Annotated in this window: 43 protein-coding genes (1 of these 43 only partly in view); 16 read left to right on the top strand and 27 right to left on the bottom strand. The window is 47.0% G+C overall.

Annotated features, from left to right (window positions below; translation table 11 throughout):
* The 5 genes from KUA49_RS16520 to KUA49_RS16500 all read right to left on the bottom strand — a co-directional run.
* Positions 1-885, bottom strand: partial view of a RagB/SusD family nutrient uptake outer membrane protein gene (locus tag KUA49_RS16520; RefSeq protein ID WP_218411790.1) — the start only. It extends 918 nt beyond the left edge of the window; 885 of the gene's 1,803 nt are visible here — the first part of the coding sequence; it begins with the start codon at positions 883-885; its stop codon lies beyond the left edge, outside the window.
* 22 nt (positions 886-907) lie between these two features.
* Positions 908-3,742 (bottom strand): SusC/RagA family TonB-linked outer membrane protein, encoded by a 2,835-nt coding sequence (locus KUA49_RS16515; protein ID WP_218411789.1) that lies wholly within the window; start codon positions 3,740-3,742, stop codon positions 908-910.
* Positions 3,743-3,796: 54 nt separating this feature from the next.
* Entirely contained in the window at positions 3,797-5,758 is a 1,962-nt protein-coding gene (locus KUA49_RS16510) for a RagB/SusD family nutrient uptake outer membrane protein (protein ID WP_218411788.1), read from the bottom strand.
* Positions 5,759-5,773: 15 nt separating this feature from the next.
* Positions 5,774-8,929 (bottom strand): SusC/RagA family TonB-linked outer membrane protein, encoded by a 3,156-nt coding sequence (locus KUA49_RS16505; protein WP_218411787.1) that lies wholly within the window; start codon positions 8,927-8,929, stop codon positions 5,774-5,776.
* A 123-nt stretch (positions 8,930-9,052) separates the two neighbouring features.
* On the bottom strand, positions 9,053-10,474 hold the full coding sequence (locus KUA49_RS16500) for a cellulase family glycosylhydrolase (RefSeq protein WP_218411786.1): 1,422 nt from the start codon (positions 10,472-10,474) through the stop codon (positions 9,053-9,055).
* 533 nt (positions 10,475-11,007) lie between these two features.
* Here KUA49_RS16500 and KUA49_RS16495 point away from each other — a divergent pair.
* Positions 11,008-15,096, top strand: a complete 4,089-nt coding sequence (locus KUA49_RS16495) for a two-component regulator propeller domain-containing protein (RefSeq protein WP_218411785.1) — start codon at positions 11,008-11,010, stop codon at positions 15,094-15,096.
* A 250-nt stretch (positions 15,097-15,346) separates the two neighbouring features.
* Complete coding sequence (locus KUA49_RS16490) at positions 15,347-17,017, top strand: glycoside hydrolase family 43 protein (RefSeq protein ID WP_218411784.1); 1,671 nt, start codon at positions 15,347-15,349, stop codon at positions 17,015-17,017.
* 85 nt (positions 17,018-17,102) lie between these two features.
* Here the strand turns inward: KUA49_RS16490 and KUA49_RS16485 are convergent, their stop codons facing one another.
* Both KUA49_RS16485 and KUA49_RS16480 read right to left on the bottom strand, forming a co-directional pair.
* Positions 17,103-17,933: a bifunctional metallophosphatase/5'-nucleotidase gene (locus KUA49_RS16485; RefSeq protein WP_256624757.1), complete on the bottom strand. Its 831-nt coding sequence runs from the start codon at positions 17,931-17,933 to the stop codon at positions 17,103-17,105.
* Between the two features lie 74 nt (positions 17,934-18,007).
* Positions 18,008-18,745, bottom strand: a complete 738-nt coding sequence (locus tag KUA49_RS16480) for a 5'-nucleotidase C-terminal domain-containing protein (protein ID WP_218411798.1) — start codon at positions 18,743-18,745, stop codon at positions 18,008-18,010.
* A gap of 311 nt (positions 18,746-19,056) precedes the next feature.
* Here KUA49_RS16480 and rplS point away from each other — a divergent pair, with 311 nt between their 5' ends.
* A complete protein-coding gene (gene rplS / locus KUA49_RS16475; RefSeq protein WP_203040777.1) occupies positions 19,057-19,422 on the top strand; it encodes a 50S ribosomal protein L19 in 366 nt (121 codons plus the stop codon).
* Positions 19,423-19,552: 130 nt separating this feature from the next.
* On the opposite strand, the gene KUA49_RS16470 is transcribed toward rplS, so the two are convergent.
* Positions 19,553-19,813 (bottom strand): hypothetical protein, encoded by a 261-nt coding sequence (locus KUA49_RS16470; RefSeq protein WP_218411782.1) that lies wholly within the window; start codon positions 19,811-19,813, stop codon positions 19,553-19,555.
* 197 nt (positions 19,814-20,010) lie between these two features.
* On the opposite strand from KUA49_RS16470, the gene KUA49_RS16465 reads away from it, so the two are divergent.
* Together KUA49_RS16465 and KUA49_RS16460 are read left to right on the top strand one after the other, a co-directional pair.
* Positions 20,011-21,195 carry a phosphoribosylaminoimidazolecarboxamide formyltransferase gene (locus KUA49_RS16465; protein WP_203040775.1) on the top strand — a complete coding sequence of 395 codons (1,185 nt, stop codon included), beginning with the start codon at positions 20,011-20,013 and terminating at the stop codon, positions 21,193-21,195.
* A gap of 21 nt (positions 21,196-21,216) precedes the next feature.
* The gene (locus tag KUA49_RS16460) at positions 21,217-21,417 is read left to right on the top strand and encodes a hypothetical protein (protein WP_006848784.1); all 201 of its coding nucleotides are present in this window, start codon (positions 21,217-21,219) and stop codon (positions 21,415-21,417) included.
* 172 nt (positions 21,418-21,589) lie between these two features.
* Here KUA49_RS16460 and KUA49_RS16455 read toward each other — a convergent pair whose 3' ends face one another.
* The 6 genes from KUA49_RS16455 to hpt all read right to left on the bottom strand — a co-directional run bounded on the left by KUA49_RS16455 (position 21,590) and on the right by hpt (position 26,933).
* A complete protein-coding gene (locus KUA49_RS16455; protein WP_218411781.1) occupies positions 21,590-22,804 on the bottom strand; it encodes a M23 family metallopeptidase in 1,215 nt (404 codons plus the stop codon).
* Positions 22,805-23,251: 447 nt separating this feature from the next.
* Complete coding sequence (gene pgeF / locus KUA49_RS16450) at positions 23,252-24,094, bottom strand: peptidoglycan editing factor PgeF (protein WP_218411780.1); 843 nt, start codon at positions 24,092-24,094, stop codon at positions 23,252-23,254.
* Between the two features lie 95 nt (positions 24,095-24,189).
* On the bottom strand, positions 24,190-25,350 hold the full coding sequence (gene obgE / locus KUA49_RS16445; protein ID WP_203040772.1) for a GTPase ObgE: 1,161 nt from the start codon (positions 25,348-25,350) through the stop codon (positions 24,190-24,192).
* Between the two features lie 70 nt (positions 25,351-25,420).
* Positions 25,421-25,993, bottom strand: coding sequence for an adenylate kinase (locus tag KUA49_RS16440; RefSeq protein ID WP_089543891.1), 573 nt, complete (start codon positions 25,991-25,993; stop codon positions 25,421-25,423).
* Positions 25,994-26,140: 147 nt separating this feature from the next.
* Entirely contained in the window at positions 26,141-26,383 is a 243-nt protein-coding gene (locus KUA49_RS16435; RefSeq protein WP_218411779.1) for a DUF6722 family protein, read from the bottom strand.
* A 10-nt stretch (positions 26,384-26,393) separates the two neighbouring features.
* Complete coding sequence (gene hpt, locus KUA49_RS16430; protein WP_203048921.1) at positions 26,394-26,933, bottom strand: hypoxanthine phosphoribosyltransferase; 540 nt, start codon at positions 26,931-26,933, stop codon at positions 26,394-26,396.
* Positions 26,934-27,047: 114 nt separating this feature from the next.
* On the opposite strand from hpt, the gene KUA49_RS16425 reads away from it, so the two are divergent.
* Entirely contained in the window at positions 27,048-28,565 is a 1,518-nt protein-coding gene (locus KUA49_RS16425) for an NAD(P)H-hydrate dehydratase (protein WP_218411778.1), read from the top strand.
* Between the two features lie 92 nt (positions 28,566-28,657).
* Here KUA49_RS16425 and KUA49_RS16420 read toward each other — a convergent pair whose 3' ends face one another.
* A complete protein-coding gene (locus KUA49_RS16420) occupies positions 28,658-29,635 on the bottom strand; it encodes a helix-turn-helix transcriptional regulator (protein WP_218411777.1) in 978 nt (325 codons plus the stop codon).
* 492 nt (positions 29,636-30,127) lie between these two features.
* On the opposite strand from KUA49_RS16420, the gene KUA49_RS16415 reads away from it, so the two are divergent.
* From KUA49_RS16415 to KUA49_RS16380, 8 genes are all read left to right on the top strand, one after another.
* On the top strand, positions 30,128-30,715 hold the full coding sequence (locus KUA49_RS16415) for a DUF3575 domain-containing protein (RefSeq protein ID WP_218411776.1): 588 nt from the start codon (positions 30,128-30,130) through the stop codon (positions 30,713-30,715).
* Between the two features lie 85 nt (positions 30,716-30,800).
* Positions 30,801-32,291 carry a DUF3868 domain-containing protein gene (locus KUA49_RS16410; RefSeq protein ID WP_218411775.1) on the top strand — a complete coding sequence of 497 codons (1,491 nt, stop codon included), beginning with the start codon at positions 30,801-30,803 and terminating at the stop codon, positions 32,289-32,291.
* An 80-nt stretch (positions 32,292-32,371) separates the two neighbouring features.
* Positions 32,372-33,877 (top strand): Mfa1 family fimbria major subunit, encoded by a 1,506-nt coding sequence (locus tag KUA49_RS16405; protein WP_218411774.1) that lies wholly within the window; start codon positions 32,372-32,374, stop codon positions 33,875-33,877.
* Positions 33,878-34,206: 329 nt separating this feature from the next.
* Positions 34,207-35,325, top strand: coding sequence for a FimB/Mfa2 family fimbrial subunit (locus KUA49_RS16400; protein WP_218411773.1), 1,119 nt, complete (start codon positions 34,207-34,209; stop codon positions 35,323-35,325).
* A gap of 63 nt (positions 35,326-35,388) precedes the next feature.
* Positions 35,389-37,116, top strand: a complete 1,728-nt coding sequence (locus KUA49_RS16395) for a hypothetical protein (RefSeq protein WP_218411772.1) — start codon at positions 35,389-35,391, stop codon at positions 37,114-37,116.
* A gap of 24 nt (positions 37,117-37,140) precedes the next feature.
* Positions 37,141-39,045, top strand: a complete 1,905-nt coding sequence (locus tag KUA49_RS16390) for a fimbrial protein (protein ID WP_218411771.1) — start codon at positions 37,141-37,143, stop codon at positions 39,043-39,045.
* 15 nt (positions 39,046-39,060) lie between these two features.
* Positions 39,061-40,881, top strand: a complete 1,821-nt coding sequence (locus KUA49_RS16385) for a hypothetical protein (protein ID WP_218411770.1) — start codon at positions 39,061-39,063, stop codon at positions 40,879-40,881.
* A gap of 290 nt (positions 40,882-41,171) precedes the next feature.
* Entirely contained in the window at positions 41,172-41,999 is an 828-nt protein-coding gene (locus KUA49_RS16380) for a DUF5106 domain-containing protein (protein WP_218411769.1), read from the top strand.
* Positions 42,000-42,143: 144 nt separating this feature from the next.
* On the opposite strand, the gene KUA49_RS16375 is transcribed toward KUA49_RS16380, so the two are convergent.
* The 10 genes from KUA49_RS16375 to KUA49_RS16330 form a co-directional block, all read right to left on the bottom strand.
* Complete coding sequence (locus KUA49_RS16375; protein ID WP_218411768.1) at positions 42,144-42,626, bottom strand: hypothetical protein; 483 nt, start codon at positions 42,624-42,626, stop codon at positions 42,144-42,146.
* A gap of 428 nt (positions 42,627-43,054) precedes the next feature.
* Positions 43,055-44,068: a class II fructose-bisphosphate aldolase gene (locus KUA49_RS16370; RefSeq protein ID WP_022122161.1), complete on the bottom strand. Its 1,014-nt coding sequence runs from the start codon at positions 44,066-44,068 to the stop codon at positions 43,055-43,057.
* Positions 44,069-44,274: 206 nt separating this feature from the next.
* Positions 44,275-45,504 carry a sugar MFS transporter gene (locus KUA49_RS16365; RefSeq protein ID WP_218411797.1) on the bottom strand — a complete coding sequence of 410 codons (1,230 nt, stop codon included), beginning with the start codon at positions 45,502-45,504 and terminating at the stop codon, positions 44,275-44,277.
* Positions 45,505-45,521: 17 nt separating this feature from the next.
* Positions 45,522-46,199, bottom strand: a complete 678-nt coding sequence (locus KUA49_RS16360) for a hypothetical protein (protein WP_218411767.1) — start codon at positions 46,197-46,199, stop codon at positions 45,522-45,524.
* Between the two features lie 132 nt (positions 46,200-46,331).
* Complete coding sequence (locus tag KUA49_RS16355) at positions 46,332-47,642, bottom strand: DUF58 domain-containing protein (protein WP_218411796.1); 1,311 nt, start codon at positions 47,640-47,642, stop codon at positions 46,332-46,334.
* Between the two features lie 17 nt (positions 47,643-47,659).
* Entirely contained in the window at positions 47,660-48,631 is a 972-nt protein-coding gene (locus tag KUA49_RS16350; protein ID WP_218411766.1) for an AAA family ATPase, read from the bottom strand.
* Positions 48,632-48,715: 84 nt separating this feature from the next.
* Positions 48,716-49,957, bottom strand: coding sequence for a DUF4350 domain-containing protein (locus tag KUA49_RS16345; RefSeq protein ID WP_218411765.1), 1,242 nt, complete (start codon positions 49,955-49,957; stop codon positions 48,716-48,718).
* Positions 49,944-50,594: a DUF4129 domain-containing protein gene (locus tag KUA49_RS16340; protein ID WP_218411764.1), complete on the bottom strand. Its 651-nt coding sequence runs from the start codon at positions 50,592-50,594 to the stop codon at positions 49,944-49,946. Before KUA49_RS16340 ends, KUA49_RS16345 begins: the two co-directional genes overlap by 14 nt.
* A gap of 46 nt (positions 50,595-50,640) precedes the next feature.
* Positions 50,641-51,579 (bottom strand): hypothetical protein, encoded by a 939-nt coding sequence (locus KUA49_RS16335; protein ID WP_218411763.1) that lies wholly within the window; start codon positions 51,577-51,579, stop codon positions 50,641-50,643.
* A gap of 18 nt (positions 51,580-51,597) precedes the next feature.
* On the bottom strand, positions 51,598-52,569 hold the full coding sequence (locus KUA49_RS16330; protein ID WP_218411762.1) for a stage II sporulation protein M: 972 nt from the start codon (positions 52,567-52,569) through the stop codon (positions 51,598-51,600).
* Between the two features lie 139 nt (positions 52,570-52,708).
* Here KUA49_RS16330 and KUA49_RS16325 point away from each other — a divergent pair, with 139 nt between their 5' ends.
* Positions 52,709-53,455, top strand: coding sequence for an RDD family protein (locus KUA49_RS16325; RefSeq protein ID WP_218411761.1), 747 nt, complete (start codon positions 52,709-52,711; stop codon positions 53,453-53,455).
* Positions 53,456-53,538: 83 nt separating this feature from the next.
* On the opposite strand, the gene KUA49_RS16320 is transcribed toward KUA49_RS16325, so the two are convergent.
* Positions 53,539-56,580: a PEP/pyruvate-binding domain-containing protein gene (locus KUA49_RS16320; RefSeq protein WP_218411760.1), complete on the bottom strand. Its 3,042-nt coding sequence runs from the start codon at positions 56,578-56,580 to the stop codon at positions 53,539-53,541.
* A gap of 144 nt (positions 56,581-56,724) precedes the next feature.
* Here KUA49_RS16320 and KUA49_RS16315 point away from each other — a divergent pair, with 144 nt between their 5' ends.
* Positions 56,725-57,138 (top strand): septal ring lytic transglycosylase RlpA family protein, encoded by a 414-nt coding sequence (locus KUA49_RS16315; protein ID WP_318331637.1) that lies wholly within the window; start codon positions 56,725-56,727, stop codon positions 57,136-57,138.
* A gap of 39 nt (positions 57,139-57,177) precedes the next feature.
* Here the strand turns inward: KUA49_RS16315 and KUA49_RS16310 are convergent, their stop codons facing one another.
* Entirely contained in the window at positions 57,178-57,633 is a 456-nt protein-coding gene (locus KUA49_RS16310) for a hypothetical protein (protein ID WP_218411758.1), read from the bottom strand.
* Between the last annotated feature and the right edge of the window lie 38 nt (positions 57,634-57,671).

Below are 57,671 nucleotides of genomic sequence, written 5' to 3'. Positions count from 1 at the left end.
TCCATCAGGGTCACAAGCTGTCAAGCCACCAAACTTATTCAAACAGTCAGCAGCAAGCTTGGCTGCATCCTCGTATGTGAAAGTCCCAGCAGAAGCGTAGGCTGGAGAAGCAGCCATGATGGCAACCTGAGCCTTGAAGGCAGAGATGATTCTGCCATCAATCTTACCACGATGGATAGAACCAAAGGCACGGTTATACTCTGCATTAGAAGCACCTTCCTGTGCATACTTGGCAGGAACCTTGTCCTCATCCACATCACCATACTGCTCTGGGAGATACTTCAAAGCCTCGTCAAAGTCGGAAATAATCTGGTCGATGCACTCCTTGAAGGTATTACGAGGCAGATTGAAATCAGATGAAGAAGTCTCTGATGCGAGATGGAGAGGCACACCCATCAACTGTCCATCTACCATTCCGGCATGTGCACGGAGCAGGTAGAAGAGGTGCAAGCCACGCAGTGCATAGGCATTGCCCTTATAGTTGTCGGCATACATCTTATTGAGCACCTTACTAGAGTAAGACCACTCCACCTTATCACAGTTCTCCAACATCAAGTTACAGTACTGGATGGCGTGATAACGACCATCCCACTGTGATACAGGGTTCATATTTGCAGCCCAAGAACCTGTAGCCATCTTTCTGTAATTGAAGAGGTCGCCAGAGTTGTCGTTGGTGACAGCATCATCGGTAGCCACATCGGTAGATGGAGTAGTGCTATATGGCAAAGCCAAGTAAGCATTGTCAAGAATGCCACGAGCAAACTGTGGATCCTTGTACATCTGGCTGATATCTTGGTTATTTTCCAAGGCAGGTTCAAACAAGTCATCACAAGATGTGAGTGAGATTGCGACTGCACTTATCAATAATAATCTTGATAATTTCATAATTTTATTCTTTTTATAAATCTTAGAATGATACCTTAGCACCGATGCTATAGAAGCGATTCAAAGGTGCTGCACCTGAATTGTTAACATTCATCTCCAGTATCTTGCGCTCCTTGGCGATGGTCAGCAAGCTGTTACCATTTACAAAGAGTTGGAGACCACGAACGAAGCTCTTCATGAACATTGACTTAGGGAAGTCGTATGTAAGCTGTACCTTCTGCAGGTCGAAGCGGTCTGTAGAGTACATCCAGAAGTCTGATGTCTGGTAGTTGTTTGTACCAGCCTCTGTTGTCAGACGTGGATAGGTAGCAGTAGCTGCTGTCTCTGGAGTCCATCTGCCACGCATTTCTGCTGTGTACTTAGCGTCACCGCCCACCCAGTAGTAGGTAGAGTTCTTCACTGCCTTGGCACCGAAGTTGCCTGTACCGAGCAAGAAGAGCGTGAAGTTCTTGTACTTCAATGTTACGTTGATACCGAGTGTGGTAGGAGTACCATACCAGCCTCCCTTGCCCAAGTAAACTTGGTCCTTGCTATCGATAACGTTATCACCATTCTGGTCCTTGTACTTCAAGTCACCAGGACGGATGGTACCACCGATAATCTGCTTAGGAGAATTTGCGATATCGTCATCATCCTTGAAGAAGCCTTCGCACTCATAACCCCAGATGGCATCCAGAGGTTGTCCCTGACGATACTGATAAGCATCAGCATACTGTGAGTCATCACGCTTGGTTGCCTTGGTGGTGTAGTAAGTCAAGTTAGCACCGACACCAACACCAAACTCGCCAATCTGCTTCTTGTAGTTCACACCCAAGTCAAAACCTGTACGCTTATCCTCATTGTAGTTCATATATGGTACGAATGAAGACTCTGGATAATAGCTAAACAAATAGCTTGGCATCTGATTGCGAGCCTGGATGATACCATTGGTCAGTTTAGAGAGGAAGTAAGATGCATCAAAACTCAAAGACTTATCGAGCACCTCTGCATGCAGATTGACCGAGAATTCCTTGCGATGCAAGTAGTTGAAGTCATCATTTCCACCTCGCTTAGCCTGAACTGCTGGATGGCCAGAACCACCATTCCAGTCCCACCAGCCACCATTCTGATAGGTGCCCAAGTACATGTAGTAATTATCAATACCCAGGTCGGTCTTCATATCGGTGTAGCTTGCGCTGAGTGTCAAGTCATCGAAGAAAGAATTCTCCATGAACTTCTCCTTAGACAAGCGCCAACCCAATGTAGCGGATGGAGACAAGCCCAAACGCTTGGCAGAAGGCAACTTGGCTGACCATGGTGTAGCCAACGCAAAGTCGGCATAGTACTTATGGTCGTAGTTGTAAGAGAGCTGCAAGCCCATGTTGGCATTGCTGGTCTTATGATACTCACCCGACTTAGTCTGCTGATAACCATTAGCCACCAACATAGCACTTACATTGTGCACATCATTGAAGGTGCGGTCGTAATCGAAGTGAGCATTGAAAGCGATAGTCTGATTATCGGCAGAGCCAGAGATGTTCTGCACACCCGACTTTTTATCCACTGTACCATTGTTGTTAAGACCTACGATAACATCCTTGCCATTATAGTTAGCCCATGTTGGCTGGAATGTAGCGTAAGTATTATTAAATGATGTGGTGTAGAGCGTAGCATAGTCGATAGCCACCATGGTGTGGAAGCTCAAGCCCTTGAGTACAGAAGAAAGGTCGAAATTAAGACCTACATCAAACTGGAACTGACGGCTATGATATACATTGGTACCAGAAGCATAGATATCACCAAAGACATTGCTCTGGTCCAAGTTGGTTCCACCCAAGAAATACTTGCCATCAATGAGGTTGCTTGTAGCACCGATCATGGTCAAGGCAGACTTGGCATTCGGATCTATCATATCGACAGGAATCAGCGGAGCCACACGGTTAGGACGGAAGGTACGAGCCAACTCCCAATACTTATAACTATTGTTGGCAGACTTAGAGCTATAATAGGTAGCATTGGCATTGACGTATGCACTGATGGTTTTGCTCAACTCGATGTCCACGTTACCTCTCACGTTAAAGCGATCGGTATAGTCATTCTTAGCCTCACCAAAGTTCAAGTTGTCGCCTGCACGGTTATAACTGATATTGGCATAGAAGCGCGCACGCTGGTTACCACCTTCTATCTCTGCAGACACCTCAGAGCGATTGAAAGCCTTCTTGATATAATCAGAAGAATAGAAATCTACGCTAGGGTAGCGATAAGGGTTCTGACCAGAAGCATAATTATAGATGCTCTCTGGGCTGTATGGCAAGTTGTTTGGATTACCTCCATCGTTGAGGAAAGCCTCGTTGTAAAGGCTCATGTACTCGGCAGAACCGAGATACTCAGGATAAGCCTTAGCCACATTCCAACCCGTATTGGCATTCACCTTTACCTTCAAGCCATCGCTTACTCGACCACGCTTGGTGGTAATCATGATTACACCATTGGCAGCACGGCTGCCATAAAGCACAGAAGCCTGTGCACCCTTGAGGAAAGAGATGCTCTCTATCTCGGCAGGGGTTACGTTGCTTGCCTCACGTGGCACACCATCAATGAGGACAAGTGCGTTAGAATATCCCCACATGCCGTTGCCATTGTAACCTGACACATAGCCTTGCATATTGTCAAGGCTATAGGTATTATAGTTTTTCTCTGTCAATTCTCTGACATCGACGGTGCTGACACCACCAAGCACGTCACTCTTCTGAGCCTTCTTAAAGGCTACGTTGACCATTGCGCTGTCAGCAGTCTCCTGTGCAGTTGCTGGCAACTGGGCAAGTAGAGCCGTCACTACTGTCAAGGCAGAGTATATTGTTTTCTTATTACTTTTCATATATGATATGATTATTTCGAAGTTTATGTTTTAGAAAAACACTAAGCTGACGAATTACCATCCTGGATTCTGTCCGAACTCTGGATACAAGTAGACATCGTCTTCCTTGAGTGGCAAGAGATAATGCTTCTCTGTGAAATCACGAGTTACGATGGTCTTCTCACTCCATCCTGTTACCTCAGCGTCACGTGGGTCGTTCTTGGTGAAGTCATAATCGCCTACACGCTTAAACTCCTGTGAAGTCTTGATGTTGTAAGGATATTCGGTAAGGAGCAACCAACGCTGCAAGTCGTTCCAACGGAAGCCCTCGAAAGCCAGCTCAACGGCACGCTCACGACGAACCTCGTCCATAAACTTATGCTGATCAGCAGCAAATTTAGCAGCCACATGACCTGCCTCTACACGATCACGAAGTACATTGATGGCATCTTCTGCTGTCAGATTACATTTGCTGCTCTTATAGGTTGCACCCTGAGCGGCTGCACCAGCCTCAGCATACATCAAGTAGATGTCGGCAAGACGCATATAAGGCAAATCGCACTGCAAAGCACCACCCCAGTTGTACATACCATCATATTTGTTAGCCTGATGAGGAACCAACTTCTGGCAGTAATAACCAGTACGGCAACCATTAGCAGAAGAACTGCGCAAATTACTGCCAGAATACATCTGAACATACTTGAACTGATAATCAGGATCCTCCTTGGCAATCGTTGTATTGATGTATTGGAATCCATCAAACACGATGTCGTGATAGAAACGTGGATCACGATTCTTGAACGGATGCTTTGGATCGAAACCAGACTCTGGGTCATCCAATGGAAGACCATTTGCCATACCATAATAATTAACATAGTTGGCGGTAGGCTGATGAATCAAAGCATCATGCTCCACAATACCATTCATCTTGATACCCCAAAGCTTGGTAAAGTTCCAGTTAGAACCATTCGCACCAATATAAGGAGCACGCAGGATGGCCTCGGTAGAACCAGGCTGTTTCCAACCCTGTCCTGTTGTACGGAAGATGTCAGAGAAGTTGGAAGAAGAACCATCGGCAGCCTCATGATCATAAATATTAGAATATTTATACTCAGCCAAAGCATAAGGAGTCTTTCCTGAGTTTACCTCAGAAAGAGCCTCACCCAAAGCATCGGCAGCCTGAGCAGCCAACTCTACATTATACTTATAGGTATCGCCATTCTTAGAAGCACCTAACTCTGCACCAAGGTTATTCAATGGAGAAGCAGCCCAAAGAAGCACCTTGCCCATATAGCCTAAGGCACAAACCTTGGTGATGCGAAGGTCGTTTTTGCCTAATGTTTTCTTACCAGTTGTGGTCTTATCCCAATCGTTTGGCAGAAGATCGGCTGCAGCTCTAAAGTCTTCAGCACATCTCTTAGCACACTCTTGGAAAGAGAGACGAGGCAATGTCAATGTCTGGCTACCATCCAATACGGTATCTACGTATGGCATACCACCAAAGAATTCCATCATCTCCTCATGCCACCAAGCACGGAAGAAGAGCAATTGACCCTTGATGATGTTCTTCTCTTCCTGAGTACAGTCTGTCATCTTGTCCAGATTCGCAAGACCTAGATTACACTTACGAATGCAATACCATGCATGCTCCAAAGAATGTGCAAACTTGTTGGTAGAAGTTGGGTCTAGAAAGGTACCTGGATCACCACTCTTTGGTCGGAACAAGAAACTCTGGTTATTGGTGTACCAGTTACGATAGTCTCCCAAATCAAAATGGGCTGTTACATGGCTATCACCCAAACCTGTATTCATAATTTCATCTTCACCCCAGTTAAAAGTAGTACACCATCCGTTTGACTCCTTGTTAGGGATACAGTTGTACATTTCCTCTACATAACCCTGGAAATTGGTGAAGTTCTTGAACGCCTGGTCAGCACTCACGGTAGAATCAGGACTCTTGTCCAGATAATCTGTACAAGAAGCGAATCCACCCATGAGACTCAGCGCACAAAAAAGTTTTACTATATTTTGTTTCATTTTATTTATGCTTGTTTAAATATTAAACTTGACACCGAAGTTCACACGCTTCATGGTAGGATAAGCACCATAGGCACCACCATTACTTGAGAAGTTTGACTCACGGTCGTCTGGCAGTCTGGTCCAAAGCCAGAGGTTGTTACCACTTACATAGACCTTGAGATTGTTCAGACCCAGTTTTTTGATCCATCCACCATTCCATGTATAAGCAATCTCCACGTTCTTCAGACGAATATATGAACCATCACAGAGATACTGTGTGCCATAGTAAGCCGAATTGCTCATTGGCTTGGAATTATAGCGAGGTGTTAACACATCTGCATTAATGTGATCATCGCTCCACCATGTACCTTGGTTGTAAACGTTAGCCAACATAGGATCAACAAGGCTGATCATCGTTACATCACGAGTTACATTGGTTACACCATAGAACTGTGCGAAACAACTGAAGCCCTTATACTCGAAACCGATAGTGGCATTGTATGTATTCTGTGGACTGCTTGTATAGCCGTAAGGCACAATATCGTTCACATTATCTACCTTACCATCTCCATTGAAGTCTACGATATAGTAGTCACCTGGAAGGCGATTGCCATCATTTGAATCCATCTTTGGTGAGCCATAGAGTTCATCATAGTTCTGGATGAAACCCTTGTCCAGATAAGTATAGGTCTGACCGATAGAGTGACCTGCCTGCTTGCGATAAGAAGGAAGCAATGCTGCATCATCCTTAATCTTGATCTCATTGGTAGCATGGGTCATGTTGAAGTTAGCCCAAAGACGCATCTGGTTGGCAAATACCTTATTGAACTTCACTTCTAACTCATAACCACTGGTAGTCACCTTACCCAAGTTGGCAGCTGGAGCTGTCTGACCAAAATAAGATGGCATAGAGCGAGAATTGCCTAAAACCAAAATGTCGGTACGAGTATCATGGAAGAAATCCACGGCACCAGTAATCAAGCCGCCCAAGAAGCCATAGTCAAGACCGAAGTTTACCTTCTTCACTTTCTCCCAGTGTACATTAGGATTACCTACGGATGACTCACGGTACCAAGTATAGATAGACTCCTTGTCACTATCTGTGTTACCCATAAAGGTCTTGCCACCGTATGCCCACTGGCTCATATAGAGGAAGCGGTCGCCTACGTTGTCATCACCTATCTCACCGTATGAAGCACGAAGCTTCATCATATCCACAATCTTATGCTCACGAAGATACTTCATGAATGGTTCCTCTGAGATCATCCATCCCAGCGCACCAGAACTGAAGAATGCGAATCGGTTGTCGGAAGAGAACTTCTCAGAACCATTGTAAGCACCATTGTACTCGAAGAAGTAACGAGAGTTCCAATCGTATGTGGTACGGAACACCCAGTCCTCACGATAAGAAGGAATCATAGGTCCCGTAGCATACTCCTGACGTCCGAAAAGACCCATGGCAGAAATACTGTGTTTGCCAAATGTGCGAGCCCAGTTGAGCTGAGCCTGATAGTTGAGGTTGCGCTGAGTAGCCCAGTTGTTAACCTCACCACCTTTGGTGGTCCACTTGTTACCTACCGTATAATCGAACTTATCATAATCCTCGTATGCTTTCTTATAAGATACAGCACCGGTCTCTGGATCAATCCATTTGAGCTGTGGATCATGGTTCATATCATCGATACCACGATTCTTCTCAACAAAGGTATTGTCCCAAGAAATCATACCACGAGCAGAAAGTCCCTTGGTAATGAAGTCAAGTTTCTGCTCCAACACGAAGTCGGTAGTGATACGAGTGGTCGTAGAATTCATCGTACCGCCAAGAGCCACCTGCTGAGCAGAGTTAGTTACATTAGTAGAACCTGGCAAATATCCCCAAGATCCATCGCTGTATCTTGGCAAGAAAGCATCTGGAGAGATATTATAGGCTCCAGACCACTGCTGGCTGACTTGCCAATCGCTATAGCCGTCGCTACTATTTACCCAAGGAGCCTTGCGCACACCATTGGAACCAGCGAGGTTAACCTTGAACACCGTAGACTTGGTGATGCTAAAGTCGAGGTTAGAACGAACGTTCACACGATTGTAGCTATAACCTGTGTTATAATTACGTCCATTACCGAAATCCCTGTAAAGGTCACCCTCTGACACAAAGTCAACACCAGCGAAATACTTCACAAACTTGGTACCACCTGCTACATTGACATTGGCATTGTAAGACATTGTATAGTCCTTGAACAAATACTTCTGCCAATCCACATTAGGATAACGCTCCTGCTGCTCCAAGGTAGCCTGGTTGCGATAGTTCTCGATGAAGCTCATTGGTTTCATCTTGTCAAAACTACCAGGAGAGATGTTCAACTCATGCTCGATGGCTGTATTTCTAGCTCTCAGCGCATCGTATGAATCATATTTATCAGGGAGCTTAGAAGGAATCTTCATCACGGCATTGGCAGTAACACTAATCTGCGCCTTACCTTCGGAACCACGTTTGGTAGTAATCAAGATAACACCATTGGCACCCTTCACACCATAAACGGCAGTGGCAGATGCATCCTTCAATACAGAGATAGTGGCAACAGACTGCATATCCACGCTCGACATAGGACGCTCGATACCATCCACGAGGACGAGAGGAGAAGAGTTGTTCCAAGAAGAAGTACCACGAATCACAATCTGTGGTTCCTCCTCACCCGGCATACCGCTAGATGCAGTAGTAACAACACCCGGAAGGTTACCTGTCAGGGCTGCACCGATGTCGCTGATACCGGCGGCACGCTCCAACACCTTACCTGTAGTCTGGGTAATGGCACCCACCACAGAAGCTTTCTTCTGCTGACCATAACCAACGACTACCACTTCGCCGATGGCGTTGTCATCTTCGAGGGTAAGTTTGAACTCTCTCTTCTTACCAATCTTTACTTCCTTGGTCTTCATACCTACGTATGTAAATACGAGGGTAGAATTCTCTGAAGGAACACTGATGCTGAAATTACCATCTAAGTCGGTGACAGCACCGACACCGGCATTTCCCTTTACCTTTACAGTGGCACCTATCAGAGGCTCACCTGTACCGTCAACAAGATTACCCTTGACCTGGATCTTCTGCGCCTGAGCATTCAGGCTACAGAAAGCTCCCACCAAGCATAAGGCTGCTGTCCGTTTCATTGTTAAGACTTGTTCAATCATGTTCTATTCATTTTTGATTTATGCTTAATATTTTATGTTCACGTTATTTTTTCAGTTTCACGGGTGCAAAGATACTTATTTCAGTTCAGATGCACTTTGTCTCTTGTAACAGATACTTTGCCGTTAATAACATACTTTGTAAGAACGGGCTTTTCCGTCCTTTAACAATTGTTTTACTACATAAATACCTTTTTCAGGTTTATTCACTTTTACACCAGCTATATTATAATAATAGGTGGCGACAACCTCAGCATCGTTCACTTTCTGCTCAATTCCCGTATCCGTCTGTTTCATGTACCATTCCTTGTACCAGTTCATGCAGGCATAGCCGCAGCACTCTTCAAAGAGATTGTGCTTCTTGGCATTCTGGAAGCCCGGAATCACCTTGCCCGTCTTCAGATACTCGTCTATGTCGTAATACTCCTGCGGATGGGTGATGGTCATACCGATGTTGCCGAAATGGTCGTGAACTGCCTTCCATGCCATTCCCCATTTCGAGGTGGATGCCGTTGCCCAGCTGCCCAGGTTAGGCTGAGTCCACTGGCCCCATTCGTTGTAGTGGCCTTCGTTCGCCTTGTCAGGGTCTTCCGGACTCCAGTCTATCTCCGTTACCATGATAGGCTTTGTCTCTACCATCGGCACCTGACTCTTGAAGTTGCGGATAAAGGTATCGTGATTGCAATTCTTGTCGGTCATGTTGCCATACCAGCCGGAATATACATGTACGGCATACGAGAAATTATCCTCGCTGTCGGTGATAGGATGCTTGGCGTAATTCTGATACTGGCTCTGATAGCCCGCACCCGGCACCCAGATGATTCCCTTGAAGCCCTGCGCGCGAATCTCGTCAACCACCGGCTGGAAGTAATCATGCAGTGCTTTATCCGAATTAGAGCCATCACTCAGATGAACCCTCACCGGCTCGTTGGCAAGTTCGATAGAGATAATACCCGAATTCTGCCGGATATACTCATCGGCAGCAAAGGCCTTCCACACTGCCTTCAGGTAGCGGTTGTACTTATCGCCTACACTAATGTCCTGAGGACAGACTCCCGGTGGACGAACGATGACATAAAGCCCATGAGCAATGGCATCCTTGATCAATGGGATATAAAGTTTCTGGAGATAGAGGCGATAGCGCGCCATTTTGAATGCCGAGATATCAGCCTCGTTCTCTGCCTTCTTCGTAGGATCGTTGGTCCAGCAAGGATCCATGTGCAGACGGAACACAGTGCAGTAAGCGCCCTGCTCCTTGTCGGTGATGGCAGCAAACTGCTTGGAGAAATATTCCAGGCAAGGCTTGATGTCGGCTTCCGAATAGTCAGCCTTCCACTGTTGCCATCGCCAGCCGTTGAAGTAGCGGTTGGGGGTATCCATCACACCATGCAGCACCACGGTCTTGCCGTTGGCATCAACCAGATTCTTGCCTTCTACACGCAGAGCCGGCAAATTTCCGTCAGTCGTCTGGGCTGGATTGGCAGCCGCATTCCCCACCATTGCAAACATCGCAAGAGCCAGGGACATGAAAAATTTCGTTCTGTTCATGTTATCTTATTTTTAGATTTTATCACTTTTCCAAATTGTCAATTAATTGTTAAGCCCGAAAAACAATCTTAGTTACCTTTAAAGAGAATGGCGCGTATCCCTACGCACCATTCCTAGAAAACCAATTAATCATGATCTTTTCAATCATAATATGTTCATTTAAAATTGAACTCAAATGCTATAAACCTATATTAAACTAACTAAAACCATTCTAACTAAAATCATTCAAAAAACTGCTGTTTCGCATATTTCACAATAAACCTAACCTAATGCCAATGCAAAATTGGCTCTGTTTGACGGGGCAAAGGTATGAAAAAATCGGGAAACAGGCTTTATCCTGCGTAACCGATAGTTTATGAGGAGTTTAGTCGTGTAACATATACTTTCCGTCATGTAACATCAACCGATAATGAACGCCAAAAGGCATATTATTTGTTTCCTGTAATCAAAAAAAGAAAGAATTATTGGGATATTCCAACTAAAAATCGTACTTTTGCAACCAAAAAATAACACTCTAAATATAAACAAGAAACATGAAAACTATAAACCAATTAATCATCACGATGATGATTTGCCTCTTCTCCATCCAGGCATGGGCACAGAGCGGCAAACTCTTTAACACAGACAATCAGCTCTCGAGTAACTTCGCCACGCAGGTGTTCCAGGACAAGAGCGGATTCATCTGGATAGCCACCCGCAACGGTTTGAACACCTACGATGGTTACCACATCACCGTAATAAAGAAGGATATGTCAAATTTTTTAGGTCTCAACAGCAACTACATCAATAGCATTGCTCAAGACGAGAAGGAACATATCCTGCTAGGTACCAACAACTCTCTATTGGAATTTACGGGAAGCGAATTCCTAAAAATCCCTATGCTCGATTCCAAAGGCGGAGAACTCGCCACCTACGTAAAGCAGGTATATCCCCTGAAGAATAAAGACGTAGCCGTGGCTACATCCGGTTATGGCATCATGCTCAAAAAGCAGGATGAACAAAAATGCCATGCCATGAAGGGAGAGGTGGAAAAACTGAAATATATCCTCAAACTCCTGGAAGACAAACGGGGCAGACTCTGGATCATCACCGAAGACGGAAAACTCTACCGCAAGGAAACTAACGGCAGAGTCACCTCCCACTTTTCCGGTACCGAAGGCGTGGGCGCACAGGATATCCTGCAGGATGCCCTGGGCAACATCTATCTCGCCAGCAAGAACCAGGGCGTATATCTGCTCAGGGCAGGAAGCAACGCCTTTACCCGAATCAGCAACATCGGAAACCTGCCCATCGAGAACATCTATATCAGCCGCAACAACAAACTCTATATCGGCTGCGACGGACTGGGCATCTATGTATATGACCCTCAGACCGGATTCCTGCAGGATAACCCGCTCTTCAGCCGACTGGTGAACCTGGCAAAAAGCAAGATAACCAGCATCATAGAAGACAACCAGGGCAACATCTGGGTGAGCATGCTGCAGAAAGGCGTGTTCATGCAGCGCAACATACAGAACGACTTCAACTATATGGGCTTCCGCCTGGGCAACCGCAACGTGATTGGCGAAAACTGCGTTACCAGCCTCAGCATCAACCAGGGCAACCAGGTGTGGGTGGGTACCGACAAGGATGGCCTATACCTATTTAATATAGCAACCCGCAGCGTAGAGGGACATTTCCTGAACCAGAACACCGTGCTCACCCTCTGTAAGGACCAACAGGGCAGGACCTGGGTGGGAACCTATACCGACGGTCTGGGCTATATGGATGCAGCCGGAAGCTTCCACCCCGTTGATTTGGGCATCAGCAAGTCGGTGGGCATCTTCGATATCAAGCAAGACCCACAGGGCAACATCTGGATAGCCACCATGGGCGAAGGTCTCTTCTGCCTGCAGAAAGACGGAAGCCGAAGGAACTACAAGGCTAAATATGGTGCAGATAACAACATCAAGGTCAACAGCCTGCCCAACGATTACCTCATCAAGATGGCCTTATCAAAGGATGGCAGCCACGTGTATATAGCCACCTCTGTGGGACTGGCGTGCCTCGACCGCAAGCGAAACAGCTGGGTTTCCACCTTCAAGGGCATCAACTGCCTGAACAAAAACAGTTTTTCGCACTGCGTGTTTGTAGATAGCAAAGACCACGTATGGTATGGCACCGAGGATGGAGCCTTCTGCTTCGACTTCAGGAAAGGCATCAAGCCAAAACTGTATACCACAGCCAACGGACTCACCGACAACTGCGTGGCAAGCATTACCGAGGACTACCAGGGCAATATATGGTTAGGAACCATCAAGGGACTCAACAAACTGGCTCTCAAGAGCGGAACAATCACCAAGTTCTATGCCGAAAGCGGACTGCAGAGCAACGAGTTCAGCGACGCTTCCGTATGCACCACACAGGATGGAAAAACCATCCTGATGGGCGGTTCGGGCGGACTCAACTGGTTCCAGGCAGACCAAGTAAGACAGCACCCATGGCAGGCAAAGGTAGTTATCTCGGGTTTCATCTTGAACAACAAGATGGTGACTCCGGGCATGAAGTCGGGCAGCTATACCATCACGGACAACTGGTCAACCTTGTCCCGTGATTTCCAGCTTTCTCACGAAGACAACACCTTTACCCTGCAGCTCTCTACCCTCACCTATAATGATGTGGAGCAGATAAGCTATGTGTACAGCATCAACGGCGATGCCTGGCGCACCGTGCCAGCCGGACAGAACGAACTTGCCTTCTCTCACATGGCTCCAGGCAGATACAAATACCGCATCAAGGCCATCTGCAACGGCTACGAAACACCGGTGAAGGAGTTCACCATCACCATTCACCCAGCCTGGTATGCCAGCATCTGGGCAAAGCTCTTCTATCTGCTGCTTCTCATAGCAGCCATCATGCTCTACCTGCGCCACCGCAAGCACCAGATGGAAGACCAGCTCATCCTGCAGCAGCACATCCACGCCGAAGAGATGGGCGAGGCGAAGATCAAGTTCTTCATGAACATCAGTCATGAAATCCGTACGCCGCTCACGCTCATCATCACGCCGCTGCTCTCGCTCATCAAGGAAGACAAGGAGCCTCACCGTCAGGGCATCTACGAGATTATCCGAAAGAACTCGGAACGTATCCTCCACCTCATCAACCAGATGATGGACCTGAGAAAGATAGACAAGGGACAGATGATGATGCGCATGTGCCAGACCGATATGGTGGCGTTCATCAACGAGGAATACGAACTCTTCAAGCAGCAGGCTCTGGCCAAGAACATCGACTTCGAATATCAGCATGACAGCGAAGAACTGCCCGTATGGATAGACCGAAACAACTTCGACAAGGTGATTATCAACATCCTTTCGAACGCCTTCAAGTTCACCCCTACGGCAGGCCACATCCTCCTCTCGCTCACCCACACCGACCACCATGCCTACATCAGCATCAAGGACAGCGGCATCGGCATCCCGAAGGATAAGCTGGAAACCATCTTCCAGCGCTTCTACCAGAGTCCTTCCGACCCTAACGACCGCAACATAGGCACAGGCATCGGTCTCGACCTCACCCGCTCGCTCGTGGAACTGCACTACGGCTCCATCTCTGCCCGCAACAACGAGGGCGAGAAGGGAAGCAAGTTTGAGCACGGCAGCGAGTTCATCATCCGCATTCCGCTGGGCAAGGACCATCTGAAACCCGAAGAACTCATCGACGAAGAAGAGGTGAAGGAAAAACAGAACCTGGAACTTGCCGAGGTGAAACAGCTGGAACAGGAGGTGAAGGAGACGGAAAATGCCGAAAAATCCGAAAGCGCAGCCATAACAACGGATATGCAGAGCAAGCTGCCAGCCTCAGCAAGGGGAAACAAGGCTGAAATCGTGATTGTGGAAGACGAGGAGGATATCCAGGACTATCTGAAGGCACAGCTCGCCAGCGACTTCAAGATACGCACCTATCCTAACGGCAAGGTGGCACTGAACGAGATTCTGAAGAACAAGCCAGACCTCATCATCAGCGACGTGATGATGCCGGAAATGGACGGAACCACCCTCTGCACCAAGCTGAAGGCAAATATCAATACCAACGATGTGCCTATCATCCTGCTCACCGCCAAGAGCCGAGAAGAAGACCAGCTGGAAGGTTTGCAGACCGGAGCAGATGCCTACATTCTGAAACCATTCAACATGGACATCCTGCGCCGCACCATCATCAACCTGCTCACCATGCGCCGCACGCTGAAAAATAAGTTTACGGGCAAAGAGAGTCAGGAGGAGAAGGTGGAACAAAGGAAGATTCAGACTCCAGATGATGCACTGATGCAGCGCGTGATGGAGGTGATTAACGAGAACATCGGTGATTCCGACCTGAGTGTCGATATGATAGCCCAGAAGGTGGGCATCAGCCGAGTGCACCTGCATCGCAAGATGAAGGAGCTGACCAACCAGACTCCTCACAGCTTCATCCGCAACATCCGACTGCAGCAGGCAGCCAAGTTGCTGAAGGATGGCAAGCAGAGCATCACCGACGTAATGTACATCTGCGGTTTCTCCAATTCGGCAAGCTTCAGCACCATGTTCAAGAATCTCTACGGCTGTTCTCCTAGAGAATACATGCAGAATGCCATAAAGGAGTAGAAACATTTCTAAAAAGGATAGATAAAAATTATATGTAACAATACAGACTGGCTAAGAAACATAGCGAAAAGTTTTGGTTACATTTCAAAAAGAAAGATTATAAAGAAAGCAGTAACTTTGCAGCGGAAAATCCAAAGGCTTATCACCCTCTTGGTTTTCCGCTGCTTTGTTTTTATCAAAAGAACAGAAAATCAGCAGCTTTTGAAATATAATCTTTGAAATATATAATCTTTAAAAATTAACGGACATAATGAAGAAATTAGCAATCTTATCGCTTTCGATGATGCTTGCTGCCGGAGCTCAGGCGCAGAACGCTCAGTTCGACTACTTCAAGTATGCAGGCAACGATGCACGATTCAACGTGCCCATCGACAAGACTCATCAGTATTACAACCCTGTGCTGGCAGGTTTCTATCCTGACCCATCGCTCTGCCGCGTGGGCGACACCTATTATCTGGTGAACTCATCCTTCACCTTCTTCCCAGGTGTGCCTCTCTCTACCAGCAAGGATTTGGTAAACTGGACTCCTGCCGGACATGTGCTCACCCGCCAATCGCAGGTGCCTCTGAAGGGACAGCATGTATCAGGCGGTATCTTCGCACCAGCCATCAGCTATAACAAGAAGAACAAGACCTTCTATATGATCACCACCAACGTGGGAGCCGGAAACTTCTTCGTCAAGTCCAAGGACCCATCCAAGGGCTGGAGCGAGCCTATCTATCTGAAGAAGATTGACGGCATCGACCCTAGTTTCTTCTTCGATGACAACGGCAAGGGCTATATCGTGCACAACGGTCCGGTGGTAGGCGGTGCCGACTATGAGGGCCAGCGTGCTATCCGCTGCTTCGAATTCGACGTGAAGGGCGACAGCATCAAGGGCGACTTCAAGGAGATTCTGCGTGGCGGAACCCATGTTGAGGCTCGTCCTATCTGGATTGAGGGTCCACACCTCTTCAAGAAGGGCAAGTTCTATTATCTGATGTGTGCAGAAGGCGGTACGGGCGGATGGCACAGCGAGGTAATCCTGCGTGCCAAGAATCCGATGGGTCCATGGGAGGAATGCCCTAACAACCCTATCCTCACCCAGCGCACAGGCTTGGATCCAAACCGCAAGGACCCTGTATCAAGTGCCGGCCATGCCGACATCGTAGAAGATGGCAGGGGCAACTGGTGGGCAGTGTTCCTGGCTTGCCGCCCTTACGAGGAAGATATGTACAACACAGGTCGCGACACCTATCTCCTGCCAGTAACATGGAAAAACGGATGGCCAGAGATTCTCGCCAAGAACACACCTATTTCTACAGTAGGCGAAAAGGCAGGTTTGAAGCCAGCCGCAAAGAATGACTTCTCGGGCAACTTCAGCTATGTGGATAACTTCGATGCAGCCGACAACGGTGTTGGTCTGAAGGATTTGAACCCACGCTGGATGTTCCTCCGCGACTTTACAGATTGCTATAAGGTAGAAAACGGCAAGCTGAACATGAATCTGCTGCCAGGCAATATCTACAAGCGTGAACCGATGTCTGCCATCTGGGCACGCCAGCAGCACGGCACCTTCTCTGCCGAGACAGAAATCAACTTCACTCCTCGCAACGACAAGGAGATAGCAGGTTTGGCACTTCTCCAGAAGGAAGACCACAACTTCGTGTTGGGCAAGACCATGAAGAAGGGCAAGCTGATGATTACCCTGACCCGTGCCGAGAAGAACAACGTCACCATCGCCTCAGCCCCTATCAAGGCAGGCAAGCTGAAGCTGAAGGTAGAAGGTCACGACAGATATTATGATTTCTATTATGCCGAGGAAGGCGGCAGCTGGCAGCTGCTTGCCAAGGGCGTGGATGCCTCTAACCTGAGCACCCAGAAGAGCGGCGGCTTCCTCGGAGCCTGCATCGGACTCTATGCTTCTTCCAACAAGGAATAACAGTTTTCCTGATAAGATATAAAAAAACAAAAAGACTCCCCGTGCTTTTCGGGGAGTCTTTTTGTTTTTTGTCTTTGTATAAGTTTTATTTATTCTTCACAATATCCAATGTCATCTTGCCTACCCAGATGGCACTCTTGCCGTTCTGGTCTACAGGCACTGGCTTGCCATCGAGATTGTTCAGATATTCCAGCTGCTTGAAGTAGGTGTGGCTATGACCACCCAGTATCAGGTCAATGTCGCGGGTGGCTGGGGCTACCTCGGAATCATCGATGCCATCTATCTTCCAGCCCAGATGGGAGATGCAGATGATGACATCACACTTCTCCTTCTCCTTCAATATCTCCGTCATCTCCTTCGCTTTGGCGATGGGGTCGAGATATTTGATAGGACCGTAGTTGGCTTCGGTAACCAAGCCGGCTAGTTCCGGACCCAGTCCGAAGACGCCTATATTCAGCCCCTTGCGCTTCAGCACCACGTAAGGCTTCACGATGGAAGCCAATTCGGTGCCCGCGAAATCGTAGTTGGAGCAGACGATAGGGAACTTTGCCATCTTGAAGATGCGAACCATGTTGTCGATGCCGAAATCAAACTCGTGGTTGCCGATGGTGGCGGCATCATACTTCATCTCGTTCATCAACCCTACCTCTACATCGCCCTTGAAGAGTGAATAATAAGGGGATCCCTGCGAGAAATCGCCACTGTCGAAGAGCAGCAGGTCGGGATTCGCCTTGCGCTCCTGCTTAATCATGGCTACGCGGCGGAGATAGCCGCCACGGTTTGCCATCGCCGTATCGGCAAGATTGGGATTGATGGGCATCACGCACGAATGGGTGTCGTTGGTATGGAGCACCACGAGCTGCTTAACTACCTTTGCCTCTTTCTGGGCTTTAGCCTGAACAGTAGCTGGCTGCATCACGAAAGATGCCAGGAGCAGACCTATATATAATAATGTATGTTTCATCAGAACTATCAACTATAAACTGTAAACTATAAACTATCAACTGAGCATCTGCCTTCTATCTTGGATTCCACCACCTTGCCCTGCGCCTTCATCTCGCGGAAGTAGTTCATGATGATGTAGCGCACATTATTCTCCTTCTGCTTAGGGGCGAATACATCGGTGCCGCTCTTGAAGGCTACCATCTGGTCGTTGCCTTCAGCCAGATAATCGAGGGTGGCGATGCGATAGCTCTTCTCTGGATCTACAGGCTCGCCGTTCAGGGTGACACTCTTCAGTTTGCCATCCTTGGTGATAACCATTCTCACGGCATGGCTCAGTCCCTCTCCGCCACGATGGGCTATCTGCTGAAAGAGTTCGAGCACCTTATCGCCCTTGAGGGTGAGGAAACAGATTTTGTTCTCAAAAGGAGCCATATCGTTTACATCGCCCACGGTGATCTTTCCCTTGGCAAGATTGCTTCGGATACCGCCCATATTATATACCGAGAAGACGGGCTTCTCGTCAAACTGGCTGCCACCCCATACCAGGATGTCGCTGAGCAGGTTACTGAGTTCGCTCTCAGGGCGATGGCGCGTCATATCGTGTGCAATGCTGCCCACCACAGGCCCCATGATGCTATCCACCTTGTGCTTGTAAGGCGCGATGAACGCAGCCGCCTCAGCATCGGGCTGGGCATCCCAACGTTTGTCGATAAGGATGCGAGTGCGTTCCACCTTCGCAACCTTGAATTTCTGAGCAAAAGCAGGACTTGCCATCAGCAGCATCACCGTTGATGCAAGTGCCACCTTCATACCGTTCTTTTTCTTCATATTTATTGTTATCTTAATGTTTTGGAGTGCAAAAATACAAAATAAATCTGTGAAATCCGTGAAATCTGTGGGAAAAGACGCTGACAAGAAAGAAAAATAGTTAAATCTGCGAGAAAAAAGAAAGAAAGTGGCTGAAAATTTGCAAGATACGAGAAAAAGTCGTAACTTTGCACCCGCTTTTCGGCGTAACCGCTGTTGTCTGGGTAGAAGTGTTACCCGGCCATGTTGCGTTGGAACGACAAACAATTTTTAATTTTATACAAAAAATGGATTTGATTAAAGTTGCTGAAGAAGCATTTGCAACCGGCAAGAAGTTCCCTGAGTTCAAGGCAGGTGATACTATCACAGTCGCTTACAAAATCGTCGAGGGTACAAAGGAGCGTATCCAGCTCTATCGTGGTGTTGTTATCAAGATCTCTGGTCATGGTGACAAGAAGCGTTTCACTGTTCGCAAGATGTCTGGTACTGTAGGTGTTGAGCGTATCTTCCCTATCGAGTCACCAGCTATCGATTCTATCGAGGTGAACAAGCACGGTAAGGTACGTCGCGCTAAGTTGTATTACTTGCGTAAGCTCACCGGTAAGAAGGCTCGTATCGCTGAGAAGAAGACCATCACAAAGGGCGCCGAGTAATTTTCTTGGTTACCTATTAAAAATTAGAATTAGAAGAAGAAGGGCATCCGGTCTCACGACTGGATGCCCTTTCCTTTACATAAAAACCACACTTTAATGCCTAATATCTTTTTAATCTATGTTTTTCCATCTATTCCCCGGCGCTATAGTTCACCAGCCCGTCGTCGGTGCCGTGTAATGCGCCCTGGAAATCTGCCCAGCTCTGGAAGCCGGCAAGCAATGCCAGACGGTTGAGCGTCTGAATAGATGGTTTCTCCTTTCCTTTCAAAATATCCCACACCTTGTGCAGCACTTTCGCCTTATGAGGCTCCTCCTTCTTATCCTGTTCAACGTGTGCCTTGCCGAGCTTCTTCTCCAAAGCTGCGGCGAGGATTTTCAAATCATTCTTCATTCTGATTTTCCCTTCCTCAAAATTTCAATTTCTCAAATTCACAAACTCTTTTTATCTAACTGGGCGCAAAAATACATATTATTTTTGAATTGGAGTAATGTTTGGAAGATTATTTTTGAATTTCCCATAAAAAAAATGGGATTCTCATATTTTTTTTGTAATTTTGCACCAAATTCTAAATACATTTCTTAATTAAGATGAAAGAATTAGCACTTAAGTACGGATGTAATCCGAATCAGAAGCCTTCGCGCATCTATATGGATGACGGAAGGGAACTGCCTATCGAAGTTATCAACGGCCGACCTGGCTACATCAACTTCCTGGATGCTTTCAACTCTTGGCAATTGGTCAAGGAACTGAAGGCTGCTACAGGTATGCCTGCTGCCGCTAGTTTCAAACACGTTTCTCCTGCCGGTGCTGCCATCGGCTTGCCGCTGAGCGACACCTTGAAGAAGATCTACTTCGTGGACGACGTGAAGTTTGAGCTCTCTCCGCTGGCTTGTGCCTATGCTCGTGCACGCGGTGCCGACCGTATGTGCTCTTACGGTGACTTCGTTGCCCTGAGCGATGTATGCGACGAGGCTACAGCCCTGCTCATCAAGCGTGAAGTGAGCGACGGCGTGATTGCTCCAGGCTATACTCCTGAGGCTATCGAGGTGCTGAAGGAGAAGCGCAAGGGTACTTACTGCGTTATCAAGATTGACCCTGACTATGTGCCTGCTCCTATTGAGCACAAGCAGGTGTTTGGTGTTACCTTTGAGCAGGGACGCAACGAGGTGAAGCTCGACGACCCAGCTCTCTTCGAGGATATCCCTACCAAGAACAAGACTTTCACCGACGAGGCTAAGCGCGACCTGATTATCTCGCTCATCACCTTGAAGTATACCCAGAGTAACTCTGTATGCTATGTGAAGGACGGTCAGGCCATCGGTATCGGTGCCGGTCAGCAGAGCCGTATCCACTGCACCCGTCTTGCCGGTTCCAAGGCTGATGAGTGGTGGTTGCGCCAGTGTCCAAAGGTGATGAACCTGCCTTTCAAGGAGAAGATTCGCCGTGCCGACCGCGACAATACCATCAACGTCTATATCTCTGACGAGTGGGAGGATGTATTGCAGGATGGCGTTTGGGAGCAGTTCTTCACAGAGAAGCCTGAGCCATTGACCCGCGAGGAGAAGAAGGCGTGGATTGCGCAGAACAAGGGTGTGAGCGTTGGTAGCGATGCTTTCTTCCCATTCGGCGACAACATCGAGCGTGCTCACAAGAGCGGTGTGGAATACATAGCAGAAGCAGGCGGTAGCATCCGTGACGATAATGTTATCGACACTTGCGACAAGTACGGCATCGCCATGGCGTTTACTCACGTTCGCCTCTTCCATCATTAATTTATATAATATAAAAGGTATATGAGCGATATTGACGATATTATCATGGGCGGTATGGTCTTCAAAGGCGGCGGCGGACCTAAGAAGGACGACGACGACAAGGTGAAGACCAAAGCCAAGAAGAAGAAGTATATTACGGGTGCTCACGGCAGCGGCTCTGCCCGTCAGAAGGCAAAGTATCGCCAACAGAGAGCTAACCGTAAATCGCAGAAGAAGAAATAATAAGAAGGAAAAATATAATTAGCCTTAAGGGTAAATATATTTAGCCTTAAGGGAAAATAAATTTAGCCTTAAGGGAAAAAATAAGAGAGGGTGTGTCATGGGACTTATGACACACCCTCTTTCCTTTATTTTGCAGCAAGTGAAATCATGATAAGATATTGCTGCTTATCTATCAGTTCTTGACGCTCTTCACACCCTTTCCCTTGGTAAGATGCAAGGTAACGGCTTTCAGCTTATGGTTGCTGTGGTCGAAGATGATGGCTGGATCCAGGCGCTTGCCGCCGAAAGACACCTCGAAATGGAGATGCTCGGTAGTGGCTCTGCCGGTGCGGCCCGTAAGACCGATTACCTGTCCTGCTTTCACCTTATCCCCCTTCTTCACCATGTTCTTGCTCTGATGGCTATAGAGCGTTTCCAAACCGTAGGCATGCTTGATGCGGATACAGTTGCCATAGCCGTAGTAAGGTCCCGAGGCAACCACCTCGCCATCGAAGGCGGCATAAATCTCGTCGTTAGGCTTGGTCTTCAAATCCACACCCGAGTGACGGCGGGCACCTCCGTATGGACTGATGACACGGGCATCAGGCAATGGATATGCCCATGCATGCTCCTCTATCTTCTCCAAATCGAGACGGAAGGTGTTAGTGATGGTAAACGGGTCGTACACCTCGTCAGGGTCGAGAGTCATGGCGTGATCGCCACGGCTGCTTCCCGACTTCTTATTTGCCCCCTTATCATTTCTATCATTCTTATCGTTCTTGGAAACAGAGGAATCCTTGCCGCCTATCACCGTGATATTGATGCGGCTTCCTATCTTGCGGAACTGCACGGTCTGTCGGCGGAGCTTATGGCTCTTCAGTTCGATGATGGTTTCCGGATTGATGCGTGCACCATTCACCATGATGGAGAAATCGCAGTAGGTCTCACCCTCCTTGGTACCCACGATGGCGATGGTTTGTCCGGCATCCACATGCTGTCCCACCTTCATCAGATTCTCGGCATTGTTGGCATACACGGTTTCCAGACCATTGTCGTGACGGATGACGATGACATTACCCATCGACTCGGTTTTGCGCGAGAGTCGCACATAACCATCAAACATCGCCTTGACGGCGTCGCCCTTCGAGGTTTCGATGCGCATCACGCTATTGCCATTGGTAAGGCTAGCCTTGCCCACAGGAAGCGGGAAGGAATATTCCTTGGCACGGAATATCTCAAAGTCAACATTGAAGGCTTGACTCTGGGCAAAGAGGCCTGGCGTTGCGATGCTCACCTGCTGTTGCTCGGCGGCAGTAAACTCATTTTTGGCGGGCATGAAACTGCTCAGGGATAGCATCAGCATGCCCGAGACGGCTACAAGCCCCAATCTCTGTCTTAATCTACTCATTATCTCTATCTTTTGTCGTTATCTTTATCTTTCCGAAAATTAATTATAAATTATTCAAGTTTCGCAAATAACCTCCGGTCCCCGAAGGGGGCCAACTTTCAATAACCGCTGGTGGAATGACCGAAGGTCATGGAACCTGCGGACAACCAATAGTAGGGAGAAAGCGTCCCCAAAGGGGGCGAACCACATCCAGTCTTGCTCCTGTTCGCCCCCTTCGGGGACGATAAGAGAGTATTTGTCACTATCCGCAGGTTCCATTCCCTTCGGTCATTCCACCTGCGGTTATTCACATTCGCCCCCTTCGGGGACGGCAGAATGCTACTTGCGAAACTTCAGTAAACTACAAATTATTTACTATAAACTATTAACTATAAACTGAAAAACATCCACTTCTCCCTCTTCGTTCATAGAAAAGACAGAAATGGATGTTATCATGAAAAATCTTATTTATTTCTCCAGAAGGATGGCAGTATAGATTCTGCCGCTCTCTGTGCCCAACTTGCGAGCAGAGAAATACTCGTCGCTATGCTGGAAGGTACAGATGCCGCAATCCTGGATATTCTCTTCGGCTACCCCGCAATGCAGAAGAATCTGCTTGTTGCAGAGCGGAAGATTGAGGTGCCACTTCAGCGGCTGAACGATGTTGCCCTCGGCAGCCAGACGTTCACGCTCTGCTGGGTCGGCAGAGAAGGCAGCATTAGGACGCTGCTCGGCAATCTCCTCCATCGGGAAGGCAGCCTGCTCGAAAGCCTCATACACCTCATCGCCCACCTCGAAACTGTCGATCGAGATGCCCGGACCTATCACAGCCTTCAGCTTCTTAGGGTCGGTATGATAGGTGAACGCCATCTCCTGGATGGTTTTGTGAACGATGCGTGCCAGGGTGCCACGCCATCCGGCATGGATGGCTGCCACGGCATGATGCTCCTCATCATAAAGAAGCACCGGGATGCAATCGGCAGTGGAAACGCCTATGCACACACCTGCCTGATTCGTCATCACGGCATCAACTCCCTCGAGAATCATCTTGCGGATATTCTCCGGCATGCTGAAATATTCTCCGGCTATCTGGCGCACCTCTACCCCATGCACCTGATGGGGCATGATGATGTGACCAGGCTCTACGCCCAGTTCAGCAGCCAGACGCCTGCGGTTTTCAGCCACATGCTCGGCATTGTCGCCGCAATACTCATTGATATTGAATTCGCTGTAGTTGCCCTGGCTCACTCCGCCCTTGCGGGTGGTGGAGAAAGCCTTGACACCTGAAGCAATATTATATTCCTTTATCATTTAATGTTAAATGTTAAGTGTTAAATGTTAAATTAGGCTTGCACCCACGAAACAAATGAATTCTTCACTCTTCGTTCTTCACTCTTCACTTAAATCTACTCATATTCGAAATCATCGAGGTCATCTACGTCCTCAATTTCATCCTCATCGATGTATTCCACGATGTCCTCACCCTCAGCCTCGAGTTCCTGCTGGAAACGTGACATATCCTTGTCACGATGCACGAGGGTATCTTCGGCAGTAATCTCCTGCAATTTGTTGCTCTCGGAATTCAGCTCCTTCCAGAGCACATCCTTGAGTTCCTGGATTCCCTGTCCGGTGACAGAAGAGATGAAGACCACCGGCAGATCAGTAGGCAGCGTTTCGCGGAGCATCTCGATAAGCTCATCATCGAGAAGGTCGCACTTGGTGATGGCGAGCACACGGTGCTTGTCGAGCATCTCTGGGTTGAAGTTCTTCAGCTCGCCCAGCAGCACCTCGTATTCCTTCTTGATATCGTCGGTATCGCCGGGAACCATGAAGAGGAGCAGCGAGTTGCGCTCTATGTGGCGCAGGAATCGCAAACCTAATCCCTTTCCTTCGCTCGCACCCTCGATGATGCCAGGAATATCAGCCATGACAAAGCTCTGGTGGTCGCGGTAGTCCACGATGCCCAGCGATGGCTCGAGCGTAGTAAATGGATAGTTGGCAATCTTTGGGCGCGCACTGGATACGGCGCTGAGCAGGGTTGACTTTCCGGCGTTAGGGAAACCCACGAGACCCACATCGGCAAGGAGCTTCAGCTCCATGATGATGGTCATCTCCTGCATAGGCTCACCTGGCTGCGCATAGCGTGGAGCCTGGTTGGTTGAGGTACGGAACTGGAAGTTGCCCAATCCGCCGCGGCCGCCCTTGAGGAGCAGCACCTCCTGTCCGTCGTAAGCCACATCGCAAACGAACTTTCCGGTTTCGGCATTATAAACCACGGTACCGCAAGGCACATCGATATAGATGTCCTTACCGTCGGTGCCATGACACTTGTCACGTCCTCCATTGCCACCATGCTCGGCGAAGAAGTGGCGCTGATACTTCAGATGCAGCAGGGTCCAGTAGTTGTGGTTGCCGCGAAGATAGATGCTTCCTCCACGTCCGCCATCGCCACCGTCAGGACCGCCATTAGGTTGGTACTTCACGTGGCGCAGGTGCATGGAGCCTTTACCACCCTTACCAGAGCGGCAGTTGATCTTTACATAATCTACGAAATTGGATTCAGCCATTTATATTTTCTTTTTATATTTAACGAATAAATCTTCCCCACTCAGTTGTGGGGAAGATTTTTTATCTTGATTACAAGTTGTCGATAACATTGCAAACGCGGGCGAAGATCTCATCCACAGTACCGAGACCCTCGATGTGGTGGTGGATACCTTCCTTCTCATACCAGTCGATGAGAGGTGCAGTCTGAGTGTGATATACGTTGAGACGCTTCTTGATAGTCTCCTCGTTATCATCAGAACGGCCGCTCAACTTACCGCGGTTGAGCAAACGAGCCATCAGCTCATCCTCAGGAACAGCGAGCTCGATCATGGCAGCAATCTTGTGGCCACGCTCTGAGAGCATCTTCTTCAAAGCCTCAGCCTGTGGTGTGGTACGTGGGAAACCATCGAAGATGACACCTGCGTGATCCTTACCGAAGCTGTCGTATACGCTAGCGAGGATGTCGATCATCAACTCGTCAGGAATCAACTGACCATTGTCGATATAACCCTTAGCAGTCTTACCAAGCTCAGTACCGTTCTTGATTTCGTTACGAAGTACGTCACCTGTTGAAATGTGACCGAGACCATACTTCTCGATCATCTTGTCGCTCTGTGTGCCCTTACCTGCACCAGGAGCGCCGAAAATTACAATATTCTTCATTTTTACCTTAAATATATATAAATTGTTTTATGTTGTGTCAGAAACTAATATTCATTCATCCATTTCTGTCCCCAAGGAGACAAAAGTACAGCAATAGTTATGCCAAAGAAAACGGTAAACATGCCTAAAAATATTAAAGTGTTCATCTTACATCCTCCTATTTTTATTGTTAAACTTATTATATTTTTTACGCTTTGCTTCTTTTTCTTTTTTACCTTTCTTATCAAAATACAGAGCAAACCCCAAAAGGGCCACTGCCAAGATAAAGCTAACCAGATAAATAAGCCAATGAAGTTCTTCCCCCATATCTCCAACAAAAGTCGTAATAAACGCAGCTGTTATAAGATATTTGGAAATATCTATAAAATAATCACTCAGTTTCTCCCACATGCTTCACCTCCTATTCTTCTACAATGGTGTAGATATCGCGGAGGTTTCTGCCTTCTTGGTCGTAATCCAATCCATATCCCACGATGAAATCGTTAGGGATTTCCATAACAGCATAGTTGATATCAAGGTCAACCTTCAGGTTGCCTGGCTTCACGAGGAGGGAACAAACCTCAACGCTGGCTGGGTTCATCTTCTTCAGGTCTTCTATCATGTGGGCCATGGTGAAACCGGAATCTACGATGTCTTCTACGATAACCACGTGGCGACCTGCCAAATCCTGGTTCAAACCCATCAGGGTCTTCATGCTGCCCGTAGAGGAAGTGCCCTCGTAAGAAGCATACTTCACGAATGAGATCTCGCTTGGCACGGTAATCATTCGCATCAAGTCGGCTGCGAAGATAAATGCGCCGTTCAATACTGCCAAGAACACGGGGGTCTTGCCTTCATAGTCCTTGTTCAGACGGTCTGCTACGACCTGAACCTTCTTGAGTATTTCGGCCTCTGGAATGGAGGTTTTGAAGGTCTTATCCTTAATTTTTACTATGCTCATAGTCATATTATATAATATTTTCTGCAAAATTACGAAAAAATCGTGAAACTTCATGCTTTCATCGACTTTTTTTAGTACTTTTGCATGAAAATAATCAGATAATCGGACAAAGACATGAAGATTTTCACTAGTACTCAGATACATGAGTTGGATAAATACACCATTGAGCATGAACCTATCACTTCGCTCAACCTCATGGAACGTGCCGCTAAGGCGCTGACACGTGCCATCAAGGAGGAATGGTCTAACCGTACTCCGGTGGTCGTTTTCGCAGGACCAGGCAACAACGGAGGCGATGCGCTTGCCGTGGCAAGAATGTTGGGAGAAGATGGTTATCAGGTTAACGTTTTCTTGTTTAACATCCACAACAAGCTCTCTGCCGACTGTGCCAGCAACAAGAAGCGACTCATCGAGAGCAAACGCGCCAAGCAGTTTACTGAGGTCACCGTCAACTTCGACCCTCCGCAGCTGGAAGCCGGCATGCTTGTAGTAGACGGACTCTTTGGCAGCGGCTTGAACAAACCGCTGGCAGGCGGTTTTGCGTCCCTGGTAAAATACATCAACCAGAGTGCAGCCAAGGTGGTGAGCATCGACCTGCCATCGGGTCTGATGGCGGAAGACAACTCCTACAACATCGCAGCCAACATCATCCGTGCCGACCTGACGCTGACCTTGCAGCAGAAGAAGCTGGCGATGATGCTGGCAGACAACCAGATATACCTGGGAAGACTGAAGGTATTGGATATCCGACTCTCGCCGGAATTCATCCAGAAGACGGAAAGCAAATTCAGCATCCTGGAAGAGAACGACATCCGCCTGCTGATGAAGCCCCGTGGCGACTTTGCCCACAAGGGCACTATGGGCACGGCACTGATCATTGCCGGAAGCTACGGCATGAGCGGTGCGTCCGTGCTGGCTACCAAGGCGTGTCTGAGAGCGGGAACGGGAAAGGTGATTACCCATACGCCGAAGCGCAACTACGAGATTATGCAGATAAGCGTGCCGGAAGCGGTGCTCCAGATGGATTCTGAGGAAACCATCTTCAGCGAACCGGTGGACACCGACTACTATAGCGCCATGGGCATAGGTCCAGGCTTGGGCACCAACGAATCCACCGCCATCGCCCTGATAGCCCAGCTGAGAAGATCCACCTGTCCTACCGTGGTAGATGCCGATGCGCTGAACATCCTGGCGAGTCATCGTGCCTGGATGCAGCAGTTGCCTAAGGACATCATCTTCACTCCTCATCCAAGAGAACTGGACAGACTGGCTGGCAACACCAGCAGCAACTGCATGGAGCGCCTTGACAAGGCCATCGAACTGGCAGAGCGCCTGCAAGGCTACATTATATTAAAGGGTCACTATTCTGCCCTCTGCCATCCTAACGGAAAGGTGGAGTTCTGCTCTACCGGCAACAGCGGCATGGCTACAGCCGGCAGCGGCGATGTATTGACGGGTATCATCACCTCGCTTCTATCTCGTGGCTACAACCAGGCAGACGCCTGCCGAATAGGCATGCACCTGCACGGATTGGCAGGCGACCTAGCCATCAAGGATATCGGCAAAGAGAGCCTCATCGCCAGCGATCTGATACAGTATCTCCCTAAAGCATTCCTGAGAATGGAAGATTGATATTTAGTTTATAGTTTATAGTTTATAGCTAGACTGGGAAACGCATAATTATGCAAGTTTTCAACATTCTGCTATAAACTATAAACTTTTAACTATAAACTAGTATTAAGTTTTTTCTTTCTGATTTCCGCAAATCGCAATTCCAGGGTGCGCTTTAAATCATCCTTACGATCCATATTCAGTTTCTTTCGGATATGACTGCGCTGGCTTGTGATGTTGGATTCGGTCTTATCAAGCAGGATGCAGATTTCCTTCAAGCTCTTATCCTGCAACACCAGCTTGCAGATCTGTATTTCACTATTGGTCAAATCAGCACACAGTTCATTCCACATCAGATTATTCAGTTCCTCCCTTTTCAGATGTTCCGAAGCATTATTGATAATGTTCTGGCGCAATTCCGGATCCAGCCTTTCCATCAGATTTCCGGCATTATCATTATCCTTTTCCTTCAATTTGGCAAGCATATCCAGCGCCTTTCTCTCTACGTGGGTAACCTTCTGAGGCTGGCGAAGCCCCTTCAGCACATAGTTCGTATTATAGATATACACATAGATAATCATCATAAAACCCACAAAGAATGCCTTCATCCCAAAGAAGGATGAAACAGCAGGATGCTCTATGAAATAGAAGACAACCATCGGAACCAAGCCGGCAATAAGAGCCAATGCGGTCTTATACATCAGTTGCGTCAACGCCATCAACACCAGCAGGAACACCAGAAACACATTGCTGATGCTACTCAACTCGTCGGGCAACTCGCCAAACACAGAGGAAAGTATACAATTGGCAGCCAATTTGGCAAAAGCCAATATATATAAAAAGGTGAGACCCTTGGTAAAAGTAAGTTTCTTGGTCCAGATAGCCAGCTGCAGACTGGCAAACAAAACGGCATTCACCACATCAGCCACCACCCCATGAGGTTCTCCTAATCGGAGGATAAGGATAAAATGGTACAAAATAATAAGTACCTCGGAAACCGAGAAAAGTAGATAGCCTATCACTCTTCTGCGGTCTACGATACCACAATACTTGGGGCAAAAGTAATGCTCCAAGCCTAAAATTGCCTTCATTAAGTTAAGTTTTGGTTCCATTGTTTACTTATAAATTCTATCTTTTAGCTTATATCTTCTTATCATCAGCAGACTTTTCAACAGCAAAATGCTGGAATTTCCATCTAACTGATAACGGCTGCAAATTTACAAAAATAATTAGAAATAGTGATGAGAAGATGATGAAAAAATGCCAGAATTAACAACTTTAAGTAGTTTTCAGTGTTGTTTTTAATTAAAAAAGGCACTTTTCAGTATTTTTCAGTGCTAAAAAACTTGCATGGTATTGCTTTTCTTTATAATTTTGCAGCCGAAAAAAGATGATGCGCTGAGCCAGGAACTCAGCTGCAAGGTTTTTAATACGAGAATGTAAGATTCCTAACTGAAAAGTAAATTGAAAGTAAAGACAAAGTAGATTAACAGGAAGGGAATGGATATTAGATTTCTTATGTATTAGTTGTAAACCGGTAGATAAAAAGATATTGTATTAAGTATATAAAGTATAAGAAAAAGATGATGAAAAGGATTAAAATGGCACTGATGATCGCACTGTGTTTCTTAGCACTCGATGCATCAGCCCAAAAGGTTGCGGTGAAAACCAACCTTCTTTATGATGCGACCAGCACCATAAACTTGGGAGTAGAGTTCGCACTCACCCCCAAGTGGACCTTGGATGTAGCAGGCAACTACAATCCTTGGACATTTTCTAATAACAGGAAATGGCAACATTGGCTTGTGCAGCCAGAAGCAAGATACTGGTTCTGCAACAAGATGATGGGACATTTTGTGGGATTCCATGCTATTGCAGGATCCTACAACATCGGTAACGTGAATGCTGATTTCAAGTTATTAGGAACAGACTTTTCCAAACTGAAAGATTATCGCTACGAAGGATGGTTCGTGGGAACGGGTGTGGCATACGGATATGCCTGGACCCTTTCCAAGCATTGGAACTTCGAGGCAGAACTGGGACTGGGTTACACCTACAGCCGTTCTGACAAGTTTGAATGTGCGGAATGCGGCGAAAAACTGGAAGACGACAAGAGTCACCACTATGTGGGACCCACCAAGGCGGCACTCAACCTCGTCTATGTGTTCTAATCGCCTCCATACGGACATACCTATTTAAATTGTATATTTATACATCATTATTCATTTGATCATTCATTTGGAAAGGAAACAATTCATGAATACAAAATATAACTTCTATAGTACACTGGGCGCTGCCCTCCTGCTGTTATCGCTCACAGCCTCAGCAGAAAGCAAGCCCATAGCCTCAGCAGAGAAAAAAGAAAAGAAAGAGAAAGCTGAGAAGAAAGAGAAGAAAGAGACAGCCGGAAAGCTGAAGATTTCGAAGAAAGAAGTGAAGAGAGATGGAGATGACGTGAACGTGAAGATGGACTTCAAGCTCGACGACATCATCCTGGGCAGCAACCGTGGACTCATCTATACCCCCATGATTGTGAACGATGAGGACACCCTGAAACTGCCAGCTGTTGAGGTGATGGGACGCAAGAGATACATCTATTATCAGCGCAACAATGCCACTGCCTCCAAGAACCCGCTCATCGTGGAGCAGCGACAGAACAAGAAAAAACAGACCCTACATTATATATATACCACTCCATTTCAGGATTGGATGAGCAACTCGCAACTGGTTATCGGCAACGATACCTGCGGATGCAACCAGGTAATCCTGGCAGAAGGACTGCTTCCGGCTGGCGATATCCTCAGCACGCCTCAGAAACTCTTCTACGCTTACCAGCAGCCTAAGGCGGAAGCAGTGAAGACAAGACAGGAAAACGGTTCGGCACGACTCAACTTCAGGGTGAACAAGTGGGACATCGTGGTAAACCTGGGCAACAACGCCAAGGAACTGGCTAAGATGATTGAAACCCTGGAGCTGGTGAAGAACGATTCGGATGTTACCATCACCCAGATCACCCTGCACGGTTATGCTTCTCCTGATGGTGGATATGCCAACAACGACAAGCTTTCACGCAACAGAACGCAGGCGCTGAAAGATTATCTCACGTCGGTTTATCCTATCGACCAGAAGCTGATCAAGGTGGCAGCTACCGCAGAGGACTGGGAAGGAACGGCAGAATACATCGCCCACAACGATATTCCTCAAAAGGACATCGCCCTCGGCATCATCAACAGCAGTTTGCTGCCTGATGCAAAGGAGAAGGATTTGAAGAGAAAGGCTCCGGAGGCTCACCGCTTCCTGTTGCAGAACGTTTGGCCAGGCTTGCGCCGCACCGACTACACCATAGAATATGACGTAAAGGCATTCAACCTGGAAGAGGCAAAGAAGGTTATCAAGACCCGTCCGCAGAAGCTTTCTCTTCAGGAGATGTACATGGTAGCCAACAGTTTGCCTAAGGGCAGCGATGAATACAACAATGTATTCGAGACTGCCGTAAAGCTGTTCCCAGAAGACAAGCTTGCCAACCTCAACGCTGCCTACATCGCCATTGAACGTGGTGACAAGGTGAGTGCAGAGAAATATCTGAAGAAGGTGGGCGATACCCCAGAAGCCAACAATGCCCGCGGTTGCCTCGCTGTCCAGAAAGAGGATTACCAGGCTGCCAAGGAATATTTCGAGAAGGCTGTAAAGGGTGGCTTGAAGAAGGCCCAGGAAAACCTGGACAAGGTAAACAAGGTTCTGGAATAGAAGGAACGAAATAAAGAAAAGAATAAGTAAAGAAAGTATTAATAAATATAGTTTTAACTAAAGTAATAAGTAACAAGATTATGAAAAAAATGAATTTGCTCGTAATGAGCTTGGTTTCAGCCGCAGCTTTGTCTTTCACTAGCTGCAGCAGTAATGATGATTTGGCTGGTGACAACGCAGGTCAGGAGAAGGTAGATGGTTTCTACATGACATTGAACGTACAGACTCCAAAGGCAGATGGTACCAGAACAGCAGTTATTGATCCTACAGAGAATGCCACAGCAGTAGAAGCTGCGATCAAGACTGGTACATTCTACTTGGTAGATAAGGATAATAAGATTGTTTTCTCTGAGGATCTTAAGAACCTGAATTGGTCAGGAGCCGTTAATGGTGAAAATGGTTCAACAACACAGCAGGATGGTAACAAGACTTTCGAAATCAAGGTTGAGAATGTTGAAGCAGGTCAGACATACCGTGTATATTTCCTGGCTGGTAGCAACAAGCCAGCAGGTGGTATGAACTTTGCTGCTACTAGCAACAACTTCTTCACTGCTACAAAGAGCTTTGCATCTCCATTTGCAGACGATAACAACTTTGCTATGTTCAACCAGAACGATGCAGATGTGAATGGAAATGGTTATTCTGTAGAATTCATCAAGGCTAACAACAACAAGCAGAACCCTGCAAAGGTAACTTATACATCAGCAGATGGAAATACTACACAAAAAGATGCAGCTATCAAGGTTGAGCGTGTAGTAGCTCGTATCGATGCTCCAACTAGCAATTCAACAGTTCTTGCAGAGGCTCCAGCTAATGCATCAGCGGCTTTGAAGGTAGCAATGAAGGATGCTAAGGAAAAGGTAGAGAAGATAGAATTGACAAACTATGCAATTTCAAACTTGGCCAACAAGTCTTACGTAATGCAGACTTGGAATTCTTCTGCACTTGTCATTCCTAGTGACAAAGAAGGCTTCAGCTACATCCAGCCAAAAACTGCTTTCGGTGGAGATTACGATTACAAGAATGGCGGTTTCACTACTACAGCAACTAAAGTAAATTACGTATTCGAGAACAATTCAACAGATAATCCAACATCTATGTACTTCGAGTACAAGGTTACTTTGAAGAACGAGAAGTTTGAAGGTGATGCTGATTTCAAGGATGATGCAAAAAATGCAGGTACATTCTATCGTTACAACAACGTAATCTACACCTCTTTCTATCAGATCTTCAAAGATTATGCTGATGTTGCAAACCTTTTCGGCGAAGGCATGGATGCTAAAAAGATGAAGGAAGAATTGATGAAGGTCATCAATGACGAAGATAAGTTGGCTGAGTTCCGTCATACATACAACATTGAGGTGTTCAAGGGAGGTAAGACATACTACAAGCAGGTTATCAAGGATAAGCACATCGCCGGCATTATCCAGCGTAACAGCATCTATCGTCTCAAAGTTAACAATATCTTCAACGTAGGTGCACAGGTTCCTAATGGTAATCCAACAGAGAATGAATTCTATTATCTCAACGTTACTGTAACCGTTAACCCTTGGGTTCTCAACAACCAGGATGTTGATTTGCAGTAATCCCATTCCGGATTCCAATACGATTTCATAACAACACAGAATTCCTGGAATCAAGAATTATCATATCGCTTGAAATAAAATAACTCCAATCTCTCGGAGGACTCAGTTCCTCCGAGAGATTACCTAAAAACGACATCACCCCACCCCATGCCGTCAACAAAATGACGGGATTCACACCGTGCTTACAGGAAGAAAGATTCTTCACCAGGCACCACTTCTAGCAGAAAACGAAGATGCCAAGACCATCAGATGTCACCCAACATCACAAGTCTGGCACTCTATATATAATAAGGTATAAGTAAAAGAATAATATTAACAACAATAACAATATGGCACATTTCTTCACCCATAACTGTTGCAAAGCGGTCTGTATCTCAGCCATCGCACTCACCTCGCTTTCATCCTGCATGAAAGACGACCTGATGGGCTGTCCTACACCCAAAATATCGCTCGGTTTTGACTATACCTACAACGTGAAGGAAGCAGACGCTTTCTCGGCTGAGGTAAAAAACATCAACGTATATGTGTTCGACAAGAACGGAAAGTATTTCGATACCTACGTGGAGTCGGCTGATAAGTTTGAAAACGGGCATAGAATGGAAATCACCGACCTCAACGAAGGCAAGTACACCTTCGTCTGCCTGGCCCGTGACAAGCAGAACATCTCTGCCCGTGCTGACGGCGAGGATGACGAGATGGAATTCACCTTCACCCAGCTTACCCCAGGCGTATCAACCATCGACGACCTGCAGGAGGTGATGGGAAAGAACGAAGGCGAGAACTACGAGAACAACAGAAAGTTCTCTGCACTCTATACCGCACAGACATCCCTCAACTACGAAGGCAAGGACGTGACATCAGAATTGAGTCTGATGAAATGTACCAAAACCTATCGCATCGTGATGCTGCCATACGAAAACGACCAGCCTGGTTTCACCCCCGACAACTTCGACGTAAAAATCAAGGGGTCTGCTGCCCTGCTCGACTATAAGGGCGACAAGGTGATGAACAAAGCCATCACCTACGTACCCTTCAGCGAGAAGATGGTGACCAACAAGAGCGGCGAAACCGAGGTGGAAGGCGAAAAGATAGACAAGGCACTGGTTTACGACCTGTCATCATCCCGAATGTTCGAGCGCAACGACGACCAGGTTTCCACCCGCAGCGGAAGCGAATATGACGACAAGCGCATCGTCATCACCGACAAGCGCAACAACAAGGTCATCTTCGACCACTCCCTGCCATGGTTCCTCGCCCTCTGCGGCGAACGTGCCGGAAAGGATTGGGATTCGCAGGAATACCTCGACCGCCAAGACCACTATGTGCTCACCTTCTACGTGCCAAGCGACAACACCAGCGACCACTACAGCCTCAACGCCAAGATAAAGGTGAACGGCTGGGTGATGAACCTGCAGGACGCCGACCTGGGAGGTTCGGAAAAGAAGTAGTACCACCCATACTACTCCACCAAAGCAACAACAAGTATAAGTATAAGTAAAAGAAAGAAAAAGATGACTAGCTATAAAACTACTTTGACCAAGATGATGCGCCAGGCACTTACGGCACTAGCTGCCTTGCTCATGGTAGGCGCCATGGCATCTTGTTCAGAGAACCAAGATACAGAGACCGCTGAGAATCATGACGCATATATCAGCCTCAGCTTCTCTAGCAATTCGGCTAACAGCACCCGAGTTGGAGAAAGCCGTACGGAAGGTGTGCTCGCAAATAATGAGAGCAAAGCTGACCCCAACTCAGAGAGCGACATTCACAGCATCAAGGTGTGGGTGTTTCAATCTGGCACAAACGAAGATGCCAATCCTATCGCATATAAGGAAGAAGCATTGAAAGATATTAATAGCAGCTACAATCTGCAGCTACGTTTCTTAAGAAAGATAGCAGGTAAAGAGGTGGAAAATATCGACCTCTACATCCTCGCGAATTCCGAAAGTACCAATATAGAAAGCAAGTTGAACGGTAAGGATTTCAGCAGCATCACCCGCAAGGAGTTGCAGAATGTCAGCTTTGACTCTACTTTTGGCATTCAGAAAAATGGCAATCCACAGAACACGGAAGTTCCAGAAACAGGTCTCCCTATCTCTCGTGCCATTACCAACATTTCTGTAGAGAAGCATGTTGGAACAACCGAAGCAGAGGCAAAGGCCAAAGGCATCAAGATTCCTCTGGTTCGCGCTGTTTCCAAGCTCCACTTCTACTTTGCCCGAAAAACGGGCATAGAAAATGTAAAGGTTACCAGTATCGAGGTGGAAGGAAACATCATTCCTACCGCCAGCTACATCTTCCCTGATGAGACTGAATACAAAGAAAATGATGACAACCAGGTTGTTACCAGCAACAAATACGATGTAAACAGTACCGGCTATGTATCAACTGTTTTGAAACTGAATGGTGTTGAGACTGATAACATCAAGGAAGTAGAAGATCCAGAGAAGTTCAAGAAGAACGAAACTCAAACTGCACAGGATTATCTGGATGCCTTTAAAAAAGCAGGAATTGCTTCCCACAACCTGTGCTATCTCCGTGAAACCACCAAGGCAATCAAAGGAAAGATTCATTATTCTTTAGGCACGGAAGAAAAAAGCGTTGACTTCAGTATCCCAACAGACGGTAAAGCCATCCGCAACCGCGAGCTGGTAGTTTACGGTTACTTCCTCAACGGACAGATGGGCATGCTCACCGTTACTCCAACCATTAAAGAATGGCAGGATGGTGGAACATTCGATTTCATCGATGCCTCTACGAATGTTGAAATCCCTGACAGCGGAAAGACAGACTGGGGCTACAAGGTATATTATGGTTTCCCAAAACGCGGACCGATGATTACGCTCCAGGATATCGACACCAAAGGCAAGCCATGGATTCTTCAGACAGACAATCCGATGTTCGGATTCGTAATCTGTAATGAGTATGGCAACTATCCGGAAGATACGCCTTACTACAATCCCGAAATCACACAGAATAATGATGGCAAGAATCCGGTAGGAAAAACCTACAAGATAGAGGATTTCATCATCAACCAAAATGGTGAGAAGAAAACACTTTACTTCTATGTGGTTCCGAAAAACAGACTGGATCTGGCTAAGCCACACAATGTAAAGGCGCAGGTGTTCCTGACCAAATATCCAAACGATAAGTTTGTCCTGAATCCAGGTTTCAAATATAAAGGATGTAAAGAGGGAAAATTCGCCGGTAAGAATATTCACTTTGAACAAGTATTATAAAGACAACAGAAAACAATATTCATCATGAAGAAGTTATATAAAGACATAAGATTCGCAAAATGCATCTTGGCTCTTACGGCAGGATGGCTCATGGCAGGATGCTCGGCTGAAGACGAACTGGGAAACGGTTCGGCTGCACAACAGCTGAGCCTCACTCCCATGGTCAACGACCTGCAGACCACAAGAGTGAAGGAAGAAGTGAATCTTCATGAAAAAACTCTGTCTTCTCTTGACTTTAAAATGTTCGAACCGACAAATGGTGATTGTAGAATCGACCGCCAGTTTACAAGTCCGGCAGAAAACCAGGCAGAGGTTCTGGCTTCCGACAACTGGAAGGAGAGCCAGGACCTCCAGCCAGGTCAAAGTTATGCATTCTATGCAGCAGCCAACACCAAGCAGAGCCTGCAAGGCAAAAGCCTGAATGAACTTCAGAATGCTACCCTGCAGGACGCGGATATCTGGAAGCCTTACTCTACAGACAACAGCAAGAAGCTGTTACTGATGAGCAGTCATGGTTCATACAAGATTACAGAAGAGGCAGAACAGAATATCCCGGTAAAACTGGTAAGAGCTGCAGCCAAGATCAAGCTCAACATCTCTTCTACGGTGAAGGATTACCATATTTCTGACGTTCAGTGGAAACTCATCAACTACAATACCAATACTACCATCTTTGCTGATCAAACCGCAACTCCATCTATCATATCAGACAACAATACCTGGAGCACGGCAGCATCTGCAAAAGATGAGAAGGGAAATAATGTCTTCACGGTAACCACCTACAGTTATTCCACCCAATGGGAAACTCAGAAAACAATGCCACAGATTGTAGCAAAGGTCAACTTTAAATATAAGGACGGTTCTAAAACTGATATCCTGAAGGAATTGAAGATACCGGTTCGTGACCCTCAGGGTGACAAGAAGTTAGACCGCAACTATATCTATACCGTCAATGCCGTCATCAAGTATCTGGATACCAATACGGATATCGATTACGACGGAGATACTGATTATCTGAAATGGGCGATTGCCAAATGGACCCAGGGTGAAGATACTTTTGTGAAGGGAGATAAAGCCAGCTTCCTGATGGTATATCCTACCCAGCTGGACCTCAAGGATCCGATGAATTGGGGAACAGAAAACTGGTGCATCGACTGGTTTGCATCCTGCCCTATCGTTCAGCAACCAGAAAAGAAAGTATATTACTTTGATAAGAAAGGTAATAAAATAGAGGATATCAACCTGGCTAGTCAGATCAACAGCCAGTCTGACACAAACGTTGGTGACACTAACCGAGGAAAGATAGATGTCCATGGTAACAAACCGGAATATACCATAGCCTACATCAACTTTCTCGTAAAGACTAACGACGGATCCAAATCTCAGAAAGTGAATGTCAGGAAGTACCCTGCCATCTATTCGCTCAATGTGGCAAATGCAGAGGCTTCTGACAAGCAGAACACGCAAAACAGACTTTACACGCTGCAGTTTACCACCAACCAGGGCATCAGCGATTACACGATAGCCAAGCCTCAACTCGATAGCAAAAACAAGTCTACAGACAAGACGGTTTCCCCTGCCTTGATCATGGCATCTGCTGGACATGGCAACGAAACGGCAGAAAGCAACGAGGCTGCAAGAACATACTGCCAAAGTTACAGCGAGACGGCAACAACGCTGAAAGGCGAAACGCTGACCATGAATGGATGGCGACTGCCTACAACAGACGAGGTTAAGCTGATCAACCAGCTGGCAAGCCAGGACAAAGTGGTAGACAGACAGATTCTCAGCAACGCATGCTATTGGACCCTGGATGGCAAGAAGGCAGCCTTTAATGGCGCACAGGAGGGAAACAGCACATACGTTCGCTGCGTTCACGACCTCACCCTAGAGGAAATTGAGAAAATTGAGAACCAAGGTATAGAATAACAGAAGGTAAGCAAGATGAAAAAATATAAATTATATATCGGAATCATGACGGTTCTGTTAACAGCAATGTTGACAGGCTGTTCCGACAATATACCCGACAATATCACTTCTCCTACCGAAGCAAACGAAGCAGAAGAAGGTTACTATACGGCAAGCTTCAACGTATCCATCCCCAGCTTCGAACAGCAGGTTACCCGAAGCACCCTGTTTACGAATGAAGGCATCGGGAAAAACTGCGTCAAGCTGTTCTGCTTCGATGAGGAAGGGCAGTTCGTGGGTTTTGGAAAAGTCGGGGAATTCGGTGAAATCAAAGGTTTCAGAAGAGACGCAAACGGCAACATCATACAAAACGGCGACAAAGATATCGACGATAATGGACAAACCACCCCTCGAAATTTCTCTGCCCAGATTCCCAACAAGACGGCTCGCATCCATCTGGTGGCAAATACAGAAAGCCAGTACAAGACCATCGACTGGGATAACCAGTCAAAATGGGTGGGTATGCACGAGAATATACTGATGACCACCTTCGAGACAGAGTATGGTGAGGATCAGGCTGCGCTGACCCGATACTGGGGCTACATCAAGGAAGATTCGCCAGAGAAGCTCAAGGAATATCTCCGCCAGGATACTACCAAGCAGGATTACATCATCCATCTTATCAGAGACAGAGCCAAGATTTCGGCAAGATGGAGTGATCAAGCCAAAGCAGCCAATTCAAACCTCAAAGACGAGGACTTGACGATGACTGTGGTGAATGGTATGGCATACGGAACCCTCGCTCCCTTCGACCGTAATAACCTCCTCTTCAATAAGACAACAGGTGGAAAGGACTGGGAATGGACCGTGGATTATGTAACTCCTGCCATCAGTAACAAAAGGTTGAAAGGTGATAGAGGACAGATGTATAATCCTACCGCAGCTTTCGAAGAAAGAAACCTGCCTACTGAACCGGCAAAGGTATTGCTGAAATACAACGAAAGATGTTACCTGATATACTTGCAGAATCAGGACAATGTTCCTTATGCCATCAAGCGAAATTACGAATATAAAATCATCATCGACAAACTGGACGAAAGCTATGGTAAGGGAAGTTTGGAGGAAGCGCTGAAAAGCGCACCTGTCAATAATCCTTGGATTAGAGTGGAACAATACATTCCGGGAGTGAAGGATGGTAATTATGAACTCGCCATCAACGAGGGTACTTATCAGACCACCAATGCAGCTTCCGGTTCTGAACAAACCATCCAATTCACCTATAAGGGCGATGATGCAGCCAACAAGCAGCCTACGGATTTCAAGGCTTTATGGACTGAGAACCTGTCATTCGGAACAGTGGATGCTCCACAGGTTACCGCCTATACCTACAATGTAGCTTCAAAAAATGGTACGGGTACCATCACCTACAAGCTGGGTACGGTAGATGAAATCTGGCGACAGGGTATCATCTACCTCATCGACAAGAAGCATGGAATGAACAGAAACATCCATCTCTACAGCGTCAGCAAGGTAGACTATCAGGTAAAGGCAAACGAAAACAGCTTTAAGTTTACCGTTCCCGCCAACTACCCGAAGGAGCTGCTGCCAGTAACCGTGAAGTTTGCATCGGGCGATGTAGTTCCAGAGGACTGTGACATAGAGTACAGTTCTACAAGTGAGATTAACAAGACCTGGGACTGCTGGTATGTATTCAAGGCTAATAAAGCCGGCACAACATACACCGTGAAGCTGAAGAATGTCCGTCAGGCGAATGCCGGAACAAGCGGCAGCTATTACGTGAAGATGGACAATGCCAACCAAGGCAATGCACAGAATTATACTTTTACATACAAATAAATTAGATTGAAAAGTTCTCGTATAATATCATTAACAAAGTAAGAAATAGAAAGAATTATTATCATTTACTATTACAAATATCATGCGGAGACTTATTATAACTAGACTGGTCGTTGGAGCTGTAGTTGCCGAGGTGATCTCGCCTTCTATGGTTCCGCGACTTTTTTTATGCCAATCGCTTTGCCATCCCGAATATTATTTGTAATTTTGCACCCGATAGTAAGCTGGCGTAAGATGCAGCCTGGCAATTTATCAAAAAGTAAAAAGTAATCAGTAATCAGTAATCAGAAATGAAAGCAAGACTCTTCTCTCTATTCATATTGCTGGCTTGTATGCTCATACAGGCACAGACGCAGACAAAGGCTCAGGCACCCAGCCAGCCTCAGCAGTCGTTTCCCTATCCTGCCCTTCCCGATACACTCCGCAGCGTGGAGCAGCGTGCCGGCTATCTGAGCGAGCACTACTGGGACAACTACAACTTTGCCGATACCCTAATGCTGAAAAGCGAGGAGGTGACAGAGCAGGGCTTCGTTAACTTCATCGACATCCTGGGCAGATTCAGTCCTGCCATCGCCCAAAAGGGCATCGCCGGCTTCACCCAAAGGGCTTTCAAGAATACTGCCGCCAAAGAAAGATTCGAGAGTCTGATAGAGCATTATTTCGAGAATCCGCAGTCGCCCCTGCGCAACGACAGAGTCTACCTGTACTTCCTGGAAGAAATGAAGAATTCACCTTGTTTCGACGAGGCGGAAAAGGAACGTCTTGCCTTCAAAATCAAGACTACCAACAAGAACTTGCCTGGCGATATCGCCATCAACTTCAACTTCAAAGACGAAAACGGAATGTCCCATCAGTTGAGCGATTACAGAGATCAGAAGGTAATCCTCTACTTCTACGACCCCGACTGCGAAAACTGTCACAAGGTGTCTGCATGGCTCAAGCAGCAAACCATCCCTGCCGACATCAAGGTGCTGAAAATCATCGCAGACAACCATATCAGCCACATCTACAGCCTCAGGGCCATGCCTACGATATTCCTGCTGGATAAAAGGAATCTGGTGGTTCTAAAGGACTGTACTGCCCAAGAACTTATAGCGTATGTTTCCTCCAAGCATTAGATCAAGCATCAAGCCTGACTTTAAATCAGGCGAAATCATTTTTAAAATTTAAACTAGACTGTGTCGTTGGACGCTGTAAACCATCTATTATTATTTATCGATCAATCGCAACTATTACCATTTACATCAATTACCAATTATCATTTACTTTGCCTTTGAAGAATCGTAAGTCATTTTGAATTCTTCGCGGACGTGATTGTTTCTCTTCACTACAACCACATAGTCACCATCCTTTATTTTTCCAACTGTAGCAACAAGTGTATAGTAACCATACTTGCCAGACTTACCATAGTTGCCTGTCTCAGAAACGATCAACTTATTGCCAACCAACTCTGTTGAAAACTTGATGTCAGTGTTCTCATCGAAAATCACATTCTTGTGAGTCAACTTCAGCTCTCCACCTGCAAGAACCTTGCAAACCAACTTCTCTGTCATCTCTGCGCTCTGCGAATCATCTCCGCTGATAGGAGTTCCAACCAACTTGCTGTAGCTGAGCAAAGAGAACTCAGAAGAAGAAGCTGATGAAGCAGCTAAATTATCACTAAAATCATCTCCAGATGCACTGCAACTTGTCATTCCAACAGCCATCATCATTGTGGCTATCGCCATCATTAAAACCTTTTTCATAATTTATATCATTTACTAATTGTTAATATACCAATGAAGAATATCACATGCTTCCCTGCAAGGGGAATAGCAAAGACATTGGTTAAAACAAATACCAACCATTCAGCTGGTTCATCTTTCACAATTATACTAAATGATATGCAGGATATGTTTCCTTTACATATAATGTGATTTATATCATATCACAAGTGCAAATTTAAGAAAAAAAGAGAGAAATGCCAAACTTATTGAGTTAAATATTGTAAACTATTTCGTGTCAACGCACACAATTTAATGCCGCAGAAATGTGTGCGACAACAAAAATAAGAGAATGAAAAAAGAAGGGAGAAAGGAGGGGGAAAGAAGGGAGAAAGGGAATAGCAAGGAAACAAAAAAGCGGGAACCCTTTCGGATTCCCGCTCATATCTTTTGTTGTAAAATCTCGAAGATTAGTCGAGGTTAGCCAACTTGTTGTCAGAATGAAGAACATCCTTGATCTTGTGGCTATAGAGGTCAACCATGTACTCACGAGCCTTACCGCAGTACTGACGTGGGTCGAAGTACTCTGGGTGAAGAGCCAATGTCTCACGAACACCTGCTGTGAAAGCAAGACGAGAGTCAGAGTCGATGTTGATCTTGCAAACAGCGCTCTCAGAAGCCTTAGTCAACTGCTCCTCTGGGATACCAACTGCATCTGGCAACTTGCCACCGAACTTGTTGATGATATCAACATACTCCTGAGGAACTGAAGAAGAACCGTGGAGAACGATAGGGAAACCAGGAAGCTGCTCCTCAACTGCTGCCAATACGTCGAATGCCAATGGAGGAGGAACGAGGTGACCTGTCTTAGGGTCACGTGTGCACTGCTCTGGCTTGAACTTGTAAGCACCGTGAGATGTACCGATAGAGATGGCCAATGAATCAACACCTGTACGTGTAGCGAAATCAACAACCTCCTCAGGCTTTGTATAGTGAGACTCCTCAGCAACTACGTCATCCTCAACACCAGCGAGGACACCGAGCTCACCCTCTACAGTTACACCGAACTGATGAGCGTAGTCAACAACCTTCTTTGTCAATGCAATGTTCTCCTCGTATGGAAGTGCAGAACCGTCGATCATTACAGAAGAGAAGCCGAAATCTACACAGCTCTTACATGTCTCGAAGCTATCACCGTGATCGAGGTGGAGAACGATCTCTGGATGGTTGCAGCCCAACTCCTTAGCGTACTCTACAGCACCCTCTGCCAAGTAACGGAGCAATGTAGGGTTAGCATACTTACGAGCACCCTTAGATACCTGGAGGATAACTGGTGACTTCAAGTTTGAAGAAGCCTGGATGATAGCCTGAAGCTGCTCCAAGTTGTTGAAGTTGAAAGCAGGAACGGCCCAACCGCCCTTGATAGCTCTTGCGAACATGTCCTTAGTGTTCACAAGACCGATTTTCTTGTAATCTACTGCCATAATTGTTTAAAATTTATATTTTAATGAAACATTCTCGTTGTTTCGGAAGGCCATTCTCCCTAAGGGGAACGCCTACCTTTTTATTTTTCCGAGTGCAAATTTAACTTTTTCATTTGAAATAGCAAAATGTTGGCGAAACTTTTCGGGTTACAATCAAGTTAAAAAAGTTAATATTTACACTTCTCATCTTTTCTTAACCCTTTTTGCTAAACGCACTTTGCAATTCTGTACTCTCTAGCTGCATACGCCAATACCACCACAAAGCCGATGAAAGGCACAATGAAAGGCATCACCACATGCGTGGTATCGGCTATCAGCCCCATCAGCAGGAAGCCGCATCCGCCTATCGGAGTCATCATCAGGAGGGAGGATGCCGTCTTCGTAAGATTGCCCAATCCCGTAAGGGCGAGACTGAAGATGGTTGGGAACATGATGGCCTCAAAAAGATAGTTGGCTACCAAGGCTACCAGCGATACCGTACCTAAATTGCAGAGAACCAAACCGATGGAACAGACGCTGCCCACGGCACAGATCAGGAGCATGGTGGTTGCCTTGATGTGGCGCATAATCCAGCTGCCCAGAAATCTGCCCACCATGAAGAATGCTAGCGCCAGGGTGAGCACGAGAGAAGCCGTGCGGTCGTCCATCCACTGCATGCCCGTTACGAAATTGATGAAGTATGAGTTGATGGAAATCTCTGCCACCTCATAACTCAGCAAGGCGAAGAGACCGAACACAAACATCTTATGATTGGCAAAAAGCTTGCTGATATTGCTACCCTTTGCCTTATCTTCCCGGGTCTGAGCATGCTGAATCTCAGGCAATTCCACACGAGAAAACACGAAGGCTATCAGCAATACCAATACGCCCAGGATGCCGTAGGGAATCACCACGTTGCCACCTTCCTGGGTGCCATTGAAGAGAAACTGACCGATGCAGAAAGTGGCGAAGATGCTGCCCAAACCATTGAACGACTGCGAGAGGTTCAGTCGGCTGGTAGCCGTTTCCTTAGCACCCAACTCCGTTACGTAAGGATTGGCTGCCGTCTCCAGGAACACCAGTCCGCAACCGATGATGAAGAGGCAAAACAGGAAGGCATAGAAACTGCCCATCGATGCTCCGGGGATGAAGAGGATGGCTCCCAAGCCAAAGAGCAGGAGTCCGAACACCACTCCGCGGCGATAGCCATACCTATTTATAAATATACCCGCCGGTATCGCCATGAGGAAATAGCCCAGATAGGTGGTAACCTGAATGAGCGAAGAGTGCGTAATGCTGATATGAAGTGCATTCTGGAAATGCTTGTTGAGCACATCGAGGATGGCACGTGCGAAGCCCCACAAGAAGAAGAGCGACGTGATGAGAATGAATGGGACAAGATATTTCTTGTCGGCAATCTGAGTTGTTTCTGTTGTTTCCTTTGTTGCTTTTGACATCATTATTTATTTTAATCTTATTTTTCTTCATAATGGAAGTAGGCGAAGTCGGCATGACCGCTCCTTGGCTTTCCATCGGCAAACATGCCCAGCGTAATGCCCGCAGAGCCGCCTGCCACCTCGGTGCTCATCAGGCTGCAGTTCATGGAAGCCAACTCGTGGTATCGCTTTCCATCGAGCGAATAGTCGAAGTAATACATCTCGCCATTGCTTCTGATGCGCAGTTTCACCGAACCCTTGCGCAGGCGAGGCACGCTCTTCACCACATAGTCGATGCTTTTCAGCTTGCAGCGCAAAGCCACCTGCTTCTTGGATACAAAAAGGTCGAAATGCCCATCATTGACACGATAAACCGAGAGTCCCGCCTCCACATTTCCTATCGTAACAACCTCCGTTTCCAGGATGAAGCTGGTGCTTTCCTGTAAACGTCCTGCAAAGGTAGGCTGCTGATTCTCCGTCAGGGAACCATGAGGATAGAGACGCATCAGATACTTCTTCCCCACAGCCATCGTATCATTGCAAAGATAGTTATCCGGAATGGAATTCTGTAAATGAACCCATTTATCCCCTGCCCGACACACGGATGGGACGGAATGATAACCTGGCATCACTGGATTACGAAACTCCAGAGCCGAAACCGGCAGCCATGCCAGCATCAGCACACATAAAAGTGCAAATAGGTTTGGTCTATTCATAAGGCATTCGTTTTAATTGGGAACAAAGGTAAGACTTTTTGATGAGAATTCCAAACATTCCCTGCGTTTTTTATTACTTATGCTAAAGAAAAATGTATTCTTCTTGCTATAAAGAAGTATTCTTCTTACTATTTACAACAATTCCCGAGCCTTGATCTCGAGATATTTGTTAAGTACGTCAACCGACAGCTTCTCGGGCGTGGTCAACAAGGCCATGATGCCCCGCTGCTTGAGCGAGGAAACGATGAGACGCTGCTCGTAGGCAAACTGCTCGGCAATGACATGGCGATAATATTCCTCATCGCTATCAGGACGGGTGGCAAGATAATCTTTCACCTCATCATCCTCGAAGAACACCACCAGAAGACGGTGGCGGCGGTTGAGCTGAAGAAGATAAGGCAACTGCCTCTCCATGCTGACACGATTGGCAAAACTCGTATAGAGCACCAGGAGCGAACGCTTGCTGACGTGCAGGTTTACCCCATCTACCAGGGCAGAATAGTCGGATTCGGCAAAGCGGGTCTGCTGGCGATAGAGAATCTCCAAGATGTTCTGCATGTGGCCGGCGTGTCGGGAGGCTGGCACGAAATCCTCGAAACGGGAGCTGAAGGTTACGATGCCCGCCTTGTCTTCCTTGCGCATCGCCATATACGAAAGCACCAGCGAGGCGTTGATGGCATAATCTAGATAAGTCATCCCCCGGAAAGCCTGCTGCATCACCCTACCCTTGTCGATGATGCTGAACACCTGCTGCGAACGCTCGTCCTGATACACGTTCACCATCAGACGGGAGGTGCGGGCGGTGGCCTTCCAGTTGATGAGCCGGAAATCATCACCCGTCACATAATCCCTGATCTGTTCAAACTCGGTATGATTGCCCACACGGCGAATCTTCTTGATGCCGAGTTCGGTTAGATTATTGCTGATGGCAAGCAACTCATATCGGGTGAGCATCAGATAGGAAGGATATACCTTCACCTGACGGGGCTGCCCCAGCGAGAAGCGGCGCTGCAAGAGCGAGATGGGCGAAGAGACAAAGATGCGGATTAAGCCGAAATCATATTCACCCCGCTCTGTGGGACGAAGAAAATACCGGATATTCTTGCCCTCACCCATGCCCAGCCTTAGACGAAAGTGGATATCACGACGCTGGAATACGGGCGGAATCTCATCAATGACATGAAGCAGAACCGGAAAGGAATAAATACTTTCCACACGGATGTTCACCTCGTTGTCATCGCCATTGGAAAACCTATCTACCATCGTTCGCCTAGCCATAATGCCCCGCTCGTGATAAAGCAGGAAAGCCTCCAGCAGGAGCAGAACGCCCAGGGCAACAAGCAGCCATCTCCCAATGAGGAACATCGGGGGAACAAAGCTGCCCAAACCTGTGATAAAGACCAGGACTGCTAAAACGATATAAAATCTTCTGGTAAGAAACAATGTACTCTTCACTTTATTTATTTCGGAACTTCAACTTTGTCGATGAGTCGCTGCGCCACTTTATAGGCGGTGTATCCTTCCATCTCTGCCTCGGCGGTGAGCACCAGGCGGTGCTGGAGAATGGATGGAGTAACCTGCTTGATATCTTCGGGCGTTACGAAATCGCGACCTTGCAGCAGGGCGTATGCCTTGCTAGCCTGGAGCATTGCCACAGAAGCTCGGGGCGATGCTCCCAGATAAACGGCACGGGTACTGCGGGTTTGCTGAACTATCTGGGCTATATAGCAAAGCAGGCTCTCGTCGATGACCACCTTATTTATATAGCTACGCAACTGCAGGAGTTCTGCCTTGCTCAGAACGGGCTGAATATCGGCAAGCTTCACCAGATTGCTATGCTCCTGATGGCGCTTCAGAATCTCCAGTTCATCATCCAGCGAAGGATAGCCCATCGTTATCTTCATTAGGAAACGGTCGAGCTGAGCCTCGGGCAGGCGATAGGTTCCTTCCTGCTCCACGGGGTTCTGGGTGGCAAGGATGGTATAGAAATCGCCCATCTTATGGGTAACGCCATCGATGCTCACCTGTCGCTCTTCCATCACCTCGAAGAGTGCCGCCTGCGTCTTGGCGGGTGCACGGTTGATTTCATCTACCAGAACAATGTCGGAGAAGATGGGGCCCTGATGGAACTCAAACTCCTGGGTCTTGACATTGAAGATGTTGATACCTAGCAAATCGCTAGGCATCAAGTCGGGGGTAAACTGCACCCGGCTGAACCCGGCATCTACCAATCGGGCTATCAACCGGGCCAAAAGGGTCTTTGCCACTCCCGGCACTCCTTCGATAAGCACGTGTCCATTGGCAAGGATAGAAGTAAGCACCAGTTCGATGGCTTCATCCTGCCCCACTATCACCTTCGCTATCTCCTGTCGAAGGCGTTCTATCTTTTCTGAGAAAAGAGTTAAGTCTAATCTTTGTTCTTCCATTTCCATTACTATATTATATTGAATATTTGCATACTATCATGTATTGAATATCCGCATACTATCATGTACCGATATTTCACCTATTATATTTTACTGAATATTCTCAAGTATGCGATTCATCTCGTCGATGAGTTTCCTCATTTGCCTGGCTGGGATATTCAAATCTGAATGTATCACCAGCCGAATCTCTCGGATGGTTTCCTTGATTTTTTTCACATCCATGCCTGTTATCTCTGCCAAGGCTCGGCAATCGGCATCTCCCTGGTTCACATCGCCGATATCAATGCCCGCATTCCTTCTTACCTCTTCGGCAAAGAACCTGAATTTCTTCCGCACCAGATCGGCATGGTCGTGACGCTGATAATAGAGCGTACCGATGAGCTGGATAAACTCCAGCGACCTGTTCTTCGGCTTTTCCACTATCGGGATAACCCGCTGGCGCCGGCGGGCTGTGAATATCATGAAGAGCACTACGCCCAGCATCACGAGATAGACTGCCCACCGCAAAGGAGGGCGCTTCAGCAACTCGCGGAGCGGCGACTGTTCTGCTTCGAGCTTCACCTTCGATTCCAGATATGCTTCCGTGCGGTAAACCGGCAAATCGGCCATCTGCGACATGATTCGGAAGACATACTGCGAAGAAACATCATCCAACACACCCATATTGGTAAAGAGCAACGGAGTGGCCACAAAGATAACCTCGCCCTTACCGCAAGGCAAGGAAACTGCTGACGGAAACTTGCGATTAGCCTGAAGACTGTAAGCCAGCACCGTGGCTTTGCTGGCTGAATCGAGAGAAATCGAGCCGCTTATCAGCTGGTCTATCAACCGATATTCCCGCTGGGGATAAGCCAACGGATAGCCACACCAGGTAAGGGTATCATACACATCCTGCTGACTCGCCATCCTTCGCATGATATTATCCAGATAAAACGCCCCGCTCGACATATCGACATGAAAACTGCTATCCAGTTCATCTGAACCTCCCCAATGATAGGCAACCATCACTTTTCCGCCACGCTGGGCTATCTTCCGGAGGTGACCTACATCCACCTTCTTCAGTCTCAGGGAATTATCCAGCACCACCACGGCTATCTTCCGGTTTCTGTTTTCCTCATCAAGCTGCCTGAAGGTTTTGGCGGTAACCTGATAACCTTGAGGCAAGCTTTGGCGCATGATGCTATCGAACACGTAGCAGCCGAAAGGCTGGCGGTCGGCATGATAGAAGGTAGGATTCCACACAAACTTCTTGGGCAGTTGCATCTGAAGCAGGAACATGAGGATAAAAAGCGCCATCATGCTCAGGAAAAACTTATAACTACTTTTCATCATCACCTCCTTTCACAGATTTTAAGTTACTTACAGAGTTATCCACACTCATCTTACAGGTGTGGATATCTTTCAGCATTTGCTCCGTTGCCTCGAATCCGCCATAACGCACACGGACAAAGAGGTTCGTAATCTGCCGGAAATCCCGATTTTTCCACTCGTGGGTATATTGGGTAGGCGTCTTGAAAGGTTGCCAGTCGATAAGCTGATGATCGCTCAGCATCTTCAGGGTTTGCAGATAAGTGAGTCGCATCGCTTCCCGATAATCCTTCCGCTCCATCGCCCTGGCTATCTCCCTTTCGAAATCAACGCCATAGATGGTATCCTCGGTTACCTCATACTCCAAAGGAGCCTGCCTGCCGGAACGCATGAACAGTTCGGGATGCTTGTAGAAGAGGAACAACAGGATGCCAAGAATAAGTATCACCCCCACCAATATCCACATTAGCGAAGAATACTCCTGATAGAAAGCGGTGCCGAAAACGGATTCCCAGAACTGATCAAACTGCTCGCCCAACCAATCCATCAGACTCTTCTGGGCAGGCACCAATTCCCTACTGTAAGCATAATCGTCATCCTGCTGCCAAACACGGAGCCTGGCAGTATCGAGAACCAATGTATCGGAAGGAGTAAAGGGCATACTTTGATAGTTTACAGTTTACAATTGATAGTTTACAGTTGATAATTTACAGTTGATAGTCGTCGGCATCCTGATTTTTATCGGCCATCTCCTCGAAATGGTCAACGCCCTCGGCTACCGACATCTGATCGAGCTTCTCGGCAGCATGGCTATAGAGATAGCTGATGCTGACATAGAATATGGTCAACAACAGGAAGCGGGCAAGCATCATCAGGACACCCAGCAGATACTGTAACAGCATGAAAGGCACACCATTGAAAGCAGAATCGGCATTTCCCTGATTTACAACAAAAAAGGATTTCAACAGATAGCAGATTTCCCATGGCAAAGTGCAGACAAACGAGATGATAGCCGTAAGAATCATCAACACAATGCCCAGGGCTAAGATGCCACCCAAAGTATGCCAACCCAGACGAAAGCTTCGGGCAAAAGCCTGCCAAAGGGGAATATCCTCGAAGATGTAAACCGGTGCAAAGAGTACAAACGGAATCATTAATGCCATGCAGACAAGATAAACGACTGCGGCAATAACAGGCATCTGCAAAGCGAACAGACAGCCTGCAAGTATCATCACAACCAGGAGGACGAGGCTGAGCGCCAATCCCGACTTCACCAATCGCCAGGCATTGCGCCCAAGAAGAGGCTTGAAATCGGCAAAGACGATGTTCTGCAAGCCATCGGGACGGGCATTATAAACCTGGAGTAAGGAAAAGGAAACCGCACCCATCCACAAGTAAACAGCAATGCTCACCAGGAAAAAGCCGCCATACGAAGGAATCAAATTCATCAGCTCTTCAGGATCTGTAGCCAAAGTCATGACATTCTTCATCATAGCTTCCATGAAGAATTCAGCTACAAAACTCAATGGCAAAACAACATAAGCAAAATAACGAAGCATCAGCTTCCAGTTTTGCTTGATAAACTCGAAGGTAACATTGAACTTATCTCCGAAGGTTCTCTCTTGATAAAAAACGATTTTATTCATATCATAAAATTTTTATTGTTAGTCTTTAGAATCCTTTTTTCTCTGGCGATGCCTTATCTGGGGCAATATCACGAAATAGCCGATGACAAAGGCAAGGGAAAGGAGGATGAAGGCAAGGCGTATGGCATCGGGAACTTCGGTGTGCCTCGTTACAAAGCCTTCGATAAAACCTGCCAGGATAAACACGGGCACCGTGCCTGCCACTATCTTCAAGCCCCGCTTGGCTCCACGACGGAAGGAAACCAGGCGGGAATAGGTGCCGGGGAAAAGCCAGCCGTTGCCTATAGCCAGACCGCCTGCTGCTGCAATGATGATGGCTGATATTTCGAGCGTGCCATGCAGGAAGACTGCAAGGAAGGATTCATAAAGGAGTCCGCGCTGCGCAAAGAAAGTTTCGAAACAACCGAGCATCACGCTATTCTGAAAGAGATAGGCACCCGTGGCTATGCTTGTAAGGATGCCCGAAACGAACATCATGAACGAAACCCTGATATTATTGAAGGTGATGCCCAGAAACATGTTTAGCTCTCCGTCACTATCATATACCGCCATCGGCTTACCCTTGGCTATGTTATCAAGCGTCATATCCACATAATAATCGCCCAGGATGATGCGGCAGAAGTCATGATCGAAGCATTGGGACATCACACCAATGAGCATACTGATGAGAAAGATAAGGAAGGAGGCAAGCAACAGCTTGCGGGCATCGTACATGACAAGTGGAACTTCTTGGGTCCAGAACGTGAGGATGCGAGTCCATTTCTCCCGCTTGTTGCGATAAATGGAGTTATGAAGCACGGATGAAAGTTTGTTCAGATAGATGGTGATGCGGGAATCGGGATAATGCGTCTGCGCAAAAGCCAGGTCGGACGTAAGGTCGGTATAGACCTCAGCCAGACGATCGGGCGATTGCGAGTCGGCATCAGAAATGATGATTTCCGCACGCTGCCACTTATCGATATTGTTACGTATAAAGGTAAATTCTTTCACGATTGCTTATTATTTTTGTTGCAAAAGTAAGTAAATATTCTTATATATGCAAATTTTCGGGGAAAAGATTCTTGTATTTGTAGTTTTTTCCGTAAGTTTGCAGACAGAATAACATCAATCATCTATAAAACGTGGAATTATGACAAGTTCTAACATCACAACCAACCAATTCGTAAGAATAGACCAGACGCCTGCGAGCATTGCCGAAAGAGTGATAGCACGCATCATCGACATGGTTATAGCTGGCATCATCGGCTTCACTGCCATGTATTTCTACTTTGAACTCGACTATGAAACAAGAAACCAACTCAATTATTTGTTTTTCTTTCTGATTATATTGCCACTCTGGCTGTACGACTTCCTCTGGGAAACCTTCAACGAAGGTCAGTCGCCAGGGAAATATATCATGAAGATAAGGGTGGTGAACAAAGATGGTTCCCGCCCCACCATGGGTTCTTTCTTCATGAGATGGCTGCTCAGCACGATAGATGTGGGATTAAGCGGCATCGGACTCCTGTTTATCCTGCTCACCAAGAATGCGCAGCGCCTGGGCGATCTGGCTGCTGGAACAATGGTTATCAAGCAGGTGAACCTGGATAAAATCCATGTATCACTAGATGAATTCTACTATGCCAAGAAAGACTATCGCCCGGTATATGAAGAGGCGAAGAATCTATCGCAGGCACAAATTGAGGTGATTGAGAAAGCGGTTTATGGCGGCAATGGGGAACACGAAAACCAGATAGTCACCCTTGCCGACAAGGTTGCGAAATTCCTGGGGATAGAAGACAAGCTGAAGGCTTCTATACAAAAAGGAAATAGCAAGGAAAAATTCCTTGCTACTATCCTTCATGATTACAATTACTATCTGCTGGAGCTGGTATAAGTACATTACTGAAGTTATATACGTACCTTGATGGAGCAGGCTTGATTATAACTTGTTTACGTACTTTGATGGAACTGTCTTGATTACTCTTTCGGAATCAAGACTGCTCCTTCCTGCTTCTTTCCATCCATCAGTATCCTCATCGGATGCGCAAAGCGCACATGGCGTACATACTGCGTCTCTTCCACAGCCGGCATCGCATCCAATATCTCCTTGTTCACGAAACCGCCTTCTTCGGTGTTGGTATCTACCGTGAAGTAACCCACACCGAAAGAGGTGAGGTTCTGGAAGAAATGGGTGCCTTGGCTCGGGTCGATGTTGTAGTTTTTCAAAGCTACTTCCACGATAACTCGGGCGGCGCTGATATGCGGCCACTTGACCGGCACACCCAGATAATGGTCGCTAGAACCCCAACGGCCCGGACCTATCAGCACATAATTCTTCCCTTCGGCAAGGAACTTACGATTGATTCGTTCGATATCATCAGCCACATAGAAATTGTTCATCGCCGAGAAGTGATCATCATACTTCACATAGACCACATCTACCACATCTTCGCAGATGCCATGACCGAGCGAATTGTGGGAACGGAGCAGGCAGTCGGCATCCGGTATCGCCTTCACATCCTCATCGAGCATCTCCTTGGCATCCACTATCGGACGAATCTGGAGCAGATAGAACTCACAGGTTCTATCGTCGTTGATATTGCAGGCAAACTCTATTTCCACAGGACGGCGCATCGCCTCGGAGCCAAACTTCATAGACATCTGCATCAACTCTGGCAAAGGTACTACTCCATGCTGGAGCACACTGGCAAAGGTAATCAGTTTTCTGCCCATTTCATATACACCATCATTGATAACCTGGTCGTATGGGTCGAAAGTAGAGGCGATATAGGTGAGGCTCTGGTCTTCCACGGCATCCTTCACACGAAGTTTGAGGATGTTGAAGCCATCATCTACCTTGAAATCCTCGCCCACATGCTTCATGTCGAGGGCATAAAACTGGGTCTGCGTATCACGCAAAGCCATCTCAGTCTCTGATGTCTGGAGCACCTGATGCGGATGATAAGGACAGACACGCAGGGTCTGACCGCCATCCACGATATACTTACCCAATCCGAGGGCGAGACTAGCTATGCCTTCCTCTGCCTCTTCATCTCCGATAGGATAATAGTTGAGCGAACGGAGCACACCACTCATCGTTGGGTAGAAACGGGTGCCATAATCCTTACCCACCACCTGCTGCAGGATAACCGCCATCTTCTCCTGGTCGATGACGTTGCTGGTGGCAGTCATATACGCCTTGGAATCACGATAGAACACGGAGGCATACACGCCCTTGATGGCACAAGCCAACATCTGAAGCATCTGATATTTATCCTCAAGATAAGGAATCATATAGGTAGAATAGATGCCGGCGAAAGGCTGATAGTGCGCATCCTCAAGAAGCGAACTGGAACGGATGGCGATAGGACTCTTCGTTGCCTCAAAGAAGGTGAAGAAGTCGGCTATCAGGGAATCCGGCAACTGCGCATGCAGGAAGTGCTTCAATATCTCATCATCGCTGGCATCGCTCAACGCTATCGGATAGAGATTGTTGCTCATCATGAATTCATCGAAGATATCGGTACAGAGCACCACGGTCTTCGGAATCTGCACGGTGGCATTCTCATACTGATTGAACTCCGGATGGCGCTTGATGATATTGTCGAGGAAGGCAAGACCTCTACCCTTTCCGCCCAGTGATCCCTCGCCAATGCGGGCAAAGTGGGCATATTTATCGAACTTCATTCTATCGAACACAGCTACCACACCCAGGTTCTTCATGTGGCGGTACTGCACGATGGCATCAAAGATAATCTGCCTGTGGGCATCCACATCCTGAAGCTTCTCCCAAGTAACATGCTTCAGGAAAGCCGACACTGGGAAGATGGCACGGGCACAAAGCCAGCGGCTCATGTGGTTGCGGCTGATATGATAGAGCATCGAATCGTTAGGGATGTTGAAGATATTATCCTGCAACTCCTTCAGGCTTCTGATGCGCATGATCTCCTCGTGGGTCTTAGGATCACGGAAGATGAAATCACCAAAGCCCATGTGCTCCTCCATCAATCTTCGGAGATCTACACTCATCTTCTTGGAATTCTTATCCACGAAGCGGAAACCCTCAGCTTCTGCCTTGGCACGGTTATCACTCTCAGAACTTTCGAGGATGAGGGGCACGAAAGAGTCATGCTTACGGATGTAACGGAAGAGCTGCAAACCTGCATCAGGACATTTCTCACGACCGAAGGTATCGGTGCCATACTCAGGCTTGACATCTTCATCAACCTCATTTCCAAAAGCCCTGGCGGCACTCTTCAAAGGGAACCGGGCATCGCTGATGACTCCAAGGGTATTATTGGAATACTTATCATACAGTTTCTTCGCCTCCTCATAGGTACGAGCCAATACCACCTTAGGACGGCCACGCATACGCATGGTTGCGGCATGGCGGTTCAGGGCTTCCTTGGAGAAGTTCTTGCTCTGCTCCAGAATGTAATTATAGAGGTTGGGCAAGATGGAACTGTAGAAGCGAATAGAGTCCTCGACCAGAAGAATCATCTGCACACCCGCCTCCTGGATATCATGCTCCAGATTCATCTTATCCTCAATCAACTTGATGATGGAAAGAATCAAGTTGGTATTTCCCAACCAACAGAATACATAATCGAAGATGCTCAAATCCTCGTTCTGCATTCGCTTGGTGATACCATGTGAGAAAGGGGTAAGAACCACACAGTGGATGTTAGGGAACTTGCCCTTGATATCACGGGCCACATCAAAGGCATCATTATCTGCATTACCAGGCATACAGATGACCAGGTCTATCACCGTAGAACGCAACACCTGAGCAGCCTCTTCCGTGGTAGAAACCTGTGTAAAGGTAGGCGGATAACGAAGACCAAGCTCCATATACTCATTATATATCTTCTCCTCGATGCGTCCATCATCTTCAAGCATGAACGCATCGTAAGGGTTGGCTACAATCAACACATTGTAGATACGGCGCATCATCAGATTGACAAACGATACGTCTTTCAAGTAGAACTTATTCCACTCATTAGGTACATTATTTTCCATATCTGTCGCTATTTATACTGCAAAGATAGTATTTTTCTGATATTTCCTTGCATTTTTCATCTATTTTTTATATATTTGCAACCAAAATATCGAGAAGTTATGAAAATAAAATACTTAATCATAGCATTATTGACTACGTTTTTTATGAGTCCATGTTGTGCACAGAAGCATCAACACGGAAAGGCATCGTATTATTCAAAGCGAGCCACAGGCGCACGCTCTGCAAGCGGGCAAAAGATACATCACGACAGTTTGACGTGTGCACACCGTTACTATCCATTCGGCACTATGCTGAAAGTAACCAATCTCAGAAATGATAAAAGCGTAATCGTGAAGGTAATAGATCGTGGGCCTTTCGGAAGAGGAAGAATCATTGATCTTTCATGGGCGGCTGCCAAGGAAATCGACATGATTTCACAAGGCGTAGGAACCGTAAGGGTGGAGAGGTTGGATAACCCAGTGCCATATAAGCTAGAAGACGGCAAACTTCCTAAGATTGATTTCGAAATGGCTGAATTCGAACCGGAGAATACAAAAACGAGCAAGAACCATCATTAAAAACAGGTTCATGCTCGTTTACATTTCATATATGGCAACTTATTTATCGCCGGTATAATCCTTCACTTTGAAATCATAGAGACGATCATCACCGCTATTGGTGGAATCAAAGATTTCAGAATTATCAGTTACAGGGGCACTATAGTCGTACATGTCATCACTCTTGACAGAGGATGAACGCTTTGAACGAGTATGATGACGAGAAGCAGAACGATTAGAACAAGAACGCTCTTTCCTATCCCGTTGATAAGCTGCTTCACGCTCAGCCTGAGCCTTATCAGCCTGACTGCCGATAGCAGCACCAACCATAGCACCACCAGCCATTCCAACAATCGTACCGATGTCAGAACCTCTTGGACCACCAGAAAGTCCACCGATGGCGGAACCGAGGATGGAACCGATGGAACTTCCTGCATAAGCTCCACTACCCGTATATGTATCGCAACTACTCATCAGCAAAGACGAGCAAAGCATAAAGAGTATCACCTTTTTCATAACCTTATCTTTTAATTCTACTGCAAAAATACAACTTA

This window comes from Segatella copri, assembly GCF_019249655.2.
In the GTDB taxonomy this organism is placed as follows: Bacteria; Bacteroidota; Bacteroidia; order Bacteroidales; family Bacteroidaceae; genus Prevotella.
This window is presented reverse-complemented; position numbering and strand designations above follow the sequence as displayed.

What these genes read in the sequence shown, in the direction of transcription:
- KUA49_RS16510 (WP_218411788.1), bottom strand. Translation starts at nt 5,758, where the DNA reads ATGAAACAAAATATAGTAAAACTTTTTTGTGCGCTGAGTCTCATGGGT.
- KUA49_RS16460 (WP_006848784.1), top strand. Translation starts at nt 21,217, where the DNA reads ATGAGCGATATTGACGATATTATCATGGGCGGTATGGTCTTCAAAGGC.
- KUA49_RS16320 (WP_218411760.1), bottom strand. Translation starts at nt 56,580, where the DNA reads ATGGAAAATAATGTACCTAATGAGTGGAATAAGTTCTACTTGAAAGAC.
- KUA49_RS16470 (WP_218411782.1), bottom strand. Translation starts at nt 19,813, where the DNA reads ATGAAGAATGATTTGAAAATCCTCGCCGCAGCTTTGGAGAAGAAGCTC.
- KUA49_RS16440 (WP_089543891.1), bottom strand. Translation starts at nt 25,993, where the DNA reads ATGAAGAATATTGTAATTTTCGGCGCTCCTGGTGCAGGTAAGGGCACA.
- KUA49_RS16495 (WP_218411785.1), top strand. Translation starts at nt 11,008, where the DNA reads ATGAAAACTATAAACCAATTAATCATCACGATGATGATTTGCCTCTTC.
- KUA49_RS16390 (WP_218411771.1), top strand. Translation starts at nt 37,141, where the DNA reads ATGAAGAAGTTATATAAAGACATAAGATTCGCAAAATGCATCTTGGCT.
- hpt (WP_203048921.1), bottom strand. Translation starts at nt 26,933, where the DNA reads ATGAGCATAGTAAAAATTAAGGATAAGACCTTCAAAACCTCCATTCCA.
- KUA49_RS16395 (WP_218411772.1), top strand. Translation starts at nt 35,389, where the DNA reads ATGACTAGCTATAAAACTACTTTGACCAAGATGATGCGCCAGGCACTT.
- KUA49_RS16385 (WP_218411770.1), top strand. Translation starts at nt 39,061, where the DNA reads ATGAAAAAATATAAATTATATATCGGAATCATGACGGTTCTGTTAACA.
- rplS (WP_203040777.1), top strand. Translation starts at nt 19,057, where the DNA reads ATGGATTTGATTAAAGTTGCTGAAGAAGCATTTGCAACCGGCAAGAAG.
- KUA49_RS16350 (WP_218411766.1), bottom strand. Translation starts at nt 48,631, where the DNA reads ATGGAAATGGAAGAACAAAGATTAGACTTAACTCTTTTCTCAGAAAAG.
- KUA49_RS16345 (WP_218411765.1), bottom strand. Translation starts at nt 49,957, where the DNA reads ATGATGAAAAGTAGTTATAAGTTTTTCCTGAGCATGATGGCGCTTTTT.
- KUA49_RS16515 (WP_218411789.1), bottom strand. Translation starts at nt 3,742, where the DNA reads ATGAAAAGTAATAAGAAAACAATATACTCTGCCTTGACAGTAGTGACG.
- KUA49_RS16315 (WP_318331637.1), top strand. Translation starts at nt 56,725, where the DNA reads ATGAGTCCATGTTGTGCACAGAAGCATCAACACGGAAAGGCATCGTAT.
- KUA49_RS16325 (WP_218411761.1), top strand. Translation starts at nt 52,709, where the DNA reads ATGACAAGTTCTAACATCACAACCAACCAATTCGTAAGAATAGACCAG.
- KUA49_RS16485 (WP_256624757.1), bottom strand. Translation starts at nt 17,933, where the DNA reads ATGCAGCCAGCTACTGTTCAGGCTAAAGCCCAGAAAGAGGCAAAGGTA.
- KUA49_RS16480 (WP_218411798.1), bottom strand. Translation starts at nt 18,745, where the DNA reads ATGCTGCTGATGGCAAGTCCTGCTTTTGCTCAGAAATTCAAGGTTGCG.
- KUA49_RS16310 (WP_218411758.1), bottom strand. Translation starts at nt 57,633, where the DNA reads ATGAAAAAGGTGATACTCTTTATGCTTTGCTCGTCTTTGCTGATGAGT.
- KUA49_RS16490 (WP_218411784.1), top strand. Translation starts at nt 15,347, where the DNA reads ATGAAGAAATTAGCAATCTTATCGCTTTCGATGATGCTTGCTGCCGGA.
- KUA49_RS16420 (WP_218411777.1), bottom strand. Translation starts at nt 29,635, where the DNA reads ATGAAGGCAATTTTAGGCTTGGAGCATTACTTTTGCCCCAAGTATTGT.
- KUA49_RS16505 (WP_218411787.1), bottom strand. Translation starts at nt 8,929, where the DNA reads ATGATTGAACAAGTCTTAACAATGAAACGGACAGCAGCCTTATGCTTG.
- KUA49_RS16415 (WP_218411776.1), top strand. Translation starts at nt 30,128, where the DNA reads ATGATGAAAAGGATTAAAATGGCACTGATGATCGCACTGTGTTTCTTA.
- KUA49_RS16400 (WP_218411773.1), top strand. Translation starts at nt 34,207, where the DNA reads ATGGCACATTTCTTCACCCATAACTGTTGCAAAGCGGTCTGTATCTCA.
- KUA49_RS16370 (WP_022122161.1), bottom strand. Translation starts at nt 44,068, where the DNA reads ATGGCAGTAGATTACAAGAAAATCGGTCTTGTGAACACTAAGGACATG.
- KUA49_RS16375 (WP_218411768.1), bottom strand. Translation starts at nt 42,626, where the DNA reads ATGAAAAAGGTTTTAATGATGGCGATAGCCACAATGATGATGGCTGTT.
- KUA49_RS16435 (WP_218411779.1), bottom strand. Translation starts at nt 26,383, where the DNA reads ATGTGGGAGAAACTGAGTGATTATTTTATAGATATTTCCAAATATCTT.
- KUA49_RS16425 (WP_218411778.1), top strand. Translation starts at nt 27,048, where the DNA reads ATGAAGATTTTCACTAGTACTCAGATACATGAGTTGGATAAATACACC.
- KUA49_RS16380 (WP_218411769.1), top strand. Translation starts at nt 41,172, where the DNA reads ATGAAAGCAAGACTCTTCTCTCTATTCATATTGCTGGCTTGTATGCTC.
- KUA49_RS16340 (WP_218411764.1), bottom strand. Translation starts at nt 50,594, where the DNA reads ATGCCCTTTACTCCTTCCGATACATTGGTTCTCGATACTGCCAGGCTC.
- KUA49_RS16360 (WP_218411767.1), bottom strand. Translation starts at nt 46,199, where the DNA reads ATGAATAGACCAAACCTATTTGCACTTTTATGTGTGCTGATGCTGGCA.
- KUA49_RS16335 (WP_218411763.1), bottom strand. Translation starts at nt 51,579, where the DNA reads ATGAATAAAATCGTTTTTTATCAAGAGAGAACCTTCGGAGATAAGTTC.
- obgE (WP_203040772.1), bottom strand. Translation starts at nt 25,350, where the DNA reads ATGGCTGAATCCAATTTCGTAGATTATGTAAAGATCAACTGCCGCTCT.
- pgeF (WP_218411780.1), bottom strand. Translation starts at nt 24,094, where the DNA reads ATGATAAAGGAATATAATATTGCTTCAGGTGTCAAGGCTTTCTCCACC.
- KUA49_RS16465 (WP_203040775.1), top strand. Translation starts at nt 20,011, where the DNA reads ATGAAAGAATTAGCACTTAAGTACGGATGTAATCCGAATCAGAAGCCT.
- KUA49_RS16500 (WP_218411786.1), bottom strand. Translation starts at nt 10,474, where the DNA reads ATGAACAGAACGAAATTTTTCATGTCCCTGGCTCTTGCGATGTTTGCA.
- KUA49_RS16455 (WP_218411781.1), bottom strand. Translation starts at nt 22,804, where the DNA reads ATGAGTAGATTAAGACAGAGATTGGGGCTTGTAGCCGTCTCGGGCATG.
- KUA49_RS16405 (WP_218411774.1), top strand. Translation starts at nt 32,372, where the DNA reads ATGAAAAAAATGAATTTGCTCGTAATGAGCTTGGTTTCAGCCGCAGCT.
- KUA49_RS16410 (WP_218411775.1), top strand. Translation starts at nt 30,801, where the DNA reads ATGAATACAAAATATAACTTCTATAGTACACTGGGCGCTGCCCTCCTG.
- KUA49_RS16365 (WP_218411797.1), bottom strand. Translation starts at nt 45,504, where the DNA reads ATGTCAAAAGCAACAAAGGAAACAACAGAAACAACTCAGATTGCCGAC.